This is a genomic window from Pseudomonas sp. IPO3774, assembly GCF_013386835.1.
In the GTDB taxonomy this organism is placed as follows: domain Bacteria; phylum Pseudomonadota; class Gammaproteobacteria; order Pseudomonadales; family Pseudomonadaceae; genus Aquipseudomonas.
Genome location: NZ_JACAQY010000062.1, coordinates 109,923 through 167,172 on the forward strand (window position 1 = coordinate 109,923; position 57,250 = coordinate 167,172).

51 protein-coding genes (2 of these 51 only partly in view) are annotated in these 57,250 nt (G+C 61.8%); 14 read left to right on the forward strand and 37 right to left on the reverse strand.

What is annotated here, in order from left to right:
• The 15 genes from HYE77_RS28260 to HYE77_RS28330 all read right to left on the reverse strand — a co-directional run.
• On the reverse strand, positions 1-843 hold the 5' portion of the coding sequence (locus tag HYE77_RS28260; protein WP_003215303.1) for a carbohydrate kinase. The gene continues 96 nt to the left of window position 1, outside the view; 843 of the gene's 939 nt are visible here — the first part of the coding sequence; it begins with the start codon at positions 841-843; the stop codon falls past the left edge of the window.
• Positions 844-855: 12 nt separating this feature from the next.
• The gene (gene xylB / locus HYE77_RS28265) at positions 856-2,337 is read right to left on the reverse strand and encodes a xylulokinase (protein ID WP_177070080.1); all 1,482 of its coding nucleotides are present in this window, start codon (positions 2,335-2,337) and stop codon (positions 856-858) included.
• 146 nt (positions 2,338-2,483) lie between these two features.
• Complete coding sequence (locus HYE77_RS28270) at positions 2,484-3,965, reverse strand: mannitol dehydrogenase family protein (RefSeq protein ID WP_177009419.1); 1,482 nt, start codon at positions 3,963-3,965, stop codon at positions 2,484-2,486.
• 18 nt (positions 3,966-3,983) lie between these two features.
• On the reverse strand, positions 3,984-5,087 hold the full coding sequence (locus tag HYE77_RS28275) for an ABC transporter ATP-binding protein (RefSeq protein WP_003215310.1): 1,104 nt from the start codon (positions 5,085-5,087) through the stop codon (positions 3,984-3,986).
• 147 nt (positions 5,088-5,234) lie between these two features.
• Positions 5,235-6,065, reverse strand: coding sequence for a carbohydrate ABC transporter permease (locus tag HYE77_RS28280; RefSeq protein ID WP_003215312.1), 831 nt, complete (start codon positions 6,063-6,065; stop codon positions 5,235-5,237).
• A 10-nt stretch (positions 6,066-6,075) separates the two neighbouring features.
• Positions 6,076-7,002 (reverse strand): carbohydrate ABC transporter permease, encoded by a 927-nt coding sequence (locus HYE77_RS28285; RefSeq protein WP_003215314.1) that lies wholly within the window; start codon positions 7,000-7,002, stop codon positions 6,076-6,078.
• Between the two features lie 178 nt (positions 7,003-7,180).
• Positions 7,181-8,491 carry a sugar ABC transporter substrate-binding protein gene (locus HYE77_RS28290; RefSeq protein ID WP_003215317.1) on the reverse strand — a complete coding sequence of 437 codons (1,311 nt, stop codon included), beginning with the start codon at positions 8,489-8,491 and terminating at the stop codon, positions 7,181-7,183.
• A gap of 336 nt (positions 8,492-8,827) precedes the next feature.
• Entirely contained in the window at positions 8,828-9,733 is a 906-nt protein-coding gene (locus tag HYE77_RS28295; RefSeq protein WP_003215319.1) for an AraC family transcriptional regulator, read from the reverse strand.
• 71 nt (positions 9,734-9,804) lie between these two features.
• Entirely contained in the window at positions 9,805-11,088 is a 1,284-nt protein-coding gene (locus tag HYE77_RS28300) for a glycosyltransferase (RefSeq protein ID WP_177009418.1), read from the reverse strand.
• 71 nt (positions 11,089-11,159) lie between these two features.
• On the reverse strand, positions 11,160-12,242 hold the full coding sequence (locus HYE77_RS28305; RefSeq protein ID WP_102369164.1) for a nucleoside hydrolase: 1,083 nt from the start codon (positions 12,240-12,242) through the stop codon (positions 11,160-11,162).
• Between the two features lie 27 nt (positions 12,243-12,269).
• Complete coding sequence (locus HYE77_RS28310; protein WP_008436141.1) at positions 12,270-13,580, reverse strand: MFS transporter; 1,311 nt, start codon at positions 13,578-13,580, stop codon at positions 12,270-12,272.
• Positions 13,581-13,803: 223 nt separating this feature from the next.
• On the reverse strand, positions 13,804-14,436 hold the full coding sequence (locus HYE77_RS28315) for an N-carbamoylsarcosine amidohydrolase (protein WP_003215327.1): 633 nt from the start codon (positions 14,434-14,436) through the stop codon (positions 13,804-13,806).
• Positions 14,437-14,576: 140 nt separating this feature from the next.
• Positions 14,577-15,329, reverse strand: coding sequence for an Asp/Glu racemase (locus tag HYE77_RS28320; RefSeq protein WP_177070082.1), 753 nt, complete (start codon positions 15,327-15,329; stop codon positions 14,577-14,579).
• 11 nt (positions 15,330-15,340) lie between these two features.
• Positions 15,341-16,150, reverse strand: coding sequence for an alpha/beta fold hydrolase (locus HYE77_RS28325; RefSeq protein WP_177070084.1), 810 nt, complete (start codon positions 16,148-16,150; stop codon positions 15,341-15,343).
• On the reverse strand, positions 16,147-17,280 hold the full coding sequence (locus HYE77_RS28330; RefSeq protein WP_177070086.1) for an FAD-dependent monooxygenase: 1,134 nt from the start codon (positions 17,278-17,280) through the stop codon (positions 16,147-16,149). The genes HYE77_RS28325 and HYE77_RS28330 overlap by 4 nt, the downstream gene beginning before the upstream one ends.
• 308 nt (positions 17,281-17,588) lie before the next feature.
• Between HYE77_RS28330 and HYE77_RS28335 the strand changes: the two genes are divergently transcribed.
• From HYE77_RS28335 to HYE77_RS28350, 4 genes are all read left to right on the forward strand, one after another.
• Entirely contained in the window at positions 17,589-18,641 is a 1,053-nt protein-coding gene (locus tag HYE77_RS28335) for a 2,5-dihydroxypyridine 5,6-dioxygenase (protein WP_102606101.1), read from the forward strand.
• A gap of 189 nt (positions 18,642-18,830) precedes the next feature.
• The gene (locus tag HYE77_RS28340; protein WP_003215338.1) at positions 18,831-19,265 is read left to right on the forward strand and encodes a MarR family winged helix-turn-helix transcriptional regulator; all 435 of its coding nucleotides are present in this window, start codon (positions 18,831-18,833) and stop codon (positions 19,263-19,265) included.
• Between the two features lie 256 nt (positions 19,266-19,521).
• A complete protein-coding gene (locus HYE77_RS28345; protein ID WP_008436149.1) occupies positions 19,522-19,998 on the forward strand; it encodes a (2Fe-2S)-binding protein in 477 nt (158 codons plus the stop codon).
• A gap of 16 nt (positions 19,999-20,014) precedes the next feature.
• Positions 20,015-23,551, forward strand: coding sequence for a molybdopterin cofactor-binding domain-containing protein (locus HYE77_RS28350; RefSeq protein ID WP_177070088.1), 3,537 nt, complete (start codon positions 20,015-20,017; stop codon positions 23,549-23,551).
• Between the two features lie 121 nt (positions 23,552-23,672).
• Here HYE77_RS28350 and HYE77_RS28355 read toward each other — a convergent pair whose 3' ends face one another.
• The gene (locus HYE77_RS28355; protein ID WP_177070090.1) at positions 23,673-24,329 is read right to left on the reverse strand and encodes a TetR/AcrR family transcriptional regulator; all 657 of its coding nucleotides are present in this window, start codon (positions 24,327-24,329) and stop codon (positions 23,673-23,675) included.
• Positions 24,330-24,482: 153 nt separating this feature from the next.
• Between HYE77_RS28355 and ggt the strand changes: the two genes are divergently transcribed.
• Positions 24,483-26,207, forward strand: coding sequence for a gamma-glutamyltransferase (ggt, locus tag HYE77_RS28360; protein ID WP_177070092.1), 1,725 nt, complete (start codon positions 24,483-24,485; stop codon positions 26,205-26,207).
• Here the strand turns inward: ggt and HYE77_RS28365 are convergent.
• The 4 genes from HYE77_RS28365 to HYE77_RS28380 all read right to left on the reverse strand — a co-directional run bounded on the left by HYE77_RS28365 (position 26,204) and on the right by HYE77_RS28380 (position 30,770).
• Entirely contained in the window at positions 26,204-27,721 is a 1,518-nt protein-coding gene (locus HYE77_RS28365) for an FAD-dependent oxidoreductase (protein ID WP_177070094.1), read from the reverse strand. The genes ggt and HYE77_RS28365 overlap by 4 nt on opposite strands.
• Positions 27,722-27,862: 141 nt before the next feature.
• On the reverse strand, positions 27,863-28,384 hold the full coding sequence (locus tag HYE77_RS28370) for an AAA family ATPase (RefSeq protein ID WP_134327681.1): 522 nt from the start codon (positions 28,382-28,384) through the stop codon (positions 27,863-27,865).
• Complete coding sequence (gene pnuC, locus HYE77_RS28375) at positions 28,381-28,944, reverse strand: nicotinamide riboside transporter PnuC (protein WP_003215352.1); 564 nt, start codon at positions 28,942-28,944, stop codon at positions 28,381-28,383. The genes HYE77_RS28370 and pnuC overlap by 4 nt, the downstream gene beginning before the upstream one ends.
• Positions 28,945-29,135: 191 nt before the next feature.
• Entirely contained in the window at positions 29,136-30,770 is a 1,635-nt protein-coding gene (locus HYE77_RS28380; RefSeq protein WP_177009413.1) for a methyl-accepting chemotaxis protein, read from the reverse strand.
• Between the two features lie 229 nt (positions 30,771-30,999).
• On the opposite strand from HYE77_RS28380, the gene HYE77_RS28385 reads away from it, so the two are divergent.
• Complete coding sequence (locus HYE77_RS28385) at positions 31,000-31,830, forward strand: undecaprenyl-diphosphate phosphatase (protein WP_003215357.1); 831 nt, start codon at positions 31,000-31,002, stop codon at positions 31,828-31,830.
• Complete coding sequence (locus HYE77_RS28390) at positions 31,827-32,210, forward strand: DUF1294 domain-containing protein (RefSeq protein WP_003215359.1); 384 nt, start codon at positions 31,827-31,829, stop codon at positions 32,208-32,210. The genes HYE77_RS28385 and HYE77_RS28390 overlap by 4 nt, the downstream gene beginning before the upstream one ends.
• Here HYE77_RS28390 and HYE77_RS28395 read toward each other — a convergent pair.
• Positions 32,193-32,555 carry an MmcQ/YjbR family DNA-binding protein gene (locus HYE77_RS28395; protein WP_177070096.1) on the reverse strand — a complete coding sequence of 121 codons (363 nt, stop codon included), beginning with the start codon at positions 32,553-32,555 and terminating at the stop codon, positions 32,193-32,195. The two genes, HYE77_RS28390 and HYE77_RS28395, sit on opposite strands and share 18 nt — an antisense overlap.
• Positions 32,552-33,460, reverse strand: a complete 909-nt coding sequence (locus HYE77_RS28400) for a LysR substrate-binding domain-containing protein (protein ID WP_003215364.1) — start codon at positions 33,458-33,460, stop codon at positions 32,552-32,554. Before HYE77_RS28400 ends, HYE77_RS28395 begins: the two co-directional genes overlap by 4 nt.
• A gap of 125 nt (positions 33,461-33,585) precedes the next feature.
• On the opposite strand from HYE77_RS28400, the gene HYE77_RS28405 reads away from it, so the two are divergent.
• Together HYE77_RS28405 and HYE77_RS28410 are read left to right on the forward strand one after the other, a co-directional pair.
• Positions 33,586-34,197 carry an FMN-dependent NADH-azoreductase gene (locus tag HYE77_RS28405; protein ID WP_003215366.1) on the forward strand — a complete coding sequence of 204 codons (612 nt, stop codon included), beginning with the start codon at positions 33,586-33,588 and terminating at the stop codon, positions 34,195-34,197.
• Positions 34,198-34,424: 227 nt separating this feature from the next.
• Positions 34,425-35,462 (forward strand): dienelactone hydrolase, encoded by a 1,038-nt coding sequence (locus HYE77_RS28410; protein ID WP_008436172.1) that lies wholly within the window; start codon positions 34,425-34,427, stop codon positions 35,460-35,462.
• Here the strand turns inward: HYE77_RS28410 and HYE77_RS28415 are convergent.
• The 4 genes from HYE77_RS28415 to HYE77_RS28430 form a co-directional block, all read right to left on the reverse strand.
• Complete coding sequence (locus HYE77_RS28415; RefSeq protein WP_177070103.1) at positions 35,456-36,640, reverse strand: MFS transporter; 1,185 nt, start codon at positions 36,638-36,640, stop codon at positions 35,456-35,458. The genes HYE77_RS28410 and HYE77_RS28415 overlap by 7 nt on opposite strands.
• A 347-nt stretch (positions 36,641-36,987) precedes the next feature.
• Complete coding sequence (locus HYE77_RS28420; protein WP_008436174.1) at positions 36,988-38,577, reverse strand: ABC-F family ATPase; 1,590 nt, start codon at positions 38,575-38,577, stop codon at positions 36,988-36,990.
• A 162-nt stretch (positions 38,578-38,739) separates the two neighbouring features.
• Entirely contained in the window at positions 38,740-39,978 is a 1,239-nt protein-coding gene (locus HYE77_RS28425; RefSeq protein ID WP_087692676.1) for an MFS transporter, read from the reverse strand.
• Positions 39,979-40,519: 541 nt separating this feature from the next.
• Positions 40,520-40,906 (reverse strand): TIGR03067 domain-containing protein, encoded by a 387-nt coding sequence (locus tag HYE77_RS28430; RefSeq protein WP_177042280.1) that lies wholly within the window; start codon positions 40,904-40,906, stop codon positions 40,520-40,522.
• Between the two features lie 400 nt (positions 40,907-41,306).
• Between HYE77_RS28430 and HYE77_RS28435 the strand changes: the two genes are divergently transcribed.
• Together HYE77_RS28435 and lpxO are read left to right on the forward strand one after the other, a co-directional pair.
• Entirely contained in the window at positions 41,307-42,647 is a 1,341-nt protein-coding gene (locus tag HYE77_RS28435) for an LPS O-antigen chain length determinant protein WzzB (RefSeq protein WP_087692674.1), read from the forward strand.
• 262 nt (positions 42,648-42,909) lie between these two features.
• Positions 42,910-43,809 carry a lipid A hydroxylase LpxO gene (lpxO, locus tag HYE77_RS28440; RefSeq protein WP_008436177.1) on the forward strand — a complete coding sequence of 300 codons (900 nt, stop codon included), beginning with the start codon at positions 42,910-42,912 and terminating at the stop codon, positions 43,807-43,809.
• 18 nt (positions 43,810-43,827) lie between these two features.
• On the opposite strand, the gene ligD is transcribed toward lpxO, so the two are convergent.
• Both ligD and HYE77_RS28450 read right to left on the reverse strand, forming a co-directional pair.
• Positions 43,828-46,326 carry a DNA ligase D gene (gene ligD, locus HYE77_RS28445; RefSeq protein WP_003218457.1) on the reverse strand — a complete coding sequence of 833 codons (2,499 nt, stop codon included), beginning with the start codon at positions 46,324-46,326 and terminating at the stop codon, positions 43,828-43,830.
• An 11-nt stretch (positions 46,327-46,337) separates the two neighbouring features.
• Entirely contained in the window at positions 46,338-47,186 is an 849-nt protein-coding gene (locus tag HYE77_RS28450; RefSeq protein ID WP_003218456.1) for a Ku protein, read from the reverse strand.
• A 196-nt stretch (positions 47,187-47,382) separates the two neighbouring features.
• Between HYE77_RS28450 and HYE77_RS28455 the strand changes: the two genes are divergently transcribed.
• Together HYE77_RS28455 and HYE77_RS28460 are read left to right on the forward strand one after the other, a co-directional pair.
• Entirely contained in the window at positions 47,383-47,703 is a 321-nt protein-coding gene (locus HYE77_RS28455) for a hypothetical protein (RefSeq protein ID WP_177009410.1), read from the forward strand.
• 30 nt (positions 47,704-47,733) lie between these two features.
• The gene (locus HYE77_RS28460) at positions 47,734-48,894 is read left to right on the forward strand and encodes a PQQ-dependent sugar dehydrogenase (protein WP_003218452.1); all 1,161 of its coding nucleotides are present in this window, start codon (positions 47,734-47,736) and stop codon (positions 48,892-48,894) included.
• Between the two features lie 126 nt (positions 48,895-49,020).
• Here HYE77_RS28460 and HYE77_RS28465 read toward each other — a convergent pair whose 3' ends face one another.
• On the reverse strand, positions 49,021-49,500 hold the full coding sequence (locus HYE77_RS28465; protein ID WP_008436190.1) for a nuclear transport factor 2 family protein: 480 nt from the start codon (positions 49,498-49,500) through the stop codon (positions 49,021-49,023).
• A gap of 32 nt (positions 49,501-49,532) precedes the next feature.
• A complete protein-coding gene (locus HYE77_RS28470) occupies positions 49,533-50,084 on the reverse strand; it encodes a TetR/AcrR family transcriptional regulator (protein ID WP_177070105.1) in 552 nt (183 codons plus the stop codon).
• 125 nt (positions 50,085-50,209) lie between these two features.
• Here HYE77_RS28470 and pssA point away from each other — a divergent pair, with 125 nt between their 5' ends.
• The gene (gene pssA / locus HYE77_RS28475; protein ID WP_102604991.1) at positions 50,210-51,553 is read left to right on the forward strand and encodes a CDP-diacylglycerol--serine O-phosphatidyltransferase; all 1,344 of its coding nucleotides are present in this window, start codon (positions 50,210-50,212) and stop codon (positions 51,551-51,553) included.
• Between the two features lie 18 nt (positions 51,554-51,571).
• Here the strand turns inward: pssA and HYE77_RS28480 are convergent, their stop codons facing one another.
• The 7 genes from HYE77_RS28480 to HYE77_RS28510 all read right to left on the reverse strand — a co-directional run.
• Positions 51,572-52,015, reverse strand: coding sequence for a hypothetical protein (locus HYE77_RS28480; RefSeq protein WP_008436193.1), 444 nt, complete (start codon positions 52,013-52,015; stop codon positions 51,572-51,574).
• A gap of 107 nt (positions 52,016-52,122) precedes the next feature.
• Positions 52,123-53,343, reverse strand: a complete 1,221-nt coding sequence (locus HYE77_RS28485) for an MFS transporter (protein ID WP_003218442.1) — start codon at positions 53,341-53,343, stop codon at positions 52,123-52,125.
• Positions 53,344-53,346: 3 nt separating this feature from the next.
• On the reverse strand, positions 53,347-54,126 hold the full coding sequence (locus tag HYE77_RS28490; protein WP_003218440.1) for an ABC transporter ATP-binding protein: 780 nt from the start codon (positions 54,124-54,126) through the stop codon (positions 53,347-53,349).
• 26 nt (positions 54,127-54,152) lie between these two features.
• On the reverse strand, positions 54,153-55,220 hold the full coding sequence (locus HYE77_RS28495) for an iron ABC transporter permease (RefSeq protein ID WP_023658859.1): 1,068 nt from the start codon (positions 55,218-55,220) through the stop codon (positions 54,153-54,155).
• Positions 55,217-56,332, reverse strand: coding sequence for an ABC transporter substrate-binding protein (locus HYE77_RS28500; protein ID WP_003218435.1), 1,116 nt, complete (start codon positions 56,330-56,332; stop codon positions 55,217-55,219). Before HYE77_RS28500 ends, HYE77_RS28495 begins: the two co-directional genes overlap by 4 nt.
• A complete protein-coding gene (locus HYE77_RS28505) occupies positions 56,329-57,180 on the reverse strand; it encodes a PepSY domain-containing protein (RefSeq protein ID WP_003218433.1) in 852 nt (283 codons plus the stop codon). Before HYE77_RS28505 ends, HYE77_RS28500 begins: the two co-directional genes overlap by 4 nt.
• Positions 57,181-57,185: 5 nt before the next feature.
• Positions 57,186-57,250, reverse strand: partial view of a TonB-dependent siderophore receptor gene (locus tag HYE77_RS28510; RefSeq protein WP_177070107.1) — the 3' end only. The gene runs 2,164 nt beyond the window's last position; only the last 65 of its 2,229 coding nucleotides appear in the window; its start codon lies off the right edge, out of view; its stop codon occupies positions 57,186-57,188.

Genomic DNA, 57,250 nt, shown 5'->3' on the forward strand with positions numbered 1-57,250 from the left:
CTCCCGGGTCAGCTGTTGCAGGCCCTCCACCGAGTCCAGTTGCTGCTCGGTCAGCCAGGCAATCAACGCGGCCTGGAAGGTATCGCCAGCCCCAACCGTGTCCGCCATGACCACCTTGACCGCTGGCGCCGACCAGCTGCCGTGCTGGCGGCTGAACACCGTGGCGCCGTCGCCGCCGCGGGTCAGGAACACCAGCTGGCAACGGTGCTGCAACCAGCCTTGCAGGACACTTTCCGGGGTTTGGCCGGGGTAGAGCAGGTGCAGGTCTTCGTCACTGACCTTGATCAGGTCGGCATGCTTGACCAGCTCGGCCACGCGGGCGCGCCACAGCTCGATATCCGGCTCCGGGTTCAGGCGTACGTTGGGGTCGAGGCTGATCAGGCGCTTGCCGCTTTCCCGGCGTACCAGGGCCAGCAGGGTGTCGGCAATCGGCTGCACCACCAGTGAGAACGAGCCGATGTGTACGCCACGCACTTCGTCGCCCAACGCCGGTAGATGCTCAAGTTGCAACTGGCGGTCGGCGCAACCTTCACCGCGAAAGCTGTATTGCGGTGAGCCATTGGCACCCACTGCGACCATTGCCAGGGTGGTGGGCGCTGAGAATTCCACGAGGTAATCCTCGCCCACGCCTTCGTCCTTGAGCACCTGCAACAGGCGTCGGCCCAGGTAGTCGTCGGAGATCCCGGCGAAAAAGCCCGCGTCGATTCCCAGTCGACGCAAGCCTACCGCGACGTTGAACGGCGAGCCGCCGGCAATCGCCTTGTAATTGACCCTGGATGCCTTGCCGCTGGCATCGTCCTCGCTGAAAAAATCAAACAGCGCTTCGCCACATACCAAATACATATTCGTTCGCTCTTAAAGGGATGCCACGTGCTGTTGATAACGCTCATAAGCCTGCTGGTAGGCGCTGACGCTGCCGGCATCCGGCAGTGTGCGGCTGGCTGCGTCGACGCTAACGCAGCGCTGGCACAACTGCGCCAGGCTTTCACCGGACTGGCACCACGCGGCCTGGATTGCCGCACCCAGGGCTGCGGCTTCGCTTTGTTCGGTGCAGACCACTTCGGTGTTCATGATATCCGCGACCATCTGCCGCCACACCGGGCTTTTCGAGCCGCCGCCGATCAGGCGGATGCTCTGGCTCTGCAGGCCGGTCTGGCGCAGCAGGTCCAGGCCATAGCGCAAGCCGAAGGTAGTGCCTTCGACCACGGCGCGGCACAGGTTGGCGCGGGTCAGATTGGTCATGGTCAGGCCGTGCAGGCTGCCGGTGGCGTGGGGCAGGGCGGGCACCCGCTCGCCATTGAGGAACGGCAGCATGCTCACGCCGTCGGCGCCGATCGGTGCCTGGGCCACCAGCGCGTTGAACGCCGCCAGGTCCAGGTCGAACAGCTCGCGGATGACCCCGGTGGCGTTGGTCAGGTTCATGGTGCAGATCAACGGCAGCCAGCCGCCGCTGGATGAACAGAAAGTCGCCACCGACGCCTGCGGGCTGACGTTGGCCTGATCGGCAAAGGCGTACACGGTACCGGATGAACCCAGGCTCATGGTGATCACGCCGGGGGCGATATTGCCGGTGCCGATGGCGCCCATCATGTTGTCGCCGCCGCCGCTGGACACCCGCGCATTCGGGTTGATGCCCAGGCGCTCGGCGATGGCTGGCAGGATGGTGCCCACTGGCTGGTTGGCCTCGATCAATTCGGGCAGCGCAGCTTCCAGGCGCCCGTCGGGATCGATGTGGCGCAACAGTGCCAGGTCCCATTCACGGGTGCGCACGTTGAAATAGCCGGTGCCGGAGGCATCGCCGTATTCGGCGCAGGCGCGGCCGGTGAGCCAGTAGTTGAGGTAGTCGTGGGGCAGCAGGATATGCGCGATGCGTGCGAACACCTCCGGGTGCTGTTCGCGGGTCCACAGCAGCTTGGACACGGTGTAGCCCGGCGCGATGGCCACGCCGAGGCGTTCCAGGGAGCCGCTTTCACCGCCCAGGTGTTGCAGCAGGCGATCATTTTCCGGCGCGGTTTCGGTGTCACACCACAGCTTGGCGGGGCGCAGCACCTGGCCTTGGTCATCCAGCAACACCAGGCCGTGTTGCTGGCCGGAAACGCCGATGGCGAGGATGTCCTGGCCGTCCACCCCGGCCTGTTGCAAGGCGCGGTGAGTGGCTTCGGTAAACGCGTCCAGCCACTCCTGGGTGTGCTGTTCGCGGCGGCCGTTGGCACCGCTGATCAGCGTGTGGCTGGCGGCGCCCAGGCCCAGGACTTTGCCGCTGCTGGCGTCGAGGACAATGGCCTTGGTGCCCTGGGTGCCGCAGTCGATGCCGAGGTAGAGGTTTTGCTGGGTCATGGTAGGTCGCTCAGCCTATTGTTATGGAGAACTCGGTCAATGTGGGAGCGGGCTTGCTCGCGAATAGGGTGTGTCAGTTATGCAAATATTGACTGATCCACCGCTTTCGCGAGCAAGCCCGCTCCCACATTTTTGATTCGGTTCCGTCAGTTGAGATTGGCGAGCAGCCGCTCCAGCGTTTTGCTCACACCCACATCCTGCAGGCTCTCGAAACACCGCTCAAACGCTGCCACAAACTCGGGCGAGTTGGGAATAGCCGTACCAAAAATCTCTTCCACCCCCAGCAGCCGCTTGCTGATCAACGCATCTTCCGTCACCAGCCCCTGGCAAAACTCGGCGCGAGGGTCTGGAATGCGGTAGATCACCCCATTCTCATCCACGCCTTTCAAGTACAGCGCCCAGGCCGCCACCACCAGCGCAGCACGCTCGGTCTCGCGACCATCGGCAATCAGGCGGTTGATGGTGGGTACGGTGAACTTGGGAAACTTCGACGAACCATCGGAACACACGCGCTCCAGCTGGTCGGCAATCGCCTGGTTGGAAAAGCGGTCCACCAGGGTCTGCTTGTATTCGGTCAGGTCGATACCCGGAACCGGCGCCAGGTTGGGCGTGACGTCCAGGTCCATGTAGGCGCGCATGTAGGCCACGAACAACGGGTCGTTCATGGTCTCGTGGACGAAGCGATAGCCCTTCAGGAAGCCCAGGTACGTCAATGCCAGGTGGCTGCCGTTGAGCAGGCCGATCTTCATCTCTTCATACGGTGTCACGTCATCGGTGAACTGCACGCCTACGGTTTCCCACGCCGGGCGGCCGTTGACGAACTTGTCTTCCAGCACCCATTGCACAAACGGCTCGCAGACCACCGGCCAGGCGTCGTCGATGCCGTGATCGTCATGCAGTTGCAGGCGGTGCGCGGTGCTGGTCATTGGCGTGATGCGGTCGACCATCGCATTCGGGAAGCTCACGTTGGCCTTGATCCACTCGTGCAGGCCAGCGTCATGCAGCGCGGCGAAGGCCAGCAACGCCTTGCGGGTCACGGCGCCGTTGTGGGGCAGGTTATCGCAGGACATTACGGTAAATGCCGGCACCCCGGCCGCCCGGCGCTGGGTCAACGCCGCGCAGATAAACCCGAACACGGTTTTCGGCGAGCCCGGGTTGGCCAGGTCATGCTGGATCTGCGGCAGGTGGGCCATGAACTCGCCGTTGCTGTCGTCGATGCAGTAGCCGCCTTCGGTGATGGTCAGCGAGACGATGCGAATCTGCGGGCTGGCCAGCTTGTCGATCAACGCCTGGGCACCGTCTTCGGCCAGCAGCATGTCGCTGATGGAGCCGATCACGCGCACTTCGGTGTCGTCGGTGTCGCCCAGTTCATACAGGGTGAACAGGTAGTCCTGGCCGGCCAGGTCGTCCCGGGCCTTGCGGTCTTCAGCCCGCAGGCCCACGCCGCAAATGCTCCAGTCCAGGCCCACGCCGGTATTCATCAAGGCATCGGTGTAATACGCCTGGTGGGCGCGGTGAAACCCGCCAACGCCGATGTGCGCGATGCCCTGGCTGGTATTGGCAATCGCATAGGCCGGCAGTTGCACTTCGGGCGCCAGTTGCGTGAGGTTTTGCTTGTTCAGTTTCATCGGGAAATTCTCGCGAAATCAGGCGGCGGCGCGCAGTGGGCGGGCCACGGCAACACCCTCAGCGTCGAACAGATGGCATTGGGTCGGGTCCAGGTACAGCTGCAGGGTCTCGCCATACTGGCTGGCCATGTCGCCACGGATCCGCAGGGTCAACGGCTCTTTGCTGGCGGTAATCACGTGACAGAAGGTGTCGCTGCCGAGGCGCTCGCCGACGTCGGCGGTGACGGTCAGGGTGGCTTGCCCCGGCGCGGCGATTTCCAGGTGCTCCGGGCGAATGCCCAGGGTCACGGCGCTGCCGACGCTCAAGGTCGCGCTGCTCAGGGGCAGGCTGATGCGGCCGCCGGCGTCCAGTTCGACTTCGCAGCTCTGTGGGTCAACGCGAGTGACCTTGCCCTTGAGGAAACCCATTTTCGGCGTGCCCAAAAAGCCTGCCACAAACAGGTTGGCCGGCTGGTGATACAGCTCCAGCGGCGAGCCCACCTGTTCCACGCGGCCGCTGTTGAGTACGACAACCTTGTCGGCCAGGGTCATGGCTTCGACCTGGTCGTGGGTCACGTAGATCATCGTGGCTTGCAGCTCTTTATGCAGGCGCGACAGCTCCAGGCGCATCTGCACCCGCAGGGCGGCATCGAGGTTGGACAGCGGTTCATCGAACAGGAAGATCTTCGGGTTACGCACAATCGCACGGCCAATGGCGACACGCTGGCGCTGGCCGCCGGACAACTGCTTTGGCTTGCGCTCAAGCAAAGGGCCCAGCTCCAGGATACGTGCTGCTTCGTTGACTTTGCTCTCAACAATCTTCTTGTCGACGCCGGCCAGGTCCAGGGCAAACGACATGTTCTTGCGCACGCTCATGTGTGGGTACAGGGCGTAGGTCTGGAACACCATTGCCAGGTCGCGCTTGGCCGGGGTGACCTCGGTGATGTCGCGGCCATCCAGCTCGATGGTGCCTTCGGTGACTTCTTCAAGGCCCGCAATCAAGCGCAGCAGGGTGGATTTGCCGCAGCCCGACGGGCCGACGAACACCACGAATTCCTTGTCGTTCACCTCAAGGTCGATGCCCTTGATGATGGAGAAGCCTTCGAAGCCTTTTTGCAGATTCTTGATTTTCAGGTTGGCCATGATGGACCTCCGCTTGTTGTTATTCGCTAGAGCCAAACACGTCAGCTGTAGGAGCCGGCTTGCCGGCGATGAGGCCCTTGAGCCTTGCGGCGACCTTGAGATCGCCATCGCCGGCAAGCCGGCTCCTACAGAGGTGTGGTTTGGCCGTTATTTCACGGCGCCGAAGGACAGACCGCGGACCAGCTGTTTCTGGCTGATCCAGCCAAAGATCAGGATCGGCGCACAGGCCAGGGTCGACACGGCAGACAATTTGGCCCAGAACAAGCCTTCGGGGCTGGAGTAGGAGGCGATCAATGCAGTGAGCGGCGCGGCGTTGGACGAGGTCAGGTTCAGCGACCAGAACGCCTCGTTCCAGCACAGGATCAGCGACAGCAGCACCGTGGAAGCCAGGCCGCCCTTGGCGATCGGCAGCAGCACCCGGACCATTTCCTGCCACAGGGTGGCGCCGTCCAGGCGGGCGGCTTCGAGGATGTCCTTGGGGATGTCCTTGAAGTAGGTGTAAACCATCCAGACCACGATCGGCAGGTTGATCAGGGTGTAGATGATGATCAGCGCAATGCGTGTATCCAGCAGGCCGAAGCTCTTGGCCAGCAGGTAGATCGGCATCAGTACGCCCACCGGCGGCAGCATCTTGGTGGAGAGCATCCACAGCAGCGTGCCCTTGGTGCGCTTGGTCTCGTAGAACGCCATGGAGTAGGCGGCCGGTACCGAGATCAGCAGGCACAGGGCGGTGGCGCTGAAGGAAATCAGCACCGAGTTCCAGGCGTAGCTGAAGTAGTTGCTGCGCTCGTTGATGTGCAGGTAGTTCTCCAGCGTCGGCGTGAAGATGAACTGCGGCGGCGTGGCGAACGCGTCGATTTCGGTCTTGAAGCTGGTCAACACCATCCAGAAGATCGGGAAGAAAATCAGGATCGCGATGGCCCAGGCCAGGGTGCCGAGCAGCACGCTTTGCAGGCGGCGGGATTGTTGAAGCGTCATGGCGCGGCCCTCAAGGCTTGTCAGTCAGGTTTTTGCCGATCATCCGCACCAGGATGATCGCCGCGATATTGGCGATGACCACGGCAATCAAGCCGCCGGCCGAGGCCATGCCCACGTCGAACTGCACCAGCGCCTGGTTGTAGATCAGGTAGGCGAGGTTGGTCGAGGCGTAGCCGGGGCCACCGTTGGTGGTGGTGAAGATTTCGGCGAACACCGAGAGCAGGAAGATCGTTTCGATCATCACCACCACGGCAATCGGACGTGCCAGGTGCGGCAGGGTCAGGTGCCAGAAGATCGCGATGGCGCCGGCACCGTCGAGGCGGGCGGCTTCCTTCTGTTCCTGGTCGAGGGACTGCATGGCGGTCATCAGCAGCAGGATCGCGAAGGGCAGCCACTGCCAGGACACGATGATAATGATCGACAGCAACGGGTAATGGGCCAGCCAGTCCACCGGCTGGGCGCCGAACAGCTTCCACACGTAGGCGAGGATCCCCGACACCGGATGGAAAATCAGGTTCTTCCAGATCAGCGCACCGACGGTGGGCATGATGAAGAACGGTGAAATCAGCAACACCCGCACCAGGCCGCGACCGAAGAACTCGCTGGCTTCCAGCAGGGCGCTGATCAATACGCCAAACACTACGCTGATCAGCAACACGCTGCCCACCAGCAACAGGGTGTTGGTGGCGCCGGGCAGGAAGCCCGAGTCGGTGATGAAGTAGGTGAAGTTCTCCAGGCCCACGAATTGGTTTTCGCCGGGGTAGAGCAGGTTGTAGCGAATCAGCGAGAAGTACAGGGTCATGCCCAGCGGCACGATCATCCACAGCAGCAACAAGGCCACCGAGGGGCTGACGAGGAACCAGCCGGGGTTGATCAGGCGGCTTTTACGCGGCTTGTCCGGCGTAGCGGTTTGCACTTGGGCAGTGGTGGTATTCATGGTGATCAGGACCAGTCAGGTACATGCGGAATGCGGGTCGGAGTGCGGTCAAATGTGGGAGCTGGCTTGCCTGCGATGAGAGCGCCTCGGTGAAACTGACAGACCGAGTTGTCTGCATCGCGGGCAAGCCCGGCTCCTACATAAAGCGGGTTCCCACATTCAGTGTGGTGAGACCGCTTTACTTGGGATAACCGGCCCGCTTCATTTCGCGTTCGGTGAAGGTCTGTGCATCCGCCAGGGCTTTTTCGGCAGTGGAGCCACCGGTCAGTGCGCTGGAGAAGAACTTGCCGACCTGGGTACCAATCGCCTGGAATTCAGGAATGGTCACCAGCTGGATGCCCACATACGGCACCGGCTTGGCCGACGGGTCTTTCGGGTCGGCGACTTTCAGCGATTCCAGCGTCACCTTGGCAAACGGCGCGGCCTTCATGTATTCGTCGCTGTAGGTCGATTTGCGGGTACCTGGCGGTACGTTGGCAATCCCGTCGGTCTTGGCGACCAACTGGCTGTATTCCTTGGAAGTGGCCCAGGTGGTGAACACCTTGGCAGCGTCCTTGGCTTTGGAACTGGTTGGAATCCCCAGGGACCAGGAGTACAGCCACGAAGTACCTTTGTCGGTCTTCTCGTGCGGGGCAAAGGTAAAGCCGACGTGGTCAGCCACCTTGCTTTGGGTCTTGTCGGTGACGAACGAGCCGGCGACGCTGGCGTCGACCCAGATCGCGCACTTGCCGCTGTTGAACAGCGCCAGGTTTTCGTTGAAACCGTTGCTGGAAGCGCCCGGCGGGCCGGATTTCTTCATGTTGTCGACGTAGAAGTTCAGCGCGTCTTTCCACTCAGGCCCGTTGAATTCCGGCTGCCACTTCTCATCGAACCAGCGTGCACCGTAGCCGTTGGCCAGGGTGGTGATCAGCGCCATGTTCTCGCCCCAACCAGCCTTGCCGCGCAGGCACAGGCCGTACTGTTCCTTGTCCTTGTTGGTGAGTTTGGCGGCGAATTCGCCGATCTGGGTCCAGGTCGGGTGCTCGGGCATGGTCAGCCCGGCGTCCTTGAACAGGTCGGTGCGGTAGTAGGTGATGGAGCTTTCGGCGTAGAACGGCAGCGCGTACAGCGAGCCCTTGACGGAAAGGCCGTCACGCACGGAAGGGAAAACGTCGTCCAGGTCGTAGGAAGCAGGCAGGTCCTTCATCGGTTCCAGCCAGCCTTTGGCGCCCCAGAGTGCAGCTTCGTACATGCCGATGGTCAACACGTCGAACTGTCCGCCCTGGGTGGCGATGTCGGTGGTGAGGCGTTGGCGCAGGACGTTTTCTTCGAGTACCACCCAGTTCAGCTTGATCTCCGGATGCTCGGTCTCGAAGGTTTTCGAGAGCTTTTGCATGCGGATCATGTCGCTGTTGTTGACGGTGGCAATGGTCAGGGTTTGCGCGCCAAGACTGACGGCGCTGAGGGTCATGCAGGTGCAGGCAAGCAGAGCTTTGGCTGTGAACTTCATCGCGCACTCCATTTCTGCGCCCAGGGGCTGCAGAAGGACAGTTATTGTTGTTGTGTCTTCCACGACAGCTGGAAGAGTGTGCGTTGATTACAGCCTTCAATTGACGTGCTGACAAATCCTTGGGAGCACTTTTACTGATACTTTTTTGCACTGAAGCGGAAAATTGCTGAAACGATTCGCTGGGAGCGATCGGCTTCCTGCGTGAGCGCGATGCAAATGTGGGAGCGGGCTTGCTCGCGAAGGCGGTGAATCAGCCGACATTTGCGCTGCCTGACACACTGCATTCGCGAGCAAGCCCGCTCCCACACAAGCGGGTTCCCACAGGAACGCGCGTTTTCAGGCGAGGTTCTGCTCGGTTAACCGCTGCACCGCCAGGCGCCGGTAGTGCGAAGGGGTCATGCCCTTGAGCTGCTGGAAGCGGCGGTTGAAATTGGAGATGTTGTTGAAGCCTGACTCGAAGCACACATCGGTCACGGCTTTGTCACCATCGGCCAGCAGCTCGCAGGACTTGCTGATGCGCAGGCGGTTGACGAATTCGATGAAGGTGCGGCCGGTGGCTTGTTTGAATACGCGGGAGAAGTAGGTGGGTTTCATGCCGAGGTATTCGGCGACTTCTTCGAGGGACAACTCCCGCGCGTAGTGGGCAAAAATGTAGTCCACCGCGCGGTTGGTGCGGTCGATGCTGTGTTCATCCGCCAGTTGCGGCGTGGTCACGCCGGAGAGCAGTTGGTAGTCCTCGCAGGCACTCAGCACTTCCATCAGGATGAAGAAGTGCCCCAGGCGCGCCATGCCCTGGGCGTCCTCGATGCGCTGCATCAGGGTCATGGCCTGAGCGATGGTTTTCTTGCAGCGAAATTCGATGCCGTATTGCGCCCGTTCCAGCAGTGGCGCCAGGGTCTTGAGCTCGGCAAAGACATGGCTGCCGCCGTCGAACAGCTCGTCGGTGAAGTTCACCAGCATGTCGCGCTTGGGCACCACTTCGTCCTCGGCCACCTGGCTGATCCAGTTGTGGGGCAGGTTGGGGCCGGTGAGGAACAGGCTTTCCGGGTAGAAGTTGCCGATGTAGTCGCCGATAAACACCTTGCCGGAGCTGGCAACGATCAGGTGCAGCTCGTATTCCTTGTGGAAATGCCAGCGCACCAACGGGCACGGGAAGCCGTGTTGGCGATAGATGATGGACAGACCGTTGTGATCGTCCATCAGCTCGTAGGAAGGATCGGTGATTCTCGCTGCTCGGGTCATGCTGCAGTCGCTTTATTGTGGTTGCGAAAAGGATAATGCCCCCTTGCGCGCCACCTCGCCAGCGTCTGTGTCTACAGCGTACGGTTTTTCGCCTCGATCCACTGCGCCATGTACTGGGTACTTTTGTGCAGGTGGTGGCGCAGCATGCTGCCGGTGAAATTGTTCCGACGGTGCTCGGCCAACTGGCGGCGGCACTGCTCCAGGCGCTCCACCAGGGCCGGGCCGTGGAGGTCGTGGGCGTAACGGCGGGCCAGTAACTGCCGGCCATCTTCCTGGGCCTGGGTCCAGCGTGGCGGGTCTTGATACAACGCAACCGCCGCAGCCGCCAGTGCACTGGCGCTGTGTTCGACCACGCCGGGCCACGGTTCGCCCATGGCTTCGGCGCCAATCGGTGTGGTAACGCTGGGTGTGCCGCAGAGCATCGCGTCGGCCAGCTTGCCCTTGATCCCGGCACCAAAGCGCAGTGGCGCCAGGCAGATACGCGCAGCGCTCATGACCTGCAATGCATCCTCGGCCCAATTCATCACGTGGAAGCCCTGGGCCGGGTTGTGCAGCGCGGTGGCCTTGGGTGGCGTATAGGCGCCGTACACGTGGAGTTGAGCGCCGGGCAGTTGCTGGCGGATCAGCGGCCACACACTGTTCTTCATCCACAACACCGCATCCCAGTTCGGCGCATGGCGGAAATTGCCGATGCTCAGGAAGTGGGCACGGTCCTCAAAGGGGGCAAAGGCTTCGGTGGGCGGCGCCAGCATCAACGGGCACCAGTGGAGCAGGGCAGCGGGCACCTTGAAGTGTTCGGTCAGCAACTGGATTTCCACGTCGGAGATCATCAGGCTGATGTCGCAGCGGTAGATCGCAGCGATCTCGCGCTTGGCCAGGTCGGTATCGGCCATGTCATCGAATTCGGCGGCCAGGTCCCGGCTGAACAGCGCGTCGAAGTCATCAGCTTCGGGGTGCGCCTTCAGGAAATCCTTGAGGCGCTGGTGGCGGGCGTCCCGCAGGCTTTGCAGGTCGGATGCTTCCAGCACCCGAAGAGCATTCGGGCAGGATTTTTCCACGCGCCAGCCGAACTGTTCTTCCATCATGAAACGGTCGAACAGCACGATATCCGGAGCCAATTGCTGGATAAACGCGTCGAAACTGCTGTTATTCAACTCGATCGCGCATTCGCGAATGCCCAGGGCGGGCAGGTCGGCCTTGTGTTCGCCGGTGACCGCCGGGCTGCTGAAGGTGATGTCCCAGCCTTGGGCCAGGAAACTCTCCAGAATCTGCATCATGTGCCCGCTGGCCGCCGAGGAGCGAGGCTCTGGCCAGACGTAGCCAATGACCAGGACTTTGGTGGCGGGCTGATTCATCGACAACGGATTCCTTGAAGGGCTGGGCAAAGGCGCGCAATTAAACCACAGCCCCTCAAGTTCCGGCGCACTCAGCGGAAGATGTTGACCGGCGTCGGCAGCGTCACCAACCCTACATAACCGTCCCAGAACTGCTTCTGGTCCACCGCGAAGACCACCTTGGCCTTTTGCGTGCCGACCGGCGCGCCTTTCTTGTAGCCCAGTGCCCGGCCATAGTCGGCGCCGAAGGTGGCATCCACGTCCACCCACAGCTCGCGGGATTCGGTGACGATCCCGGGATTCACGAGAAACAGTGCCGGCAGGCTGTCCCAGGTGAAGCTGTGGTAAGCCGGGTCCTTGGCGAACAGTGGCCCGAACTCGTGCTTGTACAGGTCGGCAATCGGGCCTTTGTGTGCGATCACCCGCTCATACACCGACTTGTCGAAGGTGACTTTCTCACAGACATCGTTGGGAAAAATCACGTGTTCGATGGGCGAGCGCAACACGATCTTCGCCGCCTCCGGGTCGAACCACCAGTTGAACTCCGCCGCCGGCGTGGTGTTACCCGGAATCTCCAGCGCGCCGCCCATGTACACGATGCGCTTGATCAGCGGCACGATGTCCGGTGCCGAGCGAATCGCCAGGGCAATGTTGGTCAGTGGGCCGACCGCCAGGATCGTTACCTCGTGGGGGTTGGCCCGTACGCTGTCGACGATGAACTGGGCGGCGGTTTCCTTGCGCAGCCTGGTGTGGGTCGCCAGGCCGTCCGGTGGCGCGACCAGTTGTGAGGCACTGGTTGGCCGCGGGTTCTTGAACGCACCCGGCCAGCCGAAACCGAACAGGGCTTTTTCCGCCTCATAGGTGGCGTAGTCATGCAGCAGCGGGTAGGCGGCGCCGGAATACACGCCGACTTCCTTTTCCACACCCATGCGTTCCACCGCCTTGAGGGCGTCGACCTGTTCCTGGTCGACCCAGGCGTTGCCGCTGACCAGGGTCATGCCCAGCAGGTCGATGCGTTTTTGCCCGTGCAGCTGGGCGAGCATGATAAAGGCCTGGCCGTCATCGTTGAGCACGTTGAAGTCGGTGTCGAAGATGACCTTTTCTGCGGCCTGCGCCGTACCGGCACACAGGCCCACAGCGACAAGCAGGGCACAGCGCTTGATGAAACCTTGCATGGAGACTCACCCGAAAAATTGTTGTTGTTAGCGGTTTACCAGCTTCGCCGGCAAGGCGATCACCAGGAAGCTGCTGAGAATCAGGCAGCCGGCAAAAAACCACAAGGCCCCTGCGCTGCTGCCGGTGACGTCAATTGCCACGCCCATCAACGAGTTGCTCACCAGGCCCGCGATGTTCGCCAGCGAGCAGGCCAGGGCAAAGCCGGTGGCCGCTGCGGTGCCTTTCAGGAAGGTCGCCGGCAGGCTGAAAAACACCGGCACCGCACCGATGATCGCCGCCGAGGCAATCGCAAACAGCGCCACGGTGGCGACCACGTTATGGGTGAAGAACGTACTGGTAGCCATCGCCGCCGCGCCGATGAAGAACGGCACGATGATGTGCCAGCGGCGTTCGCGGTGTTTGTCGGAGCTGGCGCCGATCAGCAGCATGCCCAAGAGGGCCGCCACGCTGGGCAGGGCCGTGAGGATGCCGATGTGGAAAGTGTCGGTAATCCCGGCGTTGCGGATGAATGTGGGCATCCAGAACCCCATGGCATAGGCACTGAGCAGGATCGAGAAGTCGATACCGCCGAGCATCCACACCTTGAGGTTGAAGAAGCCGTCGCGGAAGCTGTGTTTGCTGGCGGCACCGTCGGCGTCGTCCTTGCGCAGTTCGCTTTCCAGCAGGTTTTTTTCTTCCGGCGACAGCCACTTGGCTTGCTGATAGGTATTGGGCAGCGCCCAGAAGGTCCACACACCGAGCAGCACGCTGGGCACCGCTTCGATCAGAAACAGCCACTGCCAGCCGCGCAGGCCGGCCATGTTGTCGAAGTGGCCCATGATCCAGCCGGACAACGGGCCGCCGATCACGCTGGACAGCGGCAGGCCGATCATGAACAGGGCGATGATCCGCCCCCGGCGATGGGTGGGAAACCAGGTGGTCAGGTAATACAGCACGCCCGGCAGAAACCCGGCTTCGGCCGCACCCAGCAGGAACCGCAGGATGTAGAACTGGGTGGTGGAGGTGACCAGCATGGTGCAGGCCGAAAGCAGGCCCCAGGTGATCATGATGCGGGCGATCCAGATCTTCGCCCCGACCTTTTCCAGGATCAGGTTGCTGGGGACTTCGAAGATGATATAGCCGACAAAAAACAGCCCGGCACCGAGGCCGAACGCGGTTTCGCTGAAGTGCAACTGGTCGAGCATCTGCAGTTTGGCGAAGCCGATGTTGATGCGGTCCAGGTAAGCCGCGAGGTAGCAGAAACACAGGAACGGAATCAGCTTCCAGGTGATCTTGTGGTAGAGCGTGTGGACCGGATCGGCGACCGTAGTCGCGGGCGCTGCATTCGCAATGGGCATTGGGGTGTCTCCTGGCGGTGACTTATGGTTTTTATACGGCCGCTTTTTCAGCACTTCGGAGTGCTGTGAAAGCGACTTCCAAAGGCAGTGACAGAAGACTGAGGTGGCCCTGTTGGAGGTGATCAAGTGTGGGAGCGGGCTTGCTCCCACATTCGACTGCATTCCAGCGTGGGCGCTCAGTTTTTTCCGGACCACGCTCTTTGTCGTGGTTCCTGTTGACGCGTTACTGCTCCTTGAACTTGCTCATCGCCTCCTGCTTGCTCACCACGTCGCCGTACTTGCTGTCGATATCGAACAAGTTGGCTTCATGGGGCGCCGGGTGGCGGTCGCCGACGCATTCGCGCACGACGATGGTACGAAACCCGTGTTGCACCGCATCCACTGCGGTGGCCCGGATGCAGCCGCTGGTGGAACAGCCGGCGAGCACCACGGTGTCGATGCCCTGGGCGTGCAGCATCGGGGCCAGGCTGCTGCCGAAAAACGCGCTGGCGTATTGTTTGGTGATGACCACTTCATTGGCCAGGGGCAGCACTTCGGTGCAGAAGGCGGCGAGGGGGTTACCCTCGACCATGTCTTTCATCACCGGGGCCTTTTTTACCCAGATACCGCCGTCGGCGAAATGGCCCGGATGGTAACGGATATTGGTGTGCACCACGCTGATCCCGTGACGCCTGGCGCAGGCCAGCAGCTCGACGCTTTCGGCCACGGCGATGCGCACTTCTGGGGCAAACAGTGGCGCGCCTTCGGTGGTATAGCCTTGCATGAAGTCGATCATCAGCAGGGCGGATTTTTTGCCGAAGCCGATTCGGTTACCCCAGACGCCCTGGTAGTTGGCGTCGGCGGATTGTTCGCTCATCTTTCAGTCCTCGGTAATGGACAGTGCACATAACCTTGTGGCGAGGGAGCTTGCTCCCGTTGGGCTGCGTAGCAGGCCTGCTTTTTTTGGGGGCGCTTCGCACCCCAGCGGGAGCAAGCTCCCTCGCCACAAAAGCGTTTTTAGTAGGCTCCCGACAGGAGGGCGCCGGCGCCGGGGACGATGGGTTCCAGGTCCAGGGCCTTGAGCATGGCGTAGGTGGTGGCGATGGCGGCGGTGAGTACCGGCAGGCCGGTCTGGGCTTCGACCTTCGCGACCACGGGCAGGGACTGCATTTGTACGCAGGCCGACAGCACGATTACGTCGACACCTTCCAGGTTCATCCCGGCAACAATCGCCGGCAGGTTGGCCGGGTCGTGGCAGGCCACTGCAAGGTTGTCGGGGATTTCCAGGGCGCGCCAGTCCACCACTTCAAAGCCTTCTTCGCGGATGTAGTTCACCACCAGTTCGGTCAGCGGTTTCATGTACGGCGCAACAATGGCGATGCGTTTGGCGCCCATGACTTTCAAGCCTTCGATCAGGGCGCCGGCGCTGGTGATCACCGGGGCGTTGGCGTCGTTGTCGGCGGTGGCCTTGCGCAGGCGTTGCTCGGACTTGCGGTGGTAACCCAGCCCCATGGCCATGATCGCTACCAGGCAGGCGTAGCCCAGCACGTCGACCTTGGCGTCGGACAGTTCGATGGCGCAACGGTCGGACTCACCGTCCATGGCCGCCAGTTCTTCCTTGCGCACTTGCTTCATGCGCATGCGGCTGGAGTGAAAGGTGAAACGTTCCGGGCGGATCGCCTGGCGCGCGTTAAGCATCGCCGGGATCTCGGTTTCCATGGTGGTGTTGGAGCTCGGCACGATTTGGCCGATGCGGTAAGGCTTGAGCATGGTGGTCTCCGTTATGCAGTCAGGGGCTGGCCGAGGAAGTCGCCGAAGGCAGCGAAAAAGCCTTCAAGGTCGTCCCAGGGGATCATGTGTCCTGCATTTGGCACATGGGCGACCTGTAGGGTCGGCTGTAACTGTCGGACTTCCGCGACATCTTCGGCCTGAATTACACCGCCGCGTCCGGCAACAATCAGCAGGGCAGGAGCCTCCAGGTGCGGCAGGTCCTGATGGAAGTCGACGGTATGGAAGTCATTGAACGCACGCACGATCGCCGGCTCGTAGCAGGTGTGCAGCCATTCGGCGCGCAGTTGCAGTTGTTCGTCGGTCCAGGTGGCGCAGAAGGCGCGCATCGCCTCTGCATCCATGCCGACCTGGGATTGACGAATCGAATCGACGTACCACGGCAGTTTGCTTGGGTATTCGCGGCGACCCGGTCCGGACATCGGCGGGTCGATCAACACCACGCGGTTGACACCTTGTGGATGGCGCACCGCACTGCGTACGGCAAACCGCGCGCCCATGGAATGGCCGACCAGGTGATAGCTGTCGAGCTTCAGGGCGCCGGCAAACGCGTCAATGTCATCGGCGCAGGTGTCGGCGCTGTAGTCCAGCTCCGGGCCGGTGGACGACAGGCCGCGACCGCGCACGTCCAGCACGTAGGTGTCGAAGTGCAAACCCAGGCGTTCCGCGACAAAACCCCAGGTAATCGCCGGGCTGGTGATGCCGGGAATCAGGATCAGTGCCGGGCCCTTGCCGCCGTAACGCAGGTAATGCTGGCGGATACCGTTGGCCTGGACATTGCCGCCGTAGAGAAAGCTGCTCACGCCGCCACCCCCGATTTCAGTTGCTGGGCGTAGAGGTCGTAGCCGTAGACCCAGTCCGGATCTTCCTGGGTGCGCAGCCAGGTGTTGGCGTTGGACACGGCCTGCACCCGGGACGCGCGTTCCTTGCGGTTGGCTTCATACAGCTCGAACGCGGTGCGGTAGTCGCCGATCCCTGTTTCCTGCAGGCAGCGCGTCAGCATCGCGGCGTCTTCGATGGCCATGCCGGCGCCCTGAGCCATATGGGGTTTCATCGGGTGGCAGGCATCGCCCAGCAATACCAGGCGACCACGGCTCCACAACGGCAGCGGGTTGCGGTTGCGCAACGGCCATTTGGTCACGCTTTCGGTGGATTCGATCAGGGCCTGGACGGTCGGGTGGTAGCCCTTGAAGGCGTCGAACATCTCCCCCCGGCTGCTGTCGACGAAGGCGCCCTGGAAGTCCCATTCCGGGTGCGGCACGCCGGTGACGTAGTAGTACTCGTCGCGCTTGCCGGTGGTGTAGTAGACCATCATGTGCCGGTCCTCGGTCCACCACTTGATGCAGTCTTCGAACTTCAGGTCGTACTTGGCCAACTGGTCGCCACGGATCAGCGCACGGTGCGCGACCCAGCCGCTGTACAACGGTTTTTCGGCACCCAGCAGCTCTTCACGAATGCGCGAGTTGATGCCGTCGGCACCGATCACGATGTCGGCGTAGGTTACCTCGCCGTCGGCGAAAGTCAGGCGCACCTGGGTATCGGTTTCTTCAAGGGTTTCCAGGCGCTTGTTGAAGTGCAGGGTGCCGGGCTTGAGGGTGGACATCTGCAGCGCGTGCAGATCGCCGCGATGCACGGTGATGTAGGACGCGCCGTAGCCAGTCAGGGGAATGCGTGACAGGTAGTCGCCGGTTTCACCATCGCGGCTGAACCAGTGCTCGGGGTGCGAACCCATCAGGTCCAGCTGTTTTTCGATGCCCATGCGGCGGAAGATTTTCATGATGTTGGGGCCCATGTGGATCCCGGCACCCAGGCGGGAAAACTCCGGCGCCTGCTCGTAGATGTCCACGTCGAACCCTGCCTGTTGCAGCAGGGTGGCAGCGGCGGCACCGCCAAGGCCGGCGCCGACGATTGCGATTTTTTGTGTGCTTCCCATGGGGCGTGGTCCTCTTTTTCGAATAATGGCCGGCGGCGTCTGTCCGCAAGGTTTTTAAAGTGTATACGCTCATTTTTTCAAATGAAAAGCCCACGCCTGAAAAATTGTTTTTTTGGCCATATCGATCCCCTGTAACCGGTTATCTCCATATATCACTGGGTTTGTGTGGATTCGTAACGTTTTGGCGTGGTGCTTGCAGTCCATGCTGAAATCAGTTCTTATCGTGATTAATTGGCGTATACGCTATAAAAACGCACTAGAGTGAAGCGCCCTGCAAGATCTTGGTGCAGCAGCTGAGGAGACAGGAAATGCCGGTAAGTGATTGCGAACTGACCCAGATGTTTGAGCATGTGTTGAAGCTCTCGAAGGTCGACCCGACCCAGAGCGTCGCCGTGCTCAAGAGCCATTACTCCGACCCGCGCACCGTGCGCGCCGCGATGGACGCGGCGCAGCGCCTGGGGGCCAAGGTGTATGCGGTGGAGTTGCCGTCGTTCAACCATCCCCGGGCTATGGGCAATGACATGACGGCCTACTGTGGCGACACGGCCCTGACCGGTAATATCGCGGCGCAGCGGGCGCTGGAAGCGGCAGACCTGATCGTCGACACCATGATGCTGTTGCACTCGCCGGAGCAGGAACAGATCCTCAAGACCGGCACGCGCATCCTGCTGGCGGTGGAACCCCCGGAAGTGCTGGCGCGCATGCTGCCGACCGAAGAGGACAAAGTGCGCGTGCTGGCCGCTGAAGAACTGCTGAAAAAAGCCCGCTCGATCCACGTCAAATCCCGCGCCGGCAGTGATTTCCGGGCGGCGCTGGGGCAATACCCGTCCGTCACCGAATACGGCTTTGCCGACGAACCGGGACGCTGGGACCACTGGCCGAGCGGCTTCCTGTTCTCCTGGCCCAATGAGGAAACTGCAGAGGGCGTGCTGGTGCTGGATATCGGCGACATCCTGCTGCCGTTCAAGACCTACACCCGGGAGAAAATCACCCTGGAGATCGAGAAGGGCTTCATCACCAGAATCCACGGTGGTTTCGAGGCCGAATACCTGCGCGACTACATGAAATACTTCGACGACCCCGAGGTATATGGCATCTCCCACATCGGCTGGGGCCTGCAGCCACGGGCGCAATGGACGGCCATGGGCCTGCACGACAAGAACGACGGCATGTGCATGGACGCCCGCGCGTTCTACGGCAACTTCCTGTTCTCCACCGGCCCGAACACCGAAGTCGGCGGCACCCGCAAGACGCCGTGCCACATGGACATCCCGCTGCGCAATTGCGACGTCTACCTCGATGATGAGGCCGTAGTCATCGCCGGCGACGTCGTAGCCCCTCAAGCCTCCCTGGCCCACTAAACATCCAATGTGGGAGCGGGCTTGCTCGCGAATGCGGTACGTCAGTCACACATGCGCCACCTGACACACCGCATTCGCGAGCAAGCCCGCTCCCACATTTCAACCGCGTTCCGGCAATGAGATCCTTGAGTCATTTCCACAACCCCGCCATCATGCCACCCCATCGACCACCGCCTTCCCGAGCCCGCCGTGCCTGATTCCTACGTTTTCTCCGAACAAGTCGGCCACCTGCTGCGCAAGGCCTACCAGCGTCACCTGGCGATCTTCCAGCAGAACGTCGGCGACTCCCAGCTCACCGCCGTGCAGTTCGTCACCCTGTGCGCCCTGCGCGATCACGGTGCAAGTTCGCTCACCGAACTGGTCAAGGCCACCGCCGTCGACCAGGCGACCATCCGTGGCATCGTCGAACGCCTCAAGGCCCGCGAACTGATCACCCTCGAACCCGACCCGCAGGACAAACGCAAAGTCGTGGTCAACCTATCCGACTCCGGCGCCGCCCTGGTGCAGCAAACCGTGCCCTGCGCCGCCACCATCACCGAACTGACCCTGAGCAACCTCAACCCCGCCGAACGCGTCGCCGTACTCTTCCTGCTACGCAAAATGATCGAAGACCCCCAAACCTGACCCCGATCCCCTGTGGTGAGGAAGCTTGCTCCCGCCGGACTGCGCAGCAGGCCCATCTTTTGGGGTCGCTTCGCAACCCAGCGGGAGCAAGCTCCCTCGCCACAGCTATTCATCCATCTTCTGGCACCGTTTTTGCTCTACGTTGATGTAGTAACCACTTCACCCGTCAAGTGTGTCGCGAGACCCCAGGTACGCGACGCTTTTTTTTGACTGTTTGATGTAGTGGACACTTCACCAAATCCAACGGGCGAAGCGAATGACCAGCCAGAACATCACGGTAACGCTTGAGGTCAACGGCCACACCAGCGAAGTCAGCGCAATGGCCGACACCCCGCTGTTGTTGATTCTGCGCAATGACCTGCAACTCAACGGCCCCAAATACGGCTGCGGCCTGGGGGAGTGCGGCGCCTGCACGGTGATCATCGACGGCGTGGCTGCACGCTCCTGCGTCTTCCCCCTGTCGGGTGCCGTGGGCCGCAACATCGTCACCCTCGAAGGCCTCGGCACCCGCCAGACCCCGCACCCGGTGCAGCAGGCCTTCATCGATGAACAGGCCGCCCAGTGCGGCTACTGCCTCAACGGCATGATCATGACCGCCAAGGCCTTGCTCGACCGCAATCCCAACCCCAGCGAAGCCGAGGTGCGCAGCGAACTGTCTGGCAACCTCTGCCGCTGTGGCACCCATATCGAAATCCTCCGCGCGGTGCTGCGTGCCGCCCGCCAAACGCCTTGAACGTGGATCGATGACCATGACTGATGCAATCCCTTCCCGCGACCAATGGCTGGCCAAGGCCGGCGTCCTGTTGATCGTCGACGATGTGCTGCCACCTTCGGGGCCGGTGGCCAAAGGCGGCACACCGACGGTCAAGCCCAAGGAACTGGGGCTGTTTATCGCAGTGAACGATGACGGGCTGGTGTACGCCTTCAACGGCCACGTGGACCTGGGCACCGGCATTCGCACCTCCCTGGCGCAGATCGTCGCTGAAGAACTGGACCTGACCATGGACCAGGTGCGCATGGTGCTGGGCGACACCGAGCGTGCGCCGAACCAGGGCGCGACCATTGCCAGCGCAACCTTGCAGATCTCCGCGATTCCGCTGCGCAATGCCGCCGCCGAAGCCCGGCGTTTCCTTCTGGCGCGGGCGGCGCAACGCTGGTCCGTAAATGCTCAAAGTCTCAAGGTCGACGCAGGCGTTATCCGCGGCGAAGACGGGCGCACCATCACTTATGGCGAACTGGTGACGGGCGAGCATGACCAACTGCGCATCAGCGGCGATGCACCGCTCAAGGCCACCGCCGATTACCGCCTGGTGGGCAAGGGCGCAGCCCGGGTGGATATCCCGGGCAAGGCCACCGGCGAACTGACGTACGTGCACGACATGCGCGTGCCGGACATGCTCCACGGTCGGGTGATCCGCCCACCGTATGCGGGCCTGGATTGCGGTGACTTTGTCGGCAACAGCCTGCTGAAGGTCGACGAGTCTTCCATCGCCCATATCCCGGGCATTGTTGCGGTGGTGGTGATCCGTGATTTTGTCGGCGTGGTGGCCTTGCGCGAAGAGCAGGCAATCAAGGCCGCCCAGGAACTGCAGGTGCACTGGAAACCCTGGAACCACCCACTGCCGGACATGAGCGATGTGGAGCAGGCAATCCGCGACAACCCGCGGGTACGCCGCACCGTGCTCGACCAGGGCAACGTCGACGCAGCCCTGGCCGCCGCCAGCCAGCGCATGCCGCGCACCTACCTGTGGCCATACCAGATGCACGGCTCCATCGGCCCGTCCTGTGGCGTGGCGGATTATCAGCCCGGTGGCAGCCGCGTCTGGTCGGGCAGCCAGAACCCGCACCTGCTGCGGGCCGACCTGGCCTGGTTGCTGGAATGCCCGGAAGCGTCCATCGACGTGATTCGCATGGAGGCCGCCGGCTGCTACGGCCGCAACTGCGCCGATGATGTATGCGCCGACGCCTTGCTGCTGTCGCGTGCGGTGGGCAAGCCGGTGCGGGTGCAACTGACCCGCGAACAGGAGCACCTGTGGGAGCCCAAGGGCACCGCGCAATTGATGGATGTCGACGGCGGCCTGAACGCCGACGGCAGCATCGCCGCCTATGACTTTGAAACCAGCTACCCGTCCAACGGCGCGCCCACCCTGGCGCTGCTGTTGACCGGCCGGGTCGAGCCGGTGGCGGCGATGTTCGAGATGGGCGACCGCACCTCGATCCCGCCCTACGACATCGCGAACATGCGCGTCACCATCAACGACATGGCGCCGATCGTTCGCGCCTCGTGGATGCGCGGTGTGTCGGCGTTGCCCAACACCTTCGCCCATGAATCCTATATCGACGAACTGGCGTTTGCCGCCGGGGTCGACCCGGTGGAGTACCGCCTGCGTTACCTGAAGGACGAGCGCGCCATCGACCTGGTGAAATCCACCGCCGAACGCGCCAACTGGGCACCGCGTACCGCGCCGATGCAAACCGCGAATGAGGACCACCTGCTGCGTGGTCGGGGCTTTGCCTACGCGCGCTACATCCACAGCAAGTTTCCCGGCTTCGGCGCGGCGTGGGCGGCGTGGGTCGCGGACGTGGCCATCGACAAGCAGACCGGCGATGTCTCGGTGACGCGCGTGGTGATCGGGCATGACTCGGGGATGATGATCAACCCCGCAGGGGTGCAGCATCAGATCCACGGCAATGTGATCCAGTCCACCAGCCGTGTGCTCAAGGAACGCGTGACCTTTGAAGAGTCGACCGTGGCGAGCAAGGAGTGGGGCGGTTATCCGATCCTGACCTTCCCGGAAGTGCCGCAGATCGACGTACTGATGATGCCGCGCCAGGACCAGCCCCCGATGGGCGCCGGTGAGTCGGCCTCGGTGCCCAGCGCGGCGGCGATTGCCAATGCGATCTATGACGCCACCGGCATCCGTTTTCGCGAGCTGCCGATTACTCCCGAGCGGGTATTGGCGGCGCTGAATGCAGGCACCCTGGGCGAGCCGGCGAAGTCCCCGGAAAAGCGCCGCAAATGGTTGTTCGGCTCATTGTTCGCCGCCTTTGGCGCGGTGCTGGGCATGGCTGCTACCGCGTGGCCGTTTCACAGCGAAATTGCCCCGATTGCACCGCCCAGTGCAGGCACCTGGTCCAAGGCCACCCTGGAGCGTGGGCGCTTGCTGGCCGCCGTGGGGGATTGCGCGGTGTGCCACACGGCACCGGGCGGTGCCACCAATGCCGGCGGGCTGGCGATGCATACGCCGTTCGGCACCCTTTACAGCAGCAACATCACCCCGGATGAGAAAACCGGGATTGGCAACTGGTCCTACCCGGCGTTCGAGCGGGCGATGCGCGACGGCATTGGCCGCGACGGGCGCAACCTGTACCCGGCGTTTCCCTATACGGCGTTTCGCAATATCAACGATGCCGACATGCAGGCGCTGTATGCCTACCTGATGTCCCAGGCGCCGGTGAGCCAGGCACCGGTGCCGAACGCGATGAAGTTTCCGTTCAATATCCGGCCGTTGATGGCCGGCTGGAATGCGCTGTTCCTGCGCCGTGGGGAAATCAGCGTGCAGCCACAGCGCAGCGAGCAATGGAATCGTGGCGCTTACCTGGTCAACGGTTTGGGGCACTGCGCGGCGTGCCATTCGCCGCGCAACCTGATGGGGGCGGAGAAGGGCGGCAATGCGTTCCTCGCGGGCGGCAGGGTGGACGGTTGGGAAGCGCCGGCCTTGAATGGCTTGTCCAAGGCGCCGACGCCGTGGACCGAAGACCAATTGTTCAGCTACCTGAGCACTGGTTATTCCGATGCCCATGGCGTGGCAACGGGGCCGATGGGACCGGTCGTGACTGAACTGGCGAAACTGCCCAAGACCGACATCCGCGCGATGGCGGTGTACCTGGCTTCGCTGAACGACAGCGGCGCCGCCGAAGCGCAGGTGGTGGCAGCTGCGACGGTGCCCAATGCGAATGGGCGACGGGTATTCGAAGGTTCATGCAAGGCCTGCCATGCCGACGGACAGGGCCCGAAGCTGTTCGGCGTCAGCCCGTCACTGGCGACCAATACCAATGTGCACAGCGATCAACCGGACAACCTGATCAAGGTGATTTTGCAAGGGATCAGCACTCCGGCGACCAGGGATCTGGGTTACATGCCGGCGTTCAAGGACAGCCTGTCGAACACCCAAGTGGCGGAGTTGGCCGCCTACCTGCGCGGGCGCTTCGCACCCCATGCACCGCAGTGGGAAGGCCTGGAGCAAACCGTGGCACACCTGCGAGCCAATCCCGGTACCCATTGATTCACACGGTCAAAAAATGTGGGAGCGGGCTTGCTCGCGAAAGCGGTTCGTCAGTCGCCAAATATATTGACTGATACACCGCATTCGCGAGCAAGCCCGCTCCCACATTTAGATCCAGGTTTTACCGTTGGATGGGCGGTGTCACGCATACCCCGCGCAACACCAGATCACTGATAAACCCCAGCCAATCCCGCTGCTGGCGCTTATCCGCCAAATCCTCCCCCAAAAACGAACTCAGCGTGTGCTGGTTGGAGTTATAGAAGTAGCACAACGAAGCAATCATCAAGTACACATGCTTGATGTCCACATCTTCACGAAACACCCCCTGCGCCTGGCCCGCTTCGATGATCGGCCGCAACACCCCAACCGCCTCCCCTGACAACCGCCGCAGTTCACCCGACTGCTTCGCATGCTTGCCCTGGTGCAGGTTCTCGATGCTCAGGATCGCCACAAACTCGGGATGCTTGACGTAATAATTCCAGATAAACCCCACCAGCGCCTGCAACGCTTGCACCGGCGCACTCAGGTCGAGCTTGAGTTTGCTCTCGGCTTTGTTGAACTGTTCATAGGTGTGCTCCAGCACACACACAAACAGGTGCTCCTTGCTGCCGAAGTAGTAATACAGCATGCGGTCGTTGGAGTCGGCCTCGCGGGAAATGCTTTCCACACGCCCGCCGGAATAGCCGTCGCGGGTGAAGACCTTGACCGCCGCCTGGAGAATCCGCGCGCGGGTCTGGTCGGCTTGCTGGGCGCGGATACCGGTCTTCTTGATTACCATCGAAAAGCCTCTGCTGCGCGGCGTAAAGGCCCGGAATATAGCATGGGCATTATTCCGTTACCGACAGGCTCTGTCACAAACGCGGCATAACGCTGGGGCTTGGATCGGAAACGTATTACTTTCTAGTTCTTCTAATAAACAGAGTATGCAGGGATGAAATACCAACCGTTTACCCGAACTTTGATTGCCACCGCGCTGGTGCTGACTGTCAGCGGCGTGCAGGCGGCCTCCCAGGCCCCGGTGGCTGGCGAAAATGGCATGGTGGTCACCGCCCAGCATCTCGCCACCCATGTGGGCGTGGACGTGCTCAAGGCCGGCGGCAATGCCGTGGATGCGGCGGTGGCGGTGGGATACGCCCTGGCCGTGGTGTACCCGGCAGCCGGCAACCTCGGCGGCGGTGGGTTCATGACCGTGCAACTGGCCGACGGCCGCAAGACCTTCCTCGACTTCCGCGAAAAAGCCCCGCTGGCCGCGACCGCCGACATGTACCTGGACAAGGACGGCAACGTGGTCCCGGACCTCAGCTCCAAGGGCCACCTGGCGGTCGGCGTTCCCGGCACTGTGTCGGGCATGGAACTGGCGCTGAGCAAATACGGCACCCTCAAGCGCGCCCAGGTCATCGCCCCGGCGATCAAGCTGGCCGAAGACGGTTTTGCCCTGGAGCAGGGCGATGTCGACCTGCTGCACACCGCCACCGACGAATTCAAGAAAGACAAAGACCTGCGCGGCATCTTCCTCCACGGCGGCGAGCCGATGCTGGTGGGCCAGAAGCTGGTGCAGAAAGACCTGGCGAAAACCCTGCGGGAAATCTCCGCCAAGGGCACCGATGGCTTTTACAAAGGCTGGGTAGCCAAGGCGATTGTGGATTCCAGCCAATCGGGCAAAGGCATCATCACCCAGGCCGACCTGGACAAATACAAGACCCGCGAACTGGCGCCCATCGAGTGTGACTACCGTGGCTACCACGTGGTGTCCGCACCACCACCGAGCTCGGGCGGGGTGGTCATCTGCGAAATCATGAACATCCTCGAAGGCTACCCGATGGCCGACCTCGGCTATCACTCGGCCCAGGGCCTGCACTACCAGATCGAAGCGATGCGCCACGCGTACGTCGACCGCAACAGCTACCTCGGCGACCCGGACTTCGTGCAGAACCCGGTCGAGCACCTGCTGGACAAGGATTACGCCGCCAAACTGCGCGCTGCCATCGACCCGCAGAAAGCCGGGATCTCCCAGGACATCAAGCCGGGCGTTTCGCCCCACGAAGGCAATAACACCACCCACTACTCCATCGTCGACAAGTGGGGCAACGCGGTCTCGGTGACCTACACCCTCAACGACTGGTTCGGCGCGGGCGTGATGGCGAGCAAGACCGGGGTGATCCTCAACGACGAAATGGACGACTTCACCTCCAAGATCGGCGTGCCGAACATGTACGGCCTGGTGCAGGGCGAAGCCAACGCCATTGCTCCGGGCAAGACGCCGCTGTCGTCCATGAGCCCGACCATCGTCACCAAGGATGGCAAGGCGGTGATGGTGGTGGGTACGCCGGGTGGCAGCCGTATCATCACGGCCACCTTGCTGACCATCCTCAATGTGATCGATTACAAGATGAACATCCAGGAAGCCGTGGACGCCCCGCGTTTCCACCAGCAATGGCTGCCTGAGGCGACCAATATCGAGCGCTTTGCCCTGAGCCCCGACACCCAGAAAATCCTCGAAGGCTGGGGCCACAAGTTTGCCGGCCCGCAGGACGCCAACCACCTGGCGGCGATCCTGGTAGGCGCGCCGTTCCTGGACGGCAAGCCGGTCGGCAATAACCGTTTCTATGGGGCCAACGACCCTCGACGCAATACCGGGTTGTCCCTGGGCTACTAAAGCCCGCGGATCAGCTCCAGCACCTCGGCCTTCTTCAGCGGGTGCTTCAGGCGTTGCGAGAGCAGCGCCATGGCCCGCTGATGTTCACAGGCAACTACCGCTTCCACTTCGTCGCCCTGGCAGAGCAGGGCGATGAAGTCGTGGCGCTGCAGGTCGCCTTCCACGTGGAGCTGATTCCAGTGGCGGGGGTGGCCCAGCAGTTCAAAGGTCTTGCCGAAGTGATACGTCCAGAAGAACGGCACATCGGCAAACACCTGTTGTGCGCCCAGCATATTGCGCGCCGCCAGCACCCCGAGTTGCTGCGCCACACGCCAGTGTTCGATGCGCACGGGTTGGCCGTTCCATGGAAAGGTCACCATATCGCCCGCCGCCCATAGTCCGGGCGCGACAGACAAACCGGCATCGGCTTTCAGCGACTGGTCCTCGGCTTTTTCCAGCCCCTCGACAAACCCCGTGGCAGGCATGACGCCGACGCCTATCAGTACCAGGTCTGCGGCCAATCTGTGGCCGTTTTTCAGCACCACCGTCGTCACGTCCATGTGGCCTTCCAGGCGTGCAGGCTCGCTGGCGGTGTGGAATATCACGCCGTTGGCTTCATGCAATTGGCGCAGTGAGGCACCGATGCGCTTGCCCAGTTGGGCCGCCAGCGGAATCTCGTGACGGCCCACCACCTGCACCGTCAACCCGCGCTTGCGTAAGGCGGACGCGGCTTCCAGGCCGATAAAACTGTCGCCGATGATCACTGCACATGTGCCCGGTTGAGCCGCCTTGACGATACGCGCCGCATCGTCCCGGGAGCGCAACACGAACACGTTGTTGAGTACGGTGCCCGGAACATCCAGCGGCCTGGCTTCGCCGCCGGTGGCCAGCAGTGCGGCGTCGTAGTCGAAATGGCGACCGTCCGCAAGCTCGAGGCGCTTGGCTTGAGGGTCGAGATGGCGCACTTCGCCGTGGATCCGCGACGCGTGGCAGGTGGCCTCGTCCAGCAAGGGCGGTGTTTCCTGCGGCGGCATCTCGCCGCAGATGACGAATTTGCTCAGGGCGGTGCGGTCGTAGGCGGGGTCCTGTTCCTGGTCGATCCACAACAACCGGCCGCTGAAACCCTTGCGGCGCAGCGTGGCCACGGCCGCCGAACCGGCTGCACCGGCGCCAATCACGATAAAGCAGCGCGAATCGTTGGTGTGCGGGGCAACGGGCGAGGGCAGTGCCTCGTCGCCCACACTGACCACGCCGTCGTGAATCTCCACCGGGTACTGCTTGAGCTGCACCAGCGCGGGCGGCTCGCAGACCTGGCCGTCATCCACCCGGAAGGCCGCCTTGTGCCACGGGCAAATGATCCTCCCGTCACAGACCACGCCTTGCTCCAGGGGCGCCCCGGCGTGGGGGCAATCCGCCTGATAGGCACGAACCTCGCTACCCGAACGCACCAGCAGGATGTGATGGGCGGCGGTTTCAACACGAACGCCACGGTCTTCGGGCAAGTTGATCAAGCGGGCAACGATGCGCATGTTCATAGGCCAATCTCCTTTTAAGGATTGACCTGTGCCCCGGGTAGAGGACTGCGTTGACCCGATAACCGGTCTTCAGCCCTGCGCGCCAGAGCGTTGAAAGTGGGTCGTGCCTAACGAGCGGTGCATGAAAACCGTCCCCGCCGGTCAATCCAGCAGTTGTTCCACAGCTGAAAAGGCCTGGTCCTGGCGTGCTTGCCAATCCCCACGGATGACCCGTAGCGGTAGATGATGTTGCTCCAGCCAGTCACGACTGGCCTGAAAAAACGCCAGGCGATCGGCAAACTCCGGCTGGCAGCGCTGGCCATCGGCGGTCCACTCCACGTCTTCCGGCGACAGCAGCAGGTGCAGGTCGTAGTGGCGGGCGAGCAGTTCGCTGTCGAGCCACGCCGGGTAGTCGCCAAACAGGGTCTGGCTCCACAGCTTGTTGGTCAGCAGGTTGGTGTCGAGGATCAGCAACGCCGGCTGCGCGGCGCGGGCGGCATCTTCCCAGGCCAACTGGCCCCGGGCGATCTCCGGGATATCCGCCAGGGTGGTATCGCGCTGGTGGTGGTCGATGAAATCGCGCACGTATTCGCCCACCATCACCCCGCCAAAATGTGCCTGCAACTGGGCGGCCAGCCAGCTTTTACCGCTGGATTCCGGGCCGGCCAGTACCACCACCTTCATGCGTGCAGCGCCGGGTCGGCGCGCCATTCACGCCAGCCCTGCACGGCGATCACGGTGAACAAGGCGTAGAGCGCGGCGGTGAGGTACAGGCCTTTGTAGAGGAACAGCCCGACGAAGATCACATCCACGGTGATCCACAACGGCCAGCACTGCACGCGTTTTTGCGCCATCCACATCTGCGCCACCAGGCTGAAGCCGGTCAGGGCCGCGTCCAGCCAGGGTTGGGCGGCGTCGGTCCAGTGGGCCATGGCTGCGCCCAGCAACAGGCTGCCCACAGCACCCACAGCCAGGCCTTGCAGGATCGGTTGCAGGCCCAGGCTGGTGACTTGCCGGCCTTGCTTGACCTCACCGGCGCGGGTCCACTGCCACCAGCCGTAGAGTTGCAGGGCGGCGTAGATCACTTGCAGGAGCATGTCGGAGTAGAGCTTCACATCGAAGAAGATCCAGGTGTACAGCAGCACCATCACCAGGCCGATGGGCCAGCACCACGGGTTCTGTTTAACCGTCAACCAGACAGCGATCACCCCCAGGGCGGCGGCAAACAGTTCAAGCCCGGACATGGCGGTTCCTTGGGGGAGTCGAAGAGGGCGCTGATTGTAACCAATGTGGGAGCGGCGGTGCGACGATAGATCGTTCCCACGCTCTGCGTGGGAATGCAGTTCCGGACGCTCCGCGTCCCGGCTCTGCGCAACGGTGACGCAGAGCGTCACAGAATGCGTTCCCACGCAGAGCGTGGGAACGATCATCGGCGTCAGACCTTGAACTGGCGCAGAAGGCTGTCGAGTTGTTCGCTCAGGCCTTTCAAGTGCGCACTCGCGACGCTTGACTGCTGCGCCGCCAGTGCCGTGCTGTGGGACAAGCCGGCTGCCTGGGTGACATTCTGGTTGATGTCTTCCACCACATGCGCCTGCTGCAACGTGGCACTGGCAATCGAGGCGTTCAGCCCGTTGAGATTACGCAGCGCCTGGCCGATGGCAGTCAGGCTCGCGCCCGCCTGGCCTGCTTGTTCGATGGTCAGTTGCGAGGCCTGGTGGCTGTCGCTGATGACTTTGACCGCTGCCTCCGAATGGCCTTGCAGGCGCTCGATCATCGCCTGGATCTCTGCCGTGGATTTTTGCGTGCGCTGGGCCAGCAGCCGTACTTCGTCGGCCACCACCGCAAAACCACGGCCTTGCTCCCCGGCGCGGGCCGCTTCGATGGCGGCGTTGAGGGCCAGCAAGTTGGTCTGGTCGGCAATCGAGCGGATCACTTCCAGCACGCCCCCAATCTGCGTGCTTTCAGTCGACAGCGTCCGGATCACCTCCACGGCCTGGCTGATGGTGCCGGAGAGCTGGTCGATCCGTTGCAGGCTGCCATCGATATTGAGCTGGCCCTGTTCGGCCTGCACCTGGGCATCGCGCATTTCGCTGGCGGCATGCTCGGCATTTTTGGCCACGTCCTGTACGCCATAGGTGACTTCATTGATCGCCGTCGCCACCAGTTCCATCTGCTGCGATTGCTGCTGGCTGCGGTCATGGGCATCGCTGGCGTTGCTGCCCAGCTCGGTGGACGACTGGCCCAAGGCGTTGGCGCAGGTCTGCAACTGGCCTACCACCTGCCGCAGCTTGGCGGTAAAGCTGTTGAAGTGCCGCGACAATTGAGTGACTTCATCCTGGCCATGGGTGTCGAGGGTGCGGGTCAGGTCGCTTTCGCCACTGGCGATATTGGCCATCGCATTCACTGCCTGCTGCAACGGGCGCACGATGCTGCGGGCGATCAGCACCACCAGCAGGGCCATGATCAGCGCGATCACCAGGCCAACCACCGAGGCTTTCCACACCTGGCCGCGGAACTCGCCTTGCACGTCATCGACATACACGCCGGAACCGATGATCCAGCCCCAGGGTTCGAACAGCTGGATATAGGAGGTCTTGGCCACCGGCGCATCGGCGCCGGGTTTGGGCCAGCGGTAATTCACCATCCCGGCGCCCTTGGCCTTGGCCAGGATCACGAACTCGTTGAACACCGCAAAGCCGTCCGGATCGCGGATGGCCGACAGGTTCTGGCCGTCGAGCTTGGGGTTGGCCGCGTGCATGATCATCACGGGCGTGAGGTCGTTGATCCAGAAGTAGTCGTCCTTTCCGTAGCGCAAGCCACGTACCGCGCTCAAGGCTTGCTTCTGCGCCGCTTCACGGCTCAGGACGCCGCTGGTTTCGAGGCTGTGATAATAAGTCAGGATCCCGCTGGCGGTTTGCACCACGCGCTGGGTCTGCTCACTCTTGGCCTGGTACAGGTCGCCATGAATCTGCTTGAGCATAAGCAGGCCGAGGGTTAGCAGCATCAGCACGGCGACGATCAGGATCAGCCAGAGGCGCCGGCTGATAGACATATTGCGCAAACTGTTCATGGTCCTGTCACTCCGTGTTCTTATAATTTTGGGTGCTGCATCGACATTTCCGGCTTGTCTGATAGGCTTTCGGCCCAGAATCAAAAAACCTGAGTCCTGCCTGATTTTTCACGGAATTTTCGCAGTTCGGCCTTGATTATTTGCGCTGTGCTTGCAGCGCACTCTTCGTTAGTGAACGTCTAAAAAATATCAACGAGGCATGCCGTGGGCATGACCTTTGGGGGAATCGATGGATCTTTGGACCGCCGTACAGGCACTGATACTCGGCGTTGTAGAGGGGCTGACGGAGTTTTTGCCGATCTCCAGTACCGGGCACCAGATTATCGTGGCCGACTTGATCAACTTCGGTGGCGAACGCTTTGAAGCGTTCAATATCATCATCCAGCTGGGCGCGATCCTGGCGGTGGTGTGGGAGTTTCGACGCAAGATCCTCGACGTGGTCATTGGCTTGCCGACCCAGCGCAATGCCCAGCGTTTCACCGTCAACCTGATCATTGCCGTATTGCCGGCGGTGGTACTGGGGGTGATTTTCGCCGACCTGATCAAACACTACCTGTTCAACCCGATCACCGTTGCGGCGGCGTTGGTGGTGGGCGGCGTCATCATGTTGTGGGCCGAGCGCCGCCAGCATGAAGTGCACGCCGAAACCGTCGACGACATCACCTGGAAGGACGCGATCAAAGTCGGCTTCGCCCAGTGCCTGGCCATGATCCCGGGCACCTCGCGCTCGGGCGCTACCATCATTGGCGGCCTGTTGTTCGGCCTGTCACGCAAGACCGCCACCGAGTTCTCGTTCTTCCTGGCGATGCCGACCATGGTCGGCGCAGCGGTGTATTCGGGCTACAAGTACCGTCACCTGTTCCAGCCGGATGACCTGCCGGTGTTTGCCATCGGCTTTGTCACCTCGTTCATCTTCGCGATGATCGCGGTCAAGGCGCTGCTCAAGTTCATCGCCAGCCACAGCTACGCGGCGTTCGCCTGGTACCGGATCGCCTTCGGCCTGGTGATCCTGGCCACCTGGCAGTTCGGCTGGATCGACTGGTCGGCCGTCAAGCCATGATCATCCAGCATCCGCGCTTCAAGGCGTTGGTGTTTGCACTGTTGTGCGCCGCGCCGCTGTTTGGTGCGGCGCTGCTGGGGTACCGCGGGGTTTCGCTGATCCCGCTGGTGGCCTATGGCGTGGTCAGCGTGGTGGCGTTCCTGCTTTACTGGAGCGACAAGCGCAAGGCGCGCGAAGACAGCTGGCGCACCCCTGAAAACGTCCTGCACGCGGTGGAGCTGGCAGGCGGTTGGCCGGGGGCGTTGATTGCCCAGCAGGTGTTCCGCCACAAGACGCGCAAGGTGTCTTATCAGGTGGTGTTCTGGCTGATCGTGTTGCTGCACCAGGTGTTCTGGATTGATCAGCTGTTCCTGGGTGGCACGCTACTCTCGATCTTCTAGCAACAAGCCGACCTGCGTGCGCTTGGGCAGCTTGCTCACCACCAACTGGTGGGAACGCTGCAACAGGCCACGCAGTTCCTCGGCGCCCAGCGGGTAGGGCGTTTCCATGATGATCCACTGCGCCCGCGCCAGGTACGGCGCCGGGTGGATGCCGGGGCGATCCACATGGCCCAGGAACAGCTCCTTGTCGACCTTGAACGCCAGCGAGTCACCCCGCAGGTTCTGCAAGGCAAACATCTTGTTGCCGGCAATCGAAAACACCCGCACGCCGCCCCATTTGTAATCTTCCCGCGCGCCGGGCAAGCCCCGGCAAAACGTGGCGACTTGTTCTTCGGTCATTCTCATAGCAAACGGTCTCCGCAACCTTTGAAGGCGTTATCCAGGTGGTCGATCCAGGCCCGCACGGCCGGCAACACGCCGCGCCGATGTGGGTACACCGCCTGCAACCAGCCACCCGGCAATGACCATTGCGGCAAGAGCTGCACCAATTGGCCGTTGGCCAATTCCTCCTCGCAATACATCATCGGCAGCACGGTAAACCCCAGGCCGGCGAGGGCGCAGGCCTTGCGTACCAGGAAATCATCGATCCCCAGCCGCGCTTCCATCACCAGGTCGTGGCTGCTGCCCTCCGGGCTGAGCATGCGGAAGTGCACCATGCGGTCTGCTTCCAGGGCGCCCAGCACCGGCAGTTGCTTGAGGTCTTCCAGGGTGTCGATCTGCCGCTCACGCACAAAGTCGGGGCTGGCGACAATCGCGGTCTGGGCCTGGCGCAGGCGCTTGGTCACCAGCAGCGGGTCTTCATCCCCAAGCTCGCGCACGCGCAAGGCCACATCAATGCCTTCGGCCACCAGGTCGACGCGGCGGTTGACCAGGTTCATCTCCAACTGCACCAGCGGGTTGGCGGTGAGAAACTCCGCCACCACGGTCTGCAGGAATTGGTGAGCCAGGCCCACGGGGCTGCTGACCCGCAGCCGACCGCGGGGTTCGCTGGACATGCTGGCCACTGCCTCATCGGCCATTTCCGCCTCCAGCAGCATTGCCTGGCAGTGGCGCAGGTAGCGTTCACCCACGGCGGTGAGGGTCAGTTGGCGGGTGGTACGTTGCAGCAAGCGGGCGCCGAGGCGTTCTTCCAGCTCGGCAATGCGCCGCGACAGCCGCGACTTGGGAATCCCCAGCAGTCGCCCGGCAGCGGCGAAACCGCCGGCTTCCACCACCTTGGCGAAGTAGTAGAGGTCATTCAGATCTTGCATGGTGGGCCTATTGTCCTGTCAGTGGGACGAATAATCGCATATTGCCTGACTAATCGCTGATTGGTTTCATCTGTAGGCTTATTTCCATTCCGTCGCCCTTGGCGATGCTTACTTGGAGATTAACCATGAAACTGTTGCATATCGATTCCAGCATCCTCGGCGACAACTCGGTTTCCCGTCAGTTGAGCGCAGGTGTCGTCAAGACCTGGCAGGCGGCCGAGCCAGGCGTTGAAGTGACCTACCGTGACCTGGCCAGCGAAGGCATCAACCACTTTTCCGGCGTGACCCTGGGTGCACTGGGCACCGCTGCCGAGCTGCGTGATGCCGTACAGAAACATGAAGCCGAGCTGAGCGCCAACACCCTCGCCGAATTCCTCGCGGCCGACGCCATCGTCCTGGCTGCGCCGATGTACAACTTCACCATCCCGACCCAACTCAAGGCCTGGATCGACCGTATCGCCGTCGCCGGCCAGACATTCCGCTACACCGAAAACGGTCCTGAAGGCCTGGCCGGTGGCAAGAAAGTCATCATCGTGTCGACCTCCGGCGGCCTGCACGTTGGCCAGCCTACCGGTGTGGCTCACGAAGACTACCTGAAAGTACTGCTGGGCTTCCTCGGCATCACCGACATCGAAATCGTCCGCGCTCACGGCCTGGGCTATGGCGATGAAGTGCGCAGCAAGGCGATCAGCGACGCCAACGCAGTGATCAACGAACAATTGTTTGCCGCAGCGTAAGACTTGTGTAAATTTTGCTGTTCCTCGATATCAATCTGATTCGAGGCGCCTAAACTCTGTATTCTGCTCGCCTGAAAAGCGATCGGAGTACGGAGTTTTTTCGTTTACCCGCTGTCACTACTTTGGCCCAGGTTATGCACGCATGGGTAAACCCTGCCAGTCCGAGCGCCTGAACCATGGATACTTCAACAGCTACGCGGGCTTACGCAACAAAGGTGGACATCCCCATGATGCGTCTTTGTGCAGTCTTGGTTCTCTCCCTGCTCGGCGGCCTGATTTCAGTGCAAGCCGCGCCCGCGCCGCACCCCCATTGGAGTGTGGGCTTTCACCGCATGACCTTTCTCGACCCGCTGGATCTGCAGCCGATGAAAGCCGTCGCGTTCTACCCGTCCACCGGCCTGGAACACACCACCCAGGTGGGCGCTTATCACATCGCCGCCACTGAAGACTCGAAAATCGCGATCGGCCGCTTTCCGATGCTGATGCTGTCCCACGGCAATACCGGCACGCCCCTGGCCCTGCACGACCTCGCCACCTCCCTGGCGCGCAAGGGGTTTGTGGTGGTGGCGGTGCTGCACCCTGGCGACAACTACAAGGATCACAGCCGGCTGGGCACCTTGAGCAACCTGTACGGGCGCCCGATCCAGATTTCCGAAGCGATCACCGCCACCCTCGGCGACCCGATGCTGTCGCCATTCGTCAACGTCGACCAGGTAGGCGTCATCGGTTATTCGGCCGGTGGCGAAACCGCGCTGATCCTCGCCGGCGCCAAGCCGGACCTCGACCGCCTGCGCCGCTACTGCCAGCAACGCCCGGAAGATCGCGACGCCTGCACCACCAAGGGCGAGTTGATCGTCGACCGCGACGACCTGCAACCGCAGGCCGACCCGCGTATCCATGCCTTGATGTTGATGGCGCCGTTGAGCCTGATGTTTGGCCGCCACACCCTGGCGGACGTGCATGTACCGGTGCTGCTCTACAGCGGCGACGGCGACAAGCTGGTGGCCGTGGACAAGAACGCCGAGGCCCTGGCGCGCAAACTGCCGGAGCCGCCGGACTTCAAGCTGCTGGCCGGGGCAGGGCACTTTGTGTTCATGGCGCCTTGCGACGAGAGCCAACTGGCCGCGATGCCCGCCATGTGCACCGATGCCGACGGAGTTGACCGTGAAAGCATCCACCGCGACCTGATTTCCGAGGCCGGGCGGTTCTTTAATCACACCCTCGGGCAATCCACCCGGGCGGGCTTGCAGACGGCTGATCAGTAAGCGCGGCGCTTGAGCAGCAACGTCAGGCCCAGGCCGGTGACCGAGAGCAGGGCGGCGCAGAAGAAGATCCACGAGTAGCCCAGGTTCAGCGCCACCGCACCCATCACCGGCCCGGCAATGGCCAGCGCCAGGTCAAAAAACACCGCATATGCACTCAACCCGGCGCCCCGGCTGCTGTTGGGCACCTGCTTGATCGCCTCCACGCCCAGCGCCGGGTACACCAGCGACAGACCAAAACCGGTCAGCCCGGCGCCGATCAAGGCCACGCCGGTGGACGGTGCCAGCCACAGCAGCGTCAGGCCCAGGGTTTCGATGGTCATGCAGGCAATCGCCGCGGTGAAGCCGCCGAAGCGGTTGATGGCAGAGATAAACACCAGCCGTGACAGGATGAAACACACGCCAAATACCGTCAGGCACCAGGCGGCGCCCGTCCAGCCACGGCTCAAGTAGTAGAGGGTGATAAAGGTAGTGAGTGTGCCGTAGCCAATCGATGCCAGACACAGGCTGGCGCCAAACGGCGCGATACGCCCGAATACGGCCCAGAATGGCAGCCGCTCGCCACGTACTACGGGCACTGAGGGTTTATTGCGGATCAGCAACAGGCCCAGGGCGGAAAGCACCGTGAGGGCGATTCCGAGGCTGGTGTAGCCGTAGTCGGCAACCATCACCACCCCAAGTGGGGCACCAATGGCAATCGCACCGTAAGAGGCGATGCCGTTCCACGAGATCGATCGTGCCGTATGTTCGGCACCGACCGCGCCCATGCACCAACTGATGGTGCCGACGCCGATCAGGCCCTGCGCGACGCCGAGTAACAGCCGGCCGACAATCAATATGCCGAGGCTCAGCAACGGCAAGCTTTGCACCAGCGTGGCGATGAACGTCAGCACCCCGCTCAGCAGAATCCCGCTCAGGCCCAGCACGATAGCGCGCTTGGTGCCGACGTTGTCCGACATGCGCCCCGCCATGGGGCGGCTGAGCAGCGTGGCCAGGTATTGCGAGCCGATGGTTATCCCGGCGACCACCGCGCTGAAACCCAGCTCACCGTGGACATAGCCGGGGATGACGGCAATCGGCAGGCCGATACAGATAAACGCGATAAACGTGTAGAAAACGATGGAGACGATCTGCAGGGTGATCGACAAGGAGCTGGGGGTGGCGGGCTGTGTGGCAGGCATGGGGACTCGTTCGCGGGCGGGCGGTGAGGGCATCATGGCAAGGGCTTGGGGTAAAAGGAAGCAGGCTAACTATATTTGATGATATTGCGGCCCGTGCCTATCCGGCTTTGGATCCATGGGGCCTCCCTGGCCCGGGACGACTAAAGCGGACGCGGTAAAGTGTGGGAGCTGTCGAGCTTTAGCGAGGCTGCGAAGGCGGCGGCATGGTCAATAAAGATGTTGCCTGGCACACCGCTATCGCGGCCTCGCTAAAGCTCGACGGCTCCCACAGAACAGCAGAGCCATATCCCAAAAAAAAGCCCCATCACACTGGACGGGGCTTTCGCATTTCAAACTACCGGCGGCTCTTAGAAAACCACACCCTGACTACGCAGGTAATCGTCATAAGTCCCGCTGAAGTCGATCACCCCACTCGGGCTCAGCTCGATGATGCGGGTGGCCAGGGACGACACAAACTCCCGGTCATGGCTGACAAAGATCAGCGTACCCGGGTAGTTCTCCAACGCCAGGTTCAGCGCCTCGATGGACTCCATGTCCAAGTGGTTGGTCGGCTCATCCATGATCAGCACGTTCGGCTTTTGCAGGATCAGCTTGCCGAACAGCATGCGACCTTGCTCGCCACCGGAAATCACCTTCACCGACTTCAGGATCTCGTCGTTGGAGAACAGCATGCGGCCCAGGGTACCGCGAACCACTTGCTCGCCTTCCTTGGTCCAGCGGCCCATCCAGTCGAACAGGTTGGACTCGTCTTCGAAGTCCGAAGCATGGTCCTGGGCGTAATAGCCCAGTTCAGCCGCGTCGGTCCACTTGACCGTACCGGCATCCGGGGTCAGTTCGTTGACCAGGGTACGCAGCAGGGTGGTCTTGCCGATACCGTTCGGGCCGATGATCGCCACGCGCTCGCCGGCTTCAACCTGGAAGCTGAAGTCCTTGAACAGCGTCTTGCCGTCAAAGCCCTTGGCCATGCGATCGACGATGACCGCCTGGCGGTGCAGCTTCTTGGTCTGGTCGAAGCGGATGAACGGGCTGACGCGGCTCGATGGCTTGACTTCGGCCAGCTGGATCTTGTCGATCGCCTTGGCACGGGAAGTGGCCTGCTTGGCTTTCGAGGCGTTGGCCGAGAAGCGGCTGACGAAGGATTGCAGCTCGGAGATCTGCGCTTTCTTCTTGGCGTTGTCCGACAGCAACTGCTCGCGGGACTGGGTCGCCACGGTCATGTATTCGTCGTAGTTGCCCGGGAACAGGCGCAGCTCGCCGTAGTCCAGGTCGGCCATGTGGGTGCAGACGCTGTTCAGGAAGTGACGGTCGTGAGAGATGATGATCATCAGGCTGTTACGCTGGGTCAGGATGTTTTCCAGCCAGCGGATGGTGTTGATGTCCAGGTGGTTGGTCGGCTCGTCGAGCAGCAACACTTCCGGATCGGAAAACAGCGCCTGGGCCAGCAATACACGCAGCTTCCAGCCTGGTGACACTTCGCTCATCGGGCCGTTGTGCTGCTCGATGCCGATACCCAGGCCCAGCAGCAACTCACCGGCGCGGGATTCGGCGGTGTAGCCGTCCATCTCGGCGAAGTCGGTTTCCAGCTCGGCCACGGCCATGCCGTCGTCTTCGGTCATTTCCGGCAGCGAGTAGATGCGGTCGCGCTCGGCCTTGACCTTCCACAGCTCTTCGTGACCCATGATCACGGTGTCGAGTACGGTGAATTCTTCGTAGGCGAACTGGTCCTGGCGCAGTTTACCCAGGCGCACGTTCGGCTCCAGCATGACCTGGCCGCCCGACGGGTCGAGGTCGCCACCGAGGATTTTCATGAAAGTCGACTTGCCGCAACCGTTGGCACCGATCAGGCCATAACGGTTGCCTGCGCCGAACTTGACCGAAACGTTCTCAAATAGCGGCTTGGCGCCGAACTGCATGGTGATGTTAGCTGTGGAGATCAATTACTTTACCTATCAATAGCTTGGGGTGCGCTAATTTGAGCCGGGCCCATTTTGTGGCCCAGGCCAACGGGCATACGTCGGCAGCGACATCAAGGCTTGGGGCCCAGTCGCTGAGCAGAAAAATGGGTGCATGTTGGAATTTGGCGCGCATTGTCGCATATGTCAGGCGGGAGTTGTATGGCGCTGCACGGATGGATTCGCCCGAGTCTCCGGCATTGCCACCCACACCAGCCCCAATGCGACGGCCGCCACGCCGGCCAGGGTCAGGAACGCGGCGTTGTAACCCGCCCACTGCACGACAAAACCTGCCAGGCTGCTGCTCAAGGCCGCGCCGAGGCCGAATGCCGTGGACAGCGCGCCCAGGCTGACATTGAAGCGTCCGGTGCCCTGGGTGAGGTCTTTGACGATCACCGGAAACAGCGCGCCGAACACCCCGGCGCCGACCCCGTCAAGCATCTGCACCGCCACCAGCCAATAAGGATCACTGGACAGCGTATACAACACGCCCCGCAGCGGCAGGATCATGAAACCGGCGAGCAGCAACGGCTTGCGCCCCCACACGTCGGCCTTCACGCCCACCAGCCAGGCCACCGGCACCATCACCAACTGGGCCGCAACGATGCAGGCCGAGGTCAGCGGCGTGGCCATCTGCAGGTTGATCTGCGACAGCTTCTGGCTGACCAGCGGCAGCATGGCCGCATTGGCCAGGTGAAACAGCGCGCAGCAGATGGCAAACAGCATCAAGGGCCTGTTCGCCAGAAGCACGGCCAACCCCGACGGTTGTTCATGGCCGGTGCCATGCGCAGGGTCGAAACCCCGTGCGACTTCGTGGTCGATTGCCTGGGCTGACACGCAGCTGACCGCGATGACACTCGCCGCAGCCATGACTGCCATCAGATAGAACACCGCCACCGGGCCGAACAGGTAGGCGAACCCACCAGCGAGCAGGGCCGCCACCGCGTTGCCGGCGTGGTTGAAGGTTTCATTGCGGCCGGTGCGCCGGGTAAAAGCGCGCGGCCCGGTGATCCCGAGGGAAATCGCCGAGATGGCCGGCGCAAACACCGAGGCCGCCGCTGCACTGGCCGCCTGGGTCAGCGCCACCAGGCTGAAGGAGCTGACGAAGGGCAGGAGCAGGCAACTGGCAGTCACCAGCAGCGCGGCGATCACGATCACTGCCCGTTTGCTGCGGGTTCGGTCAATCAATGCGCCGGCCGGCGTCTGGGTGAGCAGGGCCGCGATGCCGGCCAGGGTCATGACTACGCCGATGCTGGCGGGGTCCCAGTGGTGCACGGCCAGCAGATAAATCGCCAGGTACGGCCCCAGTCCGTCACGCACGTCCGCCAGGAAGAAGTTCAGGCTGTCCAGGGACAGGGTGTTGCGCAGGTCAGAGCGAGTGGCCATGGCACGGTCTTCAGGCAAGAGGTCGGTAGCAGTAGTGACCCATGGCATGAAGGTATAGTTTCTGAAGGCGGCGTTGCACTCGTATGGCAATACAAGCAAAAACATTTACAAAGTGGAGCCATTTGCATCGAAAAATAGCGCTGATCGAGGCTTTTTCAGGGCTTTTTATTGTTAACAGTTGAACATCCAATAAGCCTGGCTTATTTTCCGTCCGTTCGCCCTACAGTGAAGGCTCTTTACCGGTTCAAGGATGGCGAGGCTTTCGGTGTAGGGCGGACTTCTTTTGTCGCAATGACCGGAACATATTGGAGACGCAATGGACATGCTGTCAGCCCAGGTATCAAAACCAGCCCGCTCAACTGCCCCGTGCTACACCCTCACCGCCATCAAGCGCCCGTGCTGATTGGCTGCCGTGCAGGCAAAAAAAGGCCCGTGGGGTAGACGGGCCAAGGTGTTCACTGGAGTAGGTAGCCTTCACCCTATAGGTCAACACGTGAAGGCCATGTGAAAACCATGTCGCAGGAACGGATGTATCTCCGTGTCAGGGTTTGCGCACGAACGTGCGCATGGTTTGCCCTGGGCCGGTACTGAAGCGGGTAGGGCGGGGCATGCCTTCATCTGCCGCAATAAACACGAAGTGATCACCTTCCAGCCGGTAACTCGCGGGTAACTGCTTGCCGGCATCCTCTCCCATCGAGTCAACCCAGGTAATGCTTTTGGGTGCCGTGCTGGCATCGAGCGTGAAGCTGCCTGCCAGTAAAACCTCGCCGTCGACCGTCACCACCTGGAATTGATCGCCCGAGATTGTCGTGATCGCGCCCGGCGCGCTGTGTTCATCCGTGGGATTGAGCACACCGTTGTCTTCCAGCGCCGTTTGTTCCCATGCCCCCTGGAGCGCCTGGAAATCCGCATTTGAAGCAGGTGTCATATAAATTCCTTTTTGGTTAAAAAACGAGCAGTCAATACCTTGGTGTGTAGATGCCTGACGGATAAGCTGAATCGATTTTGTGAGAATTGTCTGGTTTCTCATTGTTGCGTACGAATTTTCCCAGTATTCACGGGTATTTAGCGCCATTTTGTGCGTTGATTCGGAAACGGTTCTTTACAAGTTCGTCTACGCTCAGCACCAGGGTAGGGGCTCCTGCGTAATCTGAACGAAAACAATCTACGGTGATGTGGGATTTTTCCATGACCGAGGTGGTCCGATGACCATCGGTAGACCGTTCGTGTCTTGTGTACAGGGCGTTGTCCCTGATTTTCAAGCGGCCATTCAGTATTTGATGAATATGTGTGACCGCTGACTGTCGACTTTTTAAGGTGCATCAGTTTTGAATAAAACTCCTCGGCTTCACGCTCATGCGGCATCGGACGAAATTGATCTGTTTGAACTGTGTCATGGTATCTGGCGGCAAAAGAAGTTGGTGCTGGGGTGTACGATTCTGGCGGGGGTGCTGGGGGCGGGCTACGCTTTTCTGGCCCCGCGGGAGTATCAGGTCAGCAGTGTGCTGCGCCCGGCTGCCATCAATGAGTTGGATGCTCTGAACCGCTCCGAAGTCTATAAGTTGCCGCCGGCCGACGCCCTGAACAAAGTGGGGGCGCAACTGGACTCATACGAAGCGCGCCTGGGGTTTTTCAAGTCCCATGAGGACCTGTTCAAGGCGTTCCAGAAAACCGGGCAAAGCCTCGAGCAGAGTTTTGAAGAATTCAATCGAAACTCCATCAACCTGAGCCTGCCCGATCCCAAGAAGTCCGACTCCCTGAGCAGCTATATCAAGCTTGAGCTGGAATACCCGGCAGACATCGACGGGGTAGCGATTCTCAACGGCTTTGTAGACTACGCAATTGATTCGGAACGTGCCCAGGTCGGTGCTGACCTTAAAGTGATCGTCAATAACCGCTTGAACGAACTCAAGGGCAAAATCGACGCGGCGCGCTCCAATTACGAAACCGACAAGGAATCGAAGATTGCCAAGCTGCTTGAAGCCGACAGGCTCAAACGGGCCAAGCTGGAGGACGAACTGGGTGCCCTGCGCTTACAGATGAAAATGGAGCGCACGGACCGGCTGGCAGAGCTGGCGGAGGCCATTTCCATCGCCAAGTCGATGGGCATCAAGACCCCGACCACTCCTTCTTCCATGGCAGATGCCTCGCGTAGCGGCTCGAATCAAGTAATGCGCACCGAGGTCAACAACCAGAAAATCCCGCTGTACTTCCTCGGTACAGAGGCGCTTGAGGCGGAACGTGCCGCGTTGCAGGCGCGTACCAGCGACGACTTTACCAACAGCCGCATTGCACAGATTGGCAAAGAGTTGCAGATGCTGGAGGTCAACCGTGAAGTGGAGGTGCTGAAAAATCGCGGGAATGAAGACATTTTCTTGCAGGATGTTGAACCGTTACGAGCGGAAGTCGCGCGTTTGCGAGGCCTCAATATCGACATGAGTGGCCTCAAGCTGGTAACCATTGACCGTCGTGCCCAAGAGCCGCTGAGCCCGATCAAGCCCAAGAAAGCCCTGGTTATGATACTGAGCCTGCTGGCAGGGTTGACCGTGGGTGTACTGATTGCGCTGGGCCGCCATCTGCTGGCACGACGCGAAGCCGTACCCTACTCGGAGTTGGATGAATATCGGCTTTCTCTGCGTACACGCAAGGATGATGAACCGAAAAGCTGACGCCTTCAGCAGCGGGCAGGCCGCCCGGCAAGCCCGCTGCTGCTGTTCCTGGCACACTCACTGGACACCTTTTCACAAATCTTGATTAACCTTTGGTTACAAAGTGTGGCTAAAATAGCTGCCAATGGCCACGACCGGATTGTCACCCAGCCGTTCGTGTTGCCGGTTTTGTGAATTGTGATTTCAGGTGCTGCATCTTCAATCCTCGGCCGTTGTGGGCACGCGGGAGCAGCCTGTTCTCTTCTGACTTGTGACGAATACCTTGAAACTCATCATTGTTGCTCTCTACGTTGCCTCTATTGCGTATGTCCACCTGCGTGGCCGGGTGCGCCACAAGCTGGGGCGCCAGCTCAGTGATCACTCGACCTTCCTGGCTCCGGTGAACTGCTTTCTCTACCTCTTTTCCAAACTGCCCAGCCGACCGTACCTGTCCCCCAGCGACTTTCCCGACCTGAGCCCGCTTCAGGAGCATTGGCAAGAGATCCGCGAGGAAGGCCAGAACCTGCTGCGCGCAGGCGAGATCAAGCGCTCCGACCAGTACAATGACGTGGGTTTCAATTCGTTCTTCAAGTCGGGCTGGAAGCGTTTCTATTTGAAGTGGTACGGCGACAGCCATCCTTCGGCGATGAAGCTGTGCCCGCGCACCACCGAGCTGGTGCAAAGCATCGGCTCGATCAAGGCCGCGATGTTTGCCGAGCTGCCACCGGGCTCAAAGCTGGTACGCCATCGTGACCCGTATGCCGGTTCCTACCGTTACCACCTGGGCCTGGACACGCCCAACTCTCCGGGCTGCTACATCAACGTGGACGGTGAAAACTACTACTGGCGCGATGGTGAGCCGGTGATGTTTGACGAGACCTTCATCCACTACGCCGAAAACACCACCGAGCAGAACCGGATCATTCTGTTCTGCGATATCGAACGCCCGATGAAGTACCGCTGGGCGGCCGCGTTCAACCGTTGGTTCAGCCGCAATGTGATGGCTGCGGCCGGTTCGCCCAACGATGCCGGTGACAAGACCGGCGGCCTGAACCGTGCATTTACCCGCCTGTACAAGATTCGTCTGCGGGGCAAGGAGTTGAAGAAACGCAACCGCACCCGTTACTACCTGGAAAAGTGGGCGATCTTTGCCGGCCTGGCCGCGATCTTCATCCTCATCTGAACCGGGCAGCGGAGCGCATCAGCCTGGCGGATGCGCCCCCAGCTTCTCCCACATCTTCTTGCTGATCTTCTGCCGATTGGCATAACCCGCCCACGGGTCCTTTTTCAACCCCTGCAAACGCTCGTGCAGGTTAGCCACCGTCCATTGTTGGGCGCTGTGCAGACTCTTGAACTCATCACGACTCACCGGTACCGATACCGGCAGGCCGGGCCGCGCCCGCACCGAGTAGGCGGCTACCGTGCTGGCGCCCCGGGCGTTGCGCAGGTAGTCGATGAAGATCTTGCCCACGCGATTCTTCGGGCCCGAAGTTGCGGTAAAGCGCTCAGGCAACTGCAGCGTCATGAACTGGGCGATGGCCTTGGCGAAGGCTTTTACCGAGTCCCAGCCGTCGCGGCGCGCCAGCGGCACCACCAGGTGCAGGCCTTTACCGCCGCTGGTCTTGACGAACGCTTCAAGCCCCAGTTCATCGAGTACCGACAAGGTCAGTTGCGCCGCTTCAAGCATGCTTTTCCACGGCAGTGCCGGGTCCGGGTCGAGGTCGAGCACAAACAGGTCCGGGGTTTCAATCTTGTCAGCGGTAGCGCCCCAGGTATGCAACTCTACGGTACCCATCTGCACGGCACCGATGAGCGCGGCCGGGCTGTCGATTTCCATCAGCCGCGCATGGCCCGGGTCCAGGGCCTGGTCCAGTTGCTTGATATTCGGGATCGCCAGGCGCTCGGAGTGCTTCTGGAAAAACTGTTCGCCGGCAATGCCTTCCGGTGCCCTGAGCAAGGACACCGGCCGGTTGCGCAGAAAGGGCAGGAGCCATTCGCTGATGCCCTCATAGAACTGTGCCAGTTGCAGTTTCTGTGTAGCGCTCTGGGCATCGATGACTCGGTCCGGATGGGTAATCCTGACCCCAGCCACGGCGCCGGTGCCCGCCGTCTTTTTGCGGGGTTTTTCCTTCAGCGATTTGGCCGTCCGCGGCTGCTCATGCACAATCTGCTCCGCCGGCTTGTCGGTGCGCAGCCCGACAAACGCCGCCTGGCGCACCACACCTTCGCGGGTCCATTCGGCAAATTGCACTTCGCCCACCAGCTGCGGCTCGACCCAGTGCACGCCGCGTGCCTGGGCACTGGTCAGGGGCTTGGCCAGCGGTGAAGTCTGGCGTTCCAGCGCCTTCAACTGTGCACTGATCTTTTTCAGCGCGGCCTGATCGAATCCGGTACCTACGCGCCCGGCATACACCAGGTCGCTGTCATCATTGACCGCCAGCAACAGCGCGCCAAACCCGCTGCGCGAACCTTGCGGGCGGGTGAACCCTACGATCACAAATTCCTGGCGCAGCCGGCACTTGAGCTTGATCCAGTCCGGGCTGCGCCTGGAAACGTAGGGGCTGCCGGCACGTTTGCCGATCACGCCCTCCAGCGCCAGGTCGCAGGCACTTTCGAAGATATCCCGCTGGTTGGCAGCAAAGGACTCGGAGAAGCGCAGCAGCTTGCTCTTGCTGCGGCTAACCGCGTCCTTCAGTGCGGTGCGGCGCTCTTCGACAGCGGCTTCGCGCTGGTCGCGGCCGTCCAGGAACGGCGCATCGAACAGGTAATAGACAATGTCCAGGCTGCGGCCGATATCAAAGGCGTTTTGCAGCGCCTGGAAATCCGGCAGCCCGTCGGCGTTCAGGCTGACCACCTCACCGTCAAGCCAACTGTCCTTGAGCTTCAGGGCTTCCAGGGCCTTGGCCTGGCGTGGCAGGCGATCGGTCCAGTCATGGCCATTGCGGGTGAACAGCCGAACTTCGCCATCGCGAATCCGCGCGAGGATGCGATAGCCGTCGAATTTGATCTCGTACACCCAATCGCCTTCCGGTGCACGGTCCACCAGTGTCGCCAGCTGTGGCGCGAGTTGATCGGGCAGGTCGGTTGAGGGCTTGCGCCTGGCTTTCTTCGGCGCTGCGGGCTTTTTCGCAGCCCCCACCGTTGCGTCGCTCAGCACGCTTTTCGGTTCAGCCTGGACCACATCGTAGTCAGCCACCGGGCGTGCCTGCTGATCGTTCTCCTTGATCAACAACCACTGCTCCTTGTCGCCGCTGCCCTTGAGTCGGGTGCGCACCAGCGTCCAGTCGCCTGCCAGTTTTTCGCCGATCAGGCTAAACTTCAGCTTGCCGGCCGCGTAGGCCTTGTGCGGGTCATCGTGGGGCTGCCATACACCGCGATCCCACACGATCACATCGCCAGCGCCGTATTGGCCTGCCGGAATGCTGCCCTCGAAACTGCCGTAGCCCAATGGATGATCTTCCACATGCACCGCGAGGCGCTTCTGGCTCGGGTCGAGGCTTGGGCCCTTGGGCACCGCCCAGCTTTTGAGGACGCCGTCGAGCTCCAGGCGAAAGTCATAATGCAGGTTGCGCGCATCGTGCTTTTGAATCACGAACGACAGGGCATGCGCCCGGTTCCTGGCGCGAGGCGCACTGCCGGCGGGTTCGGCGGTCACGTCGAAGTCGCGCTTGGCGTTGTATTCACTCAGGGGCTTGGCCATGGCGGTCTACCTCATGAAGCCTTGCTGGTCTTTTTCGCGGCAGGTTTCTTGGCTGCAGCCTTGGTCGCGGGCTTGCCGGCCAGGCTGCGCTTGAGCAACTCCGTCAGGTCGATCACGTCCGCAGATTTGCGCTCATCCACACCTTCACTGGATTCCACGTCTTCGATCTTGCCGGCCTTGGCCTTCTTCGCCACCAGCGCCATGATCTTTTCCTGGAAGCTGTCGCGGTATTCGTCCGGCTGCCAGTCGGCACTCATGTCTTCCACCAGACGCTTGGCCATGTCGAGTTCGCCCTTGGCCAATGTCGGTTTGGTCACGTCGCTGCCCAATTCCAACTCGTCCAGGCCACGCACTTCGGCAGGCCAGCGCAGCATCACCAGCACCAGCGCCGACTCCAGCGGCATCAGTGCCGCCAGGTGCTGCTTGGTGTGCAGCACCACGTTGGCCAGGGCGACCTTGCGGGTTTTCTTCAGGGTTTCGCGCAGCAGGGCATACACCTTGCCGCCGCGCTTGTCGGGGGCCAGGAAGTAGGGCGTGTCGATGTTCTGCAACGGGATCTGGTCGCTGGCCACAAACGCGATGATTTCGATGGTCTGGGTGGACTTGGGGTGGGCCGAGCGGATTTCGTCTTCGCTGAGGATCACGTAGCGACCTTTCTCGTAGGCCACGCCCTTGACGATATTCTCCTTGGTGACTTCCTTGCCGGTGGTCTTGTTGATGCGCTTGTAACCCACCGGGTCCATGCTGCGTTTGTCCAGCCAGTCGAAGTCGACGCCCTGGGAGGACGTGGCCGAGACCAGTGACACGGGGATGTGCACCAAGCCAAAACTGATTGCGCCTTTCCAGATAGCCCGTGGCATGTCGGTATTCCTGAAGTGTGTGGTCTTCAGGTGACAGGGCGGATTCGGCAAAAGTTTCCCTGGCCAGCCGGCTGGCACCAGGGGTTCAGACAGATCGTGTTACACCTGATGAGAAACTATTTAGTTACCAAAGCCGAACCCAAGGCGTAGCGTGTTATCGAAAGCACGTATTACTTGCGCCCAGAGAGGCTTTGTCATGAACACCCGTTTGCGCAACCTTGCCGTATTGGCGTTGGGCCTGGCCTTGAGTTCGTTGGCACAGGCGCAAAACCTGCCCGGCAGCAGCAACAACCCCTACAACGGCCCCATCCACCAGGCCAACCCCAACAGCATGCAGGGCACCCAGCCCAACGCACCGGCAGCGCGAGGCACCTATATTCCGCCGGCACAGCGGCCGCCGACCCTGCAAAACGGCGGTATCGGCAACAGCGTCCAGCGCCGTGACGGCGCGCAGACCCCGCCGGCTATCCAGCCCAAGACTCCCACCCGTGACGCCAATGGCAATCGCGGCGATTGAGTGTGTAAAGACGACAAGGAAACCCACCGTATGCTGTTACGCAAAACCCTTCTAGCGACCTTCTGCGCCGCTGCCTTGCTGCCCCTGGCGCTGCCTGTCTCGGCGGCCGCCACCCAACAGTTTCCCAGCGAGCAAGGGAGTATCACCGTCACCCCGATTGCCAAGGGCCTCGATCACCCGTGGGCGGTGGCGTTCCTGCCGGACAAGCAAGGCTTCCTGGTCACCGAACGTCCCGGCAACCTGCGGTTTGTCAGCCCGGACGGCAAACTGTCCGCGCCCCTGAGTGGCGTGCCGAAGGTGTTTGCCAAAGGGCAGGGCGGCCTGCTGGACGTGGTGCTGTCGCCGGACTTCAAGGAGGACCGCCTGGTGTACCTGTCCTACGCCGAGGGCGGCGGCACGAATGGCACCGCAGGCACCGCAGTCGGGCGTGGGCGCTTGAGCGATGACCTGAGCGGCCTGCAAGACTTCAAGGTGATCCTGCGTCAGGAGCCCAAGCTATCCACGGGCAACCACTTCGGCTCGCGGCTGGTGTTTGACCGCGATGGTTACCTGTTTGTGACCCTTGGGGAAAACAACGACCGGCCCACCGCCCAGGACCTCGACAAGCTGCAAGGCAAAGTGGTGCGGATCTTCCCGGATGGTCGTATACCGGAAGACAACCCCTTTGTCGGCCAGGAAGGCGTGAGGCCGGAAATCTGGTCCTACGGCCAGCGTAACCCCCAGGGTGCGGCACTCAACCCGTGGAGCGGCACACTCTGGGAAAACGAACACGGCCCGCGCGGCGGGGATGAGATCAATATCATTGAACGAGGGAAAAACTACGGCTGGCCGCTGGCGACCCATGGCATCAACTATTCCCTGACGCCGATTCCCGAGGCCAAGGGCAAGACAGTCGAAGGCACCGTTGCACCGCACCACGTCTGGGAAAAATCACCGGGTGTGAGCGGCATGGCGTTCTACGACGCCGACCGGTTCAAGGCCTGGCAGCACAACGTGTTTATCGGGGCATTGGTCAGCCAGGAGTTGATTCGCTTGCAGTTCGACGGTGACAAGGTCATCCACGAAGAGCGACTGCTGGGCGGCCTGAAAGCGCGGATCCGCGATGTGCGCCAGGGCCCGGATGGTTACCTGTATGTGCTCACGGATGAAGATAACGGCGTGTTGTATCGGGTGGGTTTGAACCAGGACTGACGGATACGGCAAATACCAATGTGGGAGCGGGCTTGCTCGCGAAAGCGGTGGGTCAGTCGCTGGAGATGTTGGCTGAGCCATTGCCTTCGCGAGCAAGCCCGCTCCCACAGTTGTGTAGCGTCGAGCCTACAACCCAAGCTCCGACAACCCCGGATGCTCATCCGGACGCCGCCCCAGCGGCCAGTGGAACTTGCGCTCGCTTTCCTTGATCGGCATGTCGTTGATGCAGGCAAACCGGTTCGCCATCAAGCCGTTCTCGTCAAACTCCCAGTTCTCGTTGCCGTAGGAGCGGAACCAGTTGCCGGAGTCGTCATGCCATTCATAGGCATAGCGCACCGCAATGCGGTTGCCGGTAAACGCCCACAACTCCTTGATCAACCGATAATCCAGCTCTTTGGCCCATTTGCGGGTCAGGAAGGCCTTGGCCTCTTCGCGGTTGTGGGCGAACTCGGCGCGGTTGCGCCATTGGGTATCCAGGGTATAGGCCAGGGACACCCGTTGCGGGTCCCGGGAGTTCCAGCCGTCTTCGGCCAGGCGAACTTTCTCAATCGCCGACTCACGGGTAAACGGCGGCAACGGCGGGCGTATTTCTGCGTTGGATGACATGGGACGGCTCCTTAACAGGTTTAAAAGTCAGGTCAAAGTTGCAATAGGGTTCGCGCCATGGATTGCGCATTATCGGCAGCGGTGGTGTTGCCCATCACCAGGGCAACGGTAATGGCGCCATCAATCAGGATCAGCAGGTGCGCGGCCTGGCGTTCCGGGTCGGGGGTGCCATGTGCTTGACACAGTTCGAGGGCGTACTCGAACAGTTTATGTTTGTGGGCCTTGGCCAGTTGGCGCACCGGGTTGTGCGGGTCGCCGGTCTCGCCGCTGGTGTTGATGAAGGCGCAGCCGCGAAAGTCGTCGGAGCCGAACCAGGTTTTCAGCGCACTGAACACACCCAGCAGGCGCTCGCCCGTGGTGGCATGGCGTTCAACTTCGCTGCGCAGCCAGTGCATCCAGCGCTCGTCGCGGCGTTGCAGGGCGGCAATCACCAGTTCGTCCTTGTTGGCGAAGTAGCGGTAGACGCTCTTTCTGGAGACGCCGGCGGTTTTCACCAGAAGATCCATGCCGGTGGCAGCGATGCCATTTCGGTAGATCAACTTTTCGGTAACGTCGAGGATAATGTCGCGAGTGATATCGTTCATGGAGATTACAGTAGAACGATCGTTCTCCTTGGTCAATTAATTATTTTTAACCCTGGGCGGGAAGACCTGAGCCAGCCCATGGTGTAAGCTCTGGAGTCCTTCGGATTCGACCCATTGCGAGCCCTATGCCGTCGTTATTCAAACGCTCCCTGTTGCCCAAGCTGCGCGGTTTTCCCCTCACGCCCGACGCGATCGAGGTGCTGTCCGGCGCCGCCGAGTACCGCCGTTGCCTGCTGGAGAAAATTTCCCAGGCCACCCAGCGCATCTACATCGTAGCGTTGTACCTGCAGCAGGATGAGGCGGGGCAAGAGATCTACGACGCGTTGCACGCTGCCAAGGCCGCCCGGCCCGGTCTGGATATCGTGGTGGTGGTCGACTCGCTACGGGCCCAGCGCGGTTTGATCGGTGCCGGCAAGCAACCGGGCAACAGCGCCTGGTACCAGGCCATGACCCAGTCCCACAGCACCGAAGTGCCGGTGTACGGCGTGCCGGTGCAAACCCGCGAACTGTTCGGCGTGCTGCACCTCAAGGGCTTCGTGATCGATGACAGCGTGCTGTACAGCGGCGCCAGCCTGAATAACGTGTACCTGCACAAGTTCGACAAATACCGCTACGACCGTTATCACCTGATCCACAACAAGGCGCTGGCCGACTCGATGCAGCACCTGGTGGAGCACGGCCTGGTGGCCGCCAAGGCGGTGCATCGGCTGGACCTGCCCAACCCGCCGACCACCCGCAGCCTGCGCAACGACATCGGCGACCTGCGCAGCCGCCTCAAACACGCGGTGTATGACACCTCGGCGGGGCAGTTGCCCAACGGCAACCTGACGGTCAGTCCGTTGTTGGGCGTGTGCAAGAACAACCCCCTGAGCCGGGTGATCTGCGAGCTGATTGCCAGCGCCCAGCATCAGCTGACCATCTGCACGCCGTACTTCAACCTGCCGCTGCCAGTGACCCGGGAAATCAACCGCGCCCTGGCGCGCGGGGTGAAGATCGACATCATTGTCGGCGACAAGACCGCCAACGATTTCTACATCCCGCCGAGCGAGCCGTTCAAGGTCATCGCCGCGCTGCCGTATCTCTACGAAATCAGCCTGCGTCGCTTCGCCAAGCGTCACCAGCGCATGATCGACAGCGGCCAGTTGAACCTGCACCTGTGGCGCGACGGCGACAACACCTACCACCTCAAGGGCATGTGGGTCGACCAGCGCTACACCTTGCTGACCGGCAATAACATCAACCCGCGGGCGTTTCGCCTCGACCTGGAAAACGCCTTGCTGATCGATGATCCCAAGGGGGAGTGGGTAGGGCCACGGCGCACGGAGCTTGCCGAGATTTTCCAGCACACCTCGCGTATTGAGCGCTACCAGCAGCTGGAAACCCTCGTGGAGTACCCGGCGGCCGTCGGCAAGTTCTTGCGCCGGGTCAGCCGGGTGCGGATCGAGCGGTTGTTGTATCGGATTTTGTAGGGCCCGTGACCTTGCAGGTTAATCCGGAATCGACCTGACAAGAATGTTGTCCAAGTCGTAGCGATGGGGTTCGCTGCCTGCACTTCTTGACCAGAGTCTGATTGAGATTGGGTGAGTGCCTCCGTCCTCTTTCACGTACGGAAGAGGGACAGTCAGGCGCGTCCAGCCGGGAGACGGTGGATGTGGCCCGTATGCTTGCTCCAAGCCTCCCGCCAACACGATGATGTCCGTTTCCGATAGGGTCCGGTATTCAAAGATCACTGTGTATTCAGTGCCCTTTATGAATGAGTAGGACTTGGAGATACCCATCTCATGAACCGCATCGGATGCATTGGTGAGGTAGAACTCGTGATCGTTCCCAGGCGTCCGTGGCTCAAGCTTTGCGGTGTCTGGGCGGTCCGGGTGCCAGCCATTCCAATTTCTGTCAGTAAATGTCGTCAAGTCATTCAGGTCGTCGCTCATGGTGCTTGTCTCCAGAAAAGGTAGGTGGCCTCAGCTAATGCTGTGGCCACGCGCTTTATCAGAGGCTTTTCAGGGATGGACGTCTACCGTCAGAAATAACAGGTAGCTCAACCTGGGGTGTTACCTGGTTGCCGTGCCGCCGGCCAGCACGCGATCAATAGCAGCAGCGCCGCCGCCACCAAGTAGGGCAGGCGAGGTTCGATCGCGTAGATCAAGGTCCCGGCCAACGGCCCGACCACCACGCCCAGGCCTTGGGCCGCACCCACCGAACCTGCCGTGGCGCCTTGCTCCGACGCATCCACCGCATTCGCCGCCAGCGCCGCGAAAGACGGGAAGATCCAGCCCATGCCGGCCGCGGACACAAAAAAGCACAGCCACAGGATCCAGGCCGTATCAGCGAACATGCTGCCGGCAAATCCCAGGGCTGACACCACCGCACCGATGCGAATCATCCGCAGCGGCGGCCACTCCAGTTTGCGCACTACCAGTTGCGAACAGATCAACGCCAGCCCGACCATGGTCAGGGCGATACCGGCAGTTTGTGCCGCATCGGCCGGGTTCATCTTCAAGCGATCCAACGCGAAAAAACCCACGGTTATCTGCGCGATCGACACACACAGCATCGCGACAAACGCCACCACCAACGGTCGACGCAGGCGTGGGTCCGAGAGGTTGACCGGCTTGGGCGGCTGCTTGAGGTGCAGCTCCTGGCGCGGCAATTTGGCCAGCAGCAACAAGAATCCCAACAGCGGTAACACCGCCATCGCATAAAACGGCAGGCTCAGGCTGTGACGCGCCAACAGCGCAGCAATCGCCGGGCCCAGCACCAGGCCGCAGGCGTTGGCGGCGCCCAGGGAAGCCATGGCCTTGGCGCGGTGCTCAGGCTCAATGTTGTCGGCCACCAGCGCATAGCCGCCCACCGGTATCGCAGCGTAGAACACGCCGATCAGGCCACGACCCAGAATCAGCCCGATAAACGCCAACATGGCCGATGGCAGCAGTTGCAGGGACGCATCGATAAACACGCACAGCGCCCAGTAGGCCAGGGTGAAACCACCGGTGCCCAGCAGCAGCACACGGCGCCGGCCCAGTCGGTCACTGGCCTGGCCCCATGGACGAGCCAGAAGCATCCAGATCACCCCGGACACGGTGACCGCCGCACCTGCCTGCCAGGTGGCCAGGCCAAGCACCCGAGCGATCGGGCCAATCAGCGAGACAAATGCCATCATCGCCATGGTGCAGGCCATGTTGGCCAACAGCAGCGGCCTCAGGTTGAATGGGCGGTCAGTGTGCAAAGTCGCGAGTGCAGCGTCTTGGGAGCTGTTCATCGGTTATCCAAGGGCAGGAGAAAAGGGCAGTCGTGCATCCACCATCACCAGCGGGCGGCCATGCACCTGTTCCAGGCGGCCACTCACACCATAGACGTTTTTCAGCAACGCCTGATTGATCACCACTTGCGGTGGCCCGGCAGCGGCCAACTGACCGTTGTGCAACACCACCACCTGATCACTGAAGCCCAGGGCGAGGTTGATGTCGTGCACCACCACCAGGGTGATCAGGTTGCGTTCGCGGGTGGCCTGGGTGATGGCTTCCACCACCTGGCACTGGTGATACAGGTCCAGGGCGCTGGTGGGTTCGTCCAGCAGCAACACCCGAGGCTGGCGCACCAGGGCCTGGGCCAGGCCCACCAGTTGGCGCTGGCCACCGGAAAGTGCATCGATCGGGCGGTCGGCGAGGGCGGTCAGGTCGAGGTCGGCGAGGATTTTTTCCACGCCCTTGAGCACCGTCGGGCTCGGCCGCCCAGGCGCAAAACCCGCGCCGCGATGGCCGGCCATGGCCGCACTCAGTACCGCTTCGAAGGCGCACAGGCGCGTACGCTCCGGCAGGCTCTGAGGCAGGTACACCACTTGTTGCGCGCGCTCGACTTGCGGCAGGCGATTGAGATCGACACCCTCCAGCCAGATCTGGCCGTGCGCCTTGTGCAGTCCGGCGATGCCACGCAACAAGGTCGACTTGCCGGCAGCGTTGGGGCCGATCAGCGCGGTGATGGTGCCGGGCAGCAACGCCGGCAGATGAATGTCCTGCAGCACGCTGCGACTGCCGTAGTGCATGCTCAATGCTTGTGTGCTTAATCCGGTCACAGAGCACCTCGGCGGTTACGCATCACAATCGCCATGAAAAACGGAATTCCCACCAGTGCGGTGACAATCCCCACCGGAATCAACACGCCGGGCATCAATGCCTTGCTGGCAATCGACGCCATCGACAGGATCAAGCCACCGCTGAGCACGCTCGCTGGCAGGAACAAGCGGTGATCTTCACCCACCAACAGCCGCGCGATATGCGGAGCAATCAGCCCGATAAAACCGATAGTGCCGACAAACGAAACCGCCAGCGCCGACAGCAGGCTGATGCGCAGCAACGACAGCACCCGCAGGCGGCCGACATCAATCCCGAAACTGCGGGCGCGTTCCTCGCCCAGGGTCAGGGCAGTCAACGCCCAACTCTGACGCAGGGAAAACGGCAGGCACAGCAGCAACGCCGCAGCGAGGATCGCGAGCTTTTCCCAGGACGCCCGGGCCAGGCTGCCCAGGGTCCAGAACACCAGTTGCTGAAGGCTGTCCTGGCTCGCCACAAACTGCAGCAGTGCCACCAGCGCATTGAACGCAAACACCAGGGCAATCCCGAACAGCACCAGGCTCTCCACACCAAACCCACGCCAGCGTGCCAACAGATACAGCAATGCCACCGATGCCAGTGCGAACAGAAAGGCGTTGGCCGAAATCAGGTACTGCGCCGGCACGCCAGGAATGCCCATCCCGAGCACAATGGCCAGGGCTGCACCGAAGGCGGCGGCGGCGGAAACGCCGAGGGTGAACGGGCTGGCCAGCGGGTTATCCAGCACCGTCTGCATTTCGGCGCCGGCCAGGGCCAGTGCCGCGCCCACCAGTACCGCCATCAACGCGTAAGGCAGGCGCACATTCCATACGATCACCGCCTCCACCCGCGGCATCGAAGCCGGGTCCCACAGCACTTGCAACAGGCGCGTCAGGCTCATGCCGGAAGGCCCGGTGGTGATGTCCACCGCCAGGGAAACCACCAATGCCAACGCCAGCGCCGACAACAGCAATACCCGTCGTCCATGGCGGTGGCGATAGCGCTCACCTGCGCCATCGGCGCTCGCACAGGCTTGCACCTGCGTCACGGCACAAGGCTCGTGGTGAATACGCCGCTGGCCGGAATTGGCATAAAGCGCCGGTACAATTCGGCTCGGGTCTGTTCCGGATCCAGGTCGGCGAACAACTCAGGATGCAGCCACTTGGCCAGGGCCTGCACTGCGATCAAGTGTTCCGGCGAGTCATAGAAAATATGCCAGAGGCCATGCACGTTGCCTTCACGTACCGCCCGCAGTTCATTCAGCGGCGCGCGCTGGGACACTTGCTTGAGGCTGTCGTTGGCCTGCTGCGGCGTGGCCGAATAGCCGAGGGTCACACCGCCCTGGCCGTGGCCGAATACGCCGGTGGCGACGTACACATCCGGATCGCTGGACAGAATGTATTCGACGTTCAATGTGCCGATCGGGCCGGGAATGCGCCCGTCGGCGATGTTCCGGCCACCCGCGAGCTTGATCATTTCCCCGAAGTTGCCGGTGCCCGGCGAACCACAGCAATCCTGCAGGCCGGCGAGCATGTCGATGAAGATCTTCGGCCGTTTTACCGTCCCGGCCTTGGCCAGGGTATCGGTGACCTTGGCCAGCGAGGCCTGGTAAAACGCGATGTAGTCCTCGGCTTGTTGATTACGGTCCAGAGCCTTGCCCAGCAGGCGCATGCTCGGCACCGTGTTGCTCAGCGGATGGTCGCTGAAGTCGACGAAAATCACCGCCACGCCGGCCGCTTCCAGCTGCTTGACCGCCTCGCTGTCGGGGCTCGGGCCATGGCCGCCGCTCAAGGCCATGATCGCCAGGTCCGGGTGTACCGCCAGGGCCTTTTCCACACTGAAGGTTTCGGCGGAGGTGCCGCCTACCAACGGTACGTTGTCGGCTTCGGGAAAGTGCTTCTGGAACGCGGCGTAACCCTGCACGTCCAGGCCGCGAAAATCTCCTTGCCAGCCGGCGATGCGGGTAAACGGGTTCTTGCCTTCAAGGAGCGACAGCGAGTAGATCATCCGGCCTTCACCCAGCAGGATATGCGAGACCTTGTCCGGTACGTCGACCTTGCGCCCCGCCAGGTCGGTGACGGTGTGGGCGCAGGCCAGGCCGCTCATTAACAGGCCAAGACCGAGCAGCAGGCCGCGTTGCAACAACAGAGGGTGTTTCATGAACAATTTCCTTGAACAGTTGGGCGCACGTGGCGGACGCGTTTGCGCCACCACAACAACAGCCCGGTGAGATAGAGCAGCGGCAATGCCAGGCCGCAAAGAAAGGCCAGGGCCGCGCCGGGCAACCCGAGCAACAGGTGGCCGTGGGCGGCGGAGAACAGCGGTTTGATCGCGGCGGGGTTGGCGAAGAACCAGTCGGGCCGGGCCAGCCAGGCGCCGCTGCCGGCAATCACCGCCAACGGCAGGCACAGCCAGGCGGCTGCGACGTTGTGCCATTCCCGCAGGCGGCGCAGGCCCTGGCTGCCCGGGCGCAAGCTGGCGGCTTTCCACCAGCTGCGCCGCCCCGGCCACCACAGGTACAGGCCGCTGCCCACCGAGCCCAGCAGCACCAGGCCACAGGCAAACAGGGCGACGGCGCCAATGGGCGGCGGCAACAGCAGTGCCCGGTGCAGCGCCACCAGCTTCGCCAGCCACAGGTCATCGAACACAAAAAATGCCCGTGGCTCGGCACTGTAGGGATCGATCATCGCAATGCCGATGCCGGGCCGATCCTCCAGGGCTCCGAAGACGATCGCGTTGTCCGATTCCAGGAAACCCTGGCGCGGTTTTGCGGCGCCAAAGACTTTCTGAAATTGCGGGTAGGCACCCAGTGCCGCGCTGATCCACTGCGCGTCATCCAGCAGTGCGCCGTGTTCAACCGGAGCCAGGTCCAAGGCCTGGCTGCCGACCTCCCAGCGCAGGATCGGCCCCTTGAGTTCCAGCAGCGCACCGCTCAAGCCAATCAGCGCCAGCAGCAGGCCGACGCTCAGCGCCAGCCATCGATGCACACGAAGCCACCACCCACGCATGGCAGTTACCAGCGATAGCGCAGGCTGGCGATGACACTGCGGTCATACCCGGCACTGCAGCTGGAGAGGG

What these genes read in the sequence shown, in the direction of transcription:
- xylB (WP_177070080.1), bottom strand. Translation starts at nt 2,337, where the DNA reads ATGACCCAGCAAAACCTCTACCTCGGCATCGACTGCGGCACCCAGGGC.
- HYE77_RS28270 (WP_177009419.1), bottom strand. Translation starts at nt 3,965, where the DNA reads ATGAAACTGAACAAGCAAAACCTCACGCAACTGGCGCCCGAAGTGCAA.
- HYE77_RS28275 (WP_003215310.1), bottom strand. Translation starts at nt 5,087, where the DNA reads ATGGCCAACCTGAAAATCAAGAATCTGCAAAAAGGCTTCGAAGGCTTC.
- HYE77_RS28280 (WP_003215312.1), bottom strand. Translation starts at nt 6,065, where the DNA reads ATGACGCTTCAACAATCCCGCCGCCTGCAAAGCGTGCTGCTCGGCACC.
- HYE77_RS28285 (WP_003215314.1), bottom strand. Translation starts at nt 7,002, where the DNA reads ATGAATACCACCACTGCCCAAGTGCAAACCGCTACGCCGGACAAGCCG.
- HYE77_RS28290 (WP_003215317.1), bottom strand. Translation starts at nt 8,491, where the DNA reads ATGAAGTTCACAGCCAAAGCTCTGCTTGCCTGCACCTGCATGACCCTC.
- HYE77_RS28295 (WP_003215319.1), bottom strand. Translation starts at nt 9,733, where the DNA reads ATGACCCGAGCAGCGAGAATCACCGATCCTTCCTACGAGCTGATGGAC.
- HYE77_RS28300 (WP_177009418.1), bottom strand. Translation starts at nt 11,088, where the DNA reads ATGAATCAGCCCGCCACCAAAGTCCTGGTCATTGGCTACGTCTGGCCA.
- HYE77_RS28305 (WP_102369164.1), bottom strand. Translation starts at nt 12,242, where the DNA reads ATGCAAGGTTTCATCAAGCGCTGTGCCCTGCTTGTCGCTGTGGGCCTG.
- HYE77_RS28310 (WP_008436141.1), bottom strand. Translation starts at nt 13,580, where the DNA reads ATGCCCATTGCGAATGCAGCGCCCGCGACTACGGTCGCCGATCCGGTC.
- HYE77_RS28315 (WP_003215327.1), bottom strand. Translation starts at nt 14,436, where the DNA reads ATGAGCGAACAATCCGCCGACGCCAACTACCAGGGCGTCTGGGGTAAC.
- HYE77_RS28320 (WP_177070082.1), bottom strand. Translation starts at nt 15,329, where the DNA reads ATGCTCAAGCCTTACCGCATCGGCCAAATCGTGCCGAGCTCCAACACC.
- HYE77_RS28330 (WP_177070086.1), bottom strand. Translation starts at nt 17,280, where the DNA reads ATGGGAAGCACACAAAAAATCGCAATCGTCGGCGCCGGCCTTGGCGGT.
- HYE77_RS28335 (WP_102606101.1), top strand. Translation starts at nt 17,589, where the DNA reads ATGCCGGTAAGTGATTGCGAACTGACCCAGATGTTTGAGCATGTGTTG.
- HYE77_RS28345 (WP_008436149.1), top strand. Translation starts at nt 19,522, where the DNA reads ATGACCAGCCAGAACATCACGGTAACGCTTGAGGTCAACGGCCACACC.
- HYE77_RS28350 (WP_177070088.1), top strand. Translation starts at nt 20,015, where the DNA reads ATGACTGATGCAATCCCTTCCCGCGACCAATGGCTGGCCAAGGCCGGC.
- HYE77_RS28355 (WP_177070090.1), bottom strand. Translation starts at nt 24,329, where the DNA reads ATGGTAATCAAGAAGACCGGTATCCGCGCCCAGCAAGCCGACCAGACC.
- ggt (WP_177070092.1), top strand. Translation starts at nt 24,483, where the DNA reads ATGAAATACCAACCGTTTACCCGAACTTTGATTGCCACCGCGCTGGTG.
- HYE77_RS28365 (WP_177070094.1), bottom strand. Translation starts at nt 27,721, where the DNA reads ATGAACATGCGCATCGTTGCCCGCTTGATCAACTTGCCCGAAGACCGT.
- HYE77_RS28370 (WP_134327681.1), bottom strand. Translation starts at nt 28,384, where the DNA reads ATGAAGGTGGTGGTACTGGCCGGCCCGGAATCCAGCGGTAAAAGCTGG.
- pnuC (WP_003215352.1), bottom strand. Translation starts at nt 28,944, where the DNA reads ATGTCCGGGCTTGAACTGTTTGCCGCCGCCCTGGGGGTGATCGCTGTC.
- HYE77_RS28380 (WP_177009413.1), bottom strand. Translation starts at nt 30,770, where the DNA reads ATGAACAGTTTGCGCAATATGTCTATCAGCCGGCGCCTCTGGCTGATC.
- HYE77_RS28385 (WP_003215357.1), top strand. Translation starts at nt 31,000, where the DNA reads ATGGATCTTTGGACCGCCGTACAGGCACTGATACTCGGCGTTGTAGAG.
- HYE77_RS28390 (WP_003215359.1), top strand. Translation starts at nt 31,827, where the DNA reads ATGATCATCCAGCATCCGCGCTTCAAGGCGTTGGTGTTTGCACTGTTG.
- HYE77_RS28395 (WP_177070096.1), bottom strand. Translation starts at nt 32,555, where the DNA reads ATGAGAATGACCGAAGAACAAGTCGCCACGTTTTGCCGGGGCTTGCCC.
- HYE77_RS28400 (WP_003215364.1), bottom strand. Translation starts at nt 33,460, where the DNA reads ATGCAAGATCTGAATGACCTCTACTACTTCGCCAAGGTGGTGGAAGCC.
- HYE77_RS28405 (WP_003215366.1), top strand. Translation starts at nt 33,586, where the DNA reads ATGAAACTGTTGCATATCGATTCCAGCATCCTCGGCGACAACTCGGTT.
- HYE77_RS28410 (WP_008436172.1), top strand. Translation starts at nt 34,425, where the DNA reads ATGATGCGTCTTTGTGCAGTCTTGGTTCTCTCCCTGCTCGGCGGCCTG.
- HYE77_RS28415 (WP_177070103.1), bottom strand. Translation starts at nt 36,640, where the DNA reads ATGCCTGCCACACAGCCCGCCACCCCCAGCTCCTTGTCGATCACCCTG.
- HYE77_RS28425 (WP_087692676.1), bottom strand. Translation starts at nt 39,978, where the DNA reads ATGGCCACTCGCTCTGACCTGCGCAACACCCTGTCCCTGGACAGCCTG.
- HYE77_RS28430 (WP_177042280.1), bottom strand. Translation starts at nt 40,906, where the DNA reads ATGACACCTGCTTCAAATGCGGATTTCCAGGCGCTCCAGGGGGCATGG.
- ligD (WP_003218457.1), bottom strand. Translation starts at nt 46,326, where the DNA reads ATGGCCAAGCCCCTGAGTGAATACAACGCCAAGCGCGACTTCGACGTG.
- HYE77_RS28450 (WP_003218456.1), bottom strand. Translation starts at nt 47,186, where the DNA reads ATGCCACGGGCTATCTGGAAAGGCGCAATCAGTTTTGGCTTGGTGCAC.
- HYE77_RS28455 (WP_177009410.1), top strand. Translation starts at nt 47,383, where the DNA reads ATGAACACCCGTTTGCGCAACCTTGCCGTATTGGCGTTGGGCCTGGCC.
- HYE77_RS28460 (WP_003218452.1), top strand. Translation starts at nt 47,734, where the DNA reads ATGCTGTTACGCAAAACCCTTCTAGCGACCTTCTGCGCCGCTGCCTTG.
- HYE77_RS28465 (WP_008436190.1), bottom strand. Translation starts at nt 49,500, where the DNA reads ATGTCATCCAACGCAGAAATACGCCCGCCGTTGCCGCCGTTTACCCGT.
- HYE77_RS28470 (WP_177070105.1), bottom strand. Translation starts at nt 50,084, where the DNA reads ATGAACGATATCACTCGCGACATTATCCTCGACGTTACCGAAAAGTTG.
- pssA (WP_102604991.1), top strand. Translation starts at nt 50,210, where the DNA reads ATGCCGTCGTTATTCAAACGCTCCCTGTTGCCCAAGCTGCGCGGTTTT.
- HYE77_RS28480 (WP_008436193.1), bottom strand. Translation starts at nt 52,015, where the DNA reads ATGAGCGACGACCTGAATGACTTGACGACATTTACTGACAGAAATTGG.
- HYE77_RS28485 (WP_003218442.1), bottom strand. Translation starts at nt 53,343, where the DNA reads ATGAACAGCTCCCAAGACGCTGCACTCGCGACTTTGCACACTGACCGC.
- HYE77_RS28490 (WP_003218440.1), bottom strand. Translation starts at nt 54,126, where the DNA reads ATGCACTACGGCAGTCGCAGCGTGCTGCAGGACATTCATCTGCCGGCG.
- HYE77_RS28500 (WP_003218435.1), bottom strand. Translation starts at nt 56,332, where the DNA reads ATGAAACACCCTCTGTTGTTGCAACGCGGCCTGCTGCTCGGTCTTGGC.
- HYE77_RS28505 (WP_003218433.1), bottom strand. Translation starts at nt 57,180, where the DNA reads ATGCGTGGGTGGTGGCTTCGTGTGCATCGATGGCTGGCGCTGAGCGTC.